59 protein-coding genes and 1 tRNA gene (2 of these 60 only partly in view) are annotated in these 57,671 nt (G+C 40.0%); 39 read left to right on the top strand and 21 right to left on the bottom strand.

Annotated elements, in window-relative coordinates; translation table 11 throughout:
* The 3 genes from EXT43_RS03890 to EXT43_RS03880 all read left to right on the top strand — a co-directional run.
* Window positions 1-58 (top strand) — tRNA-Ser (locus EXT43_RS03890); it begins 33 nt to the left of the window's first position.
* Between the two features lie 52 nt (window positions 59-110).
* The gene (locus EXT43_RS03885) at window positions 111-512 is read left to right on the top strand and encodes a hypothetical protein (protein ID WP_130166376.1); all 402 of its coding nucleotides are present in this window, start codon (window positions 111-113) and stop codon (window positions 510-512) included.
* Window positions 513-585: 73 nt separating this feature from the next.
* Window positions 586-1,203 carry an FKBP-type peptidyl-prolyl cis-trans isomerase gene (locus EXT43_RS03880; RefSeq protein ID WP_054553930.1) on the top strand — a complete coding sequence of 206 codons (618 nt, stop codon included), beginning with the start codon at window positions 586-588 and terminating at the stop codon, window positions 1,201-1,203.
* A 68-nt stretch (window positions 1,204-1,271) separates the two neighbouring features.
* On the opposite strand, the gene fur is transcribed toward EXT43_RS03880, so the two are convergent.
* The 5 genes from fur to EXT43_RS03855 form a co-directional block, all read right to left on the bottom strand.
* Window positions 1,272-1,715, bottom strand: a complete 444-nt coding sequence (gene fur, locus EXT43_RS03875; protein WP_063529330.1) for a ferric iron uptake transcriptional regulator — start codon at window positions 1,713-1,715, stop codon at window positions 1,272-1,274.
* Window positions 1,716-1,905: 190 nt separating this feature from the next.
* Window positions 1,906-2,433 carry a flavodoxin FldA gene (gene fldA / locus EXT43_RS03870; protein WP_054553928.1) on the bottom strand — a complete coding sequence of 176 codons (528 nt, stop codon included), beginning with the start codon at window positions 2,431-2,433 and terminating at the stop codon, window positions 1,906-1,908.
* Between the two features lie 14 nt (window positions 2,434-2,447).
* A complete protein-coding gene (ybfE, locus tag EXT43_RS03865; RefSeq protein WP_004586673.1) occupies window positions 2,448-2,726 on the bottom strand; it encodes a LexA regulated protein in 279 nt (92 codons plus the stop codon).
* A 2-nt stretch (window positions 2,727-2,728) separates the two neighbouring features.
* Window positions 2,729-2,950, bottom strand: coding sequence for a DUF2788 domain-containing protein (locus EXT43_RS03860; RefSeq protein WP_036968243.1), 222 nt, complete (start codon window positions 2,948-2,950; stop codon window positions 2,729-2,731).
* 99 nt (window positions 2,951-3,049) lie between these two features.
* Complete coding sequence (locus tag EXT43_RS03855; RefSeq protein ID WP_130166375.1) at window positions 3,050-3,814, bottom strand: alpha/beta fold hydrolase; 765 nt, start codon at window positions 3,812-3,814, stop codon at window positions 3,050-3,052.
* A 131-nt stretch (window positions 3,815-3,945) separates the two neighbouring features.
* On the opposite strand from EXT43_RS03855, the gene seqA reads away from it, so the two are divergent.
* From seqA to EXT43_RS03825, 6 genes are all read left to right on the top strand, one after another.
* Entirely contained in the window at window positions 3,946-4,548 is a 603-nt protein-coding gene (gene seqA / locus EXT43_RS03850) for a replication initiation negative regulator SeqA (protein ID WP_130166374.1), read from the top strand.
* Window positions 4,549-4,564: 16 nt separating this feature from the next.
* Window positions 4,565-6,202 carry a phosphoglucomutase (alpha-D-glucose-1,6-bisphosphate-dependent) gene (pgm, locus tag EXT43_RS03845; RefSeq protein WP_130166373.1) on the top strand — a complete coding sequence of 546 codons (1,638 nt, stop codon included), beginning with the start codon at window positions 4,565-4,567 and terminating at the stop codon, window positions 6,200-6,202.
* Window positions 6,203-6,280: 78 nt separating this feature from the next.
* Window positions 6,281-7,336, top strand: coding sequence for a succinylglutamate desuccinylase (astE, locus tag EXT43_RS03840; protein ID WP_130166372.1), 1,056 nt, complete (start codon window positions 6,281-6,283; stop codon window positions 7,334-7,336).
* Between the two features lie 269 nt (window positions 7,337-7,605).
* The gene (locus EXT43_RS03835) at window positions 7,606-8,820 is read left to right on the top strand and encodes a thiamine pyrophosphate-dependent dehydrogenase E1 component subunit alpha (protein ID WP_130166371.1); all 1,215 of its coding nucleotides are present in this window, start codon (window positions 7,606-7,608) and stop codon (window positions 8,818-8,820) included.
* Window positions 8,820-9,797: an alpha-ketoacid dehydrogenase subunit beta gene (locus EXT43_RS03830; protein ID WP_130166370.1), complete on the top strand. Its 978-nt coding sequence runs from the start codon at window positions 8,820-8,822 to the stop codon at window positions 9,795-9,797. Before EXT43_RS03835 ends, EXT43_RS03830 begins: the two co-directional genes overlap by 1 nt.
* Window positions 9,798-9,805: 8 nt before the next feature.
* Window positions 9,806-11,377, top strand: a complete 1,572-nt coding sequence (locus EXT43_RS03825) for a dihydrolipoyllysine-residue acetyltransferase (RefSeq protein ID WP_130166369.1) — start codon at window positions 9,806-9,808, stop codon at window positions 11,375-11,377.
* A gap of 62 nt (window positions 11,378-11,439) precedes the next feature.
* Here EXT43_RS03825 and EXT43_RS03820 read toward each other — a convergent pair whose 3' ends face one another.
* Together EXT43_RS03820 and EXT43_RS03815 are read right to left on the bottom strand one after the other, a co-directional pair.
* Window positions 11,440-12,612: a putative manganese transporter gene (locus tag EXT43_RS03820; protein WP_130166368.1), complete on the bottom strand. Its 1,173-nt coding sequence runs from the start codon at window positions 12,610-12,612 to the stop codon at window positions 11,440-11,442.
* A 71-nt stretch (window positions 12,613-12,683) separates the two neighbouring features.
* The gene (locus EXT43_RS03815; protein ID WP_062565322.1) at window positions 12,684-14,309 is read right to left on the bottom strand and encodes a M28 family metallopeptidase; all 1,626 of its coding nucleotides are present in this window, start codon (window positions 14,307-14,309) and stop codon (window positions 12,684-12,686) included.
* A gap of 110 nt (window positions 14,310-14,419) precedes the next feature.
* On the opposite strand from EXT43_RS03815, the gene EXT43_RS03810 reads away from it, so the two are divergent.
* The 4 genes from EXT43_RS03810 (at window position 14,420) to EXT43_RS03795 (ending at window position 20,429) form a co-directional block, all read left to right on the top strand.
* On the top strand, window positions 14,420-15,232 hold the full coding sequence (locus tag EXT43_RS03810) for a DUF3025 domain-containing protein (protein WP_130166367.1): 813 nt from the start codon (window positions 14,420-14,422) through the stop codon (window positions 15,230-15,232).
* A complete protein-coding gene (locus EXT43_RS03805) occupies window positions 15,229-16,017 on the top strand; it encodes an ATP-binding cassette domain-containing protein (protein ID WP_054561430.1) in 789 nt (262 codons plus the stop codon). Before EXT43_RS03810 ends, EXT43_RS03805 begins: the two co-directional genes overlap by 4 nt.
* Complete coding sequence (locus EXT43_RS03800; RefSeq protein WP_054553916.1) at window positions 16,010-17,218, top strand: ABC transporter permease; 1,209 nt, start codon at window positions 16,010-16,012, stop codon at window positions 17,216-17,218. Before EXT43_RS03805 ends, EXT43_RS03800 begins: the two co-directional genes overlap by 8 nt.
* 172 nt (window positions 17,219-17,390) lie before the next feature.
* Complete coding sequence (locus EXT43_RS03795; protein WP_130166366.1) at window positions 17,391-20,429, top strand: ATP-binding protein; 3,039 nt, start codon at window positions 17,391-17,393, stop codon at window positions 20,427-20,429.
* Here the strand turns inward: EXT43_RS03795 and EXT43_RS03790 are convergent.
* From EXT43_RS03790 to EXT43_RS03765, 6 genes are all read right to left on the bottom strand, one after another.
* Entirely contained in the window at window positions 20,426-21,259 is an 834-nt protein-coding gene (locus tag EXT43_RS03790) for a UDP-2,3-diacylglucosamine diphosphatase (RefSeq protein ID WP_130166365.1), read from the bottom strand. The genes EXT43_RS03795 and EXT43_RS03790 overlap by 4 nt on opposite strands.
* 141 nt (window positions 21,260-21,400) lie before the next feature.
* Window positions 21,401-23,125 (bottom strand): proline--tRNA ligase, encoded by a 1,725-nt coding sequence (locus EXT43_RS03785; RefSeq protein ID WP_130166364.1) that lies wholly within the window; start codon window positions 23,123-23,125, stop codon window positions 21,401-21,403.
* 113 nt (window positions 23,126-23,238) lie between these two features.
* Complete coding sequence (tsaA, locus tag EXT43_RS03780) at window positions 23,239-23,943, bottom strand: tRNA (N6-threonylcarbamoyladenosine(37)-N6)-methyltransferase TrmO (protein ID WP_054561434.1); 705 nt, start codon at window positions 23,941-23,943, stop codon at window positions 23,239-23,241.
* Window positions 23,944-24,041: 98 nt separating this feature from the next.
* Window positions 24,042-24,614: an outer membrane beta-barrel protein gene (locus EXT43_RS03775; protein ID WP_055198360.1), complete on the bottom strand. Its 573-nt coding sequence runs from the start codon at window positions 24,612-24,614 to the stop codon at window positions 24,042-24,044.
* Between the two features lie 239 nt (window positions 24,615-24,853).
* Window positions 24,854-25,318, bottom strand: a complete 465-nt coding sequence (locus EXT43_RS03770) for an acyl-CoA thioesterase (RefSeq protein ID WP_130166363.1) — start codon at window positions 25,316-25,318, stop codon at window positions 24,854-24,856.
* Window positions 25,319-25,421: 103 nt separating this feature from the next.
* A complete protein-coding gene (locus EXT43_RS03765) occupies window positions 25,422-27,068 on the bottom strand; it encodes an electron transfer flavoprotein-ubiquinone oxidoreductase (protein ID WP_130166362.1) in 1,647 nt (548 codons plus the stop codon).
* Between the two features lie 193 nt (window positions 27,069-27,261).
* Here EXT43_RS03765 and EXT43_RS03760 point away from each other — a divergent pair, with 193 nt between their 5' ends.
* Together EXT43_RS03760 and EXT43_RS03755 are read left to right on the top strand one after the other, a co-directional pair.
* Window positions 27,262-28,011: an electron transfer flavoprotein subunit beta/FixA family protein gene (locus tag EXT43_RS03760; protein ID WP_054561438.1), complete on the top strand. Its 750-nt coding sequence runs from the start codon at window positions 27,262-27,264 to the stop codon at window positions 28,009-28,011.
* A complete protein-coding gene (locus tag EXT43_RS03755) occupies window positions 28,012-28,938 on the top strand; it encodes an FAD-binding protein (RefSeq protein WP_063527731.1) in 927 nt (308 codons plus the stop codon).
* Between the two features lie 74 nt (window positions 28,939-29,012).
* Here EXT43_RS03755 and EXT43_RS03750 read toward each other — a convergent pair whose 3' ends face one another.
* Together EXT43_RS03750 and asnS are read right to left on the bottom strand one after the other, a co-directional pair.
* Entirely contained in the window at window positions 29,013-29,945 is a 933-nt protein-coding gene (locus EXT43_RS03750; protein WP_130166361.1) for a substrate-binding domain-containing protein, read from the bottom strand.
* A gap of 145 nt (window positions 29,946-30,090) precedes the next feature.
* Window positions 30,091-31,488, bottom strand: coding sequence for an asparagine--tRNA ligase (gene asnS / locus EXT43_RS03745; RefSeq protein ID WP_130166360.1), 1,398 nt, complete (start codon window positions 31,486-31,488; stop codon window positions 30,091-30,093).
* A gap of 271 nt (window positions 31,489-31,759) precedes the next feature.
* Between asnS and EXT43_RS03740 the strand changes: the two genes are divergently transcribed.
* A complete protein-coding gene (locus tag EXT43_RS03740; RefSeq protein WP_054561441.1) occupies window positions 31,760-32,194 on the top strand; it encodes an ATP-binding protein in 435 nt (144 codons plus the stop codon).
* Between the two features lie 50 nt (window positions 32,195-32,244).
* On the opposite strand, the gene bioA is transcribed toward EXT43_RS03740, so the two are convergent.
* Window positions 32,245-33,537, bottom strand: a complete 1,293-nt coding sequence (bioA, locus tag EXT43_RS03735) for an adenosylmethionine--8-amino-7-oxononanoate transaminase (protein ID WP_130166359.1) — start codon at window positions 33,535-33,537, stop codon at window positions 32,245-32,247.
* A gap of 98 nt (window positions 33,538-33,635) precedes the next feature.
* Here bioA and bioB point away from each other — a divergent pair, with 98 nt between their 5' ends.
* The 5 genes from bioB (at window position 33,636) to htpX (ending at window position 38,337) form a co-directional block, all read left to right on the top strand.
* Entirely contained in the window at window positions 33,636-34,676 is a 1,041-nt protein-coding gene (bioB, locus tag EXT43_RS03730; protein ID WP_054553903.1) for a biotin synthase BioB, read from the top strand.
* Between the two features lie 7 nt (window positions 34,677-34,683).
* Window positions 34,684-35,817: an 8-amino-7-oxononanoate synthase gene (locus EXT43_RS03725; protein ID WP_130166358.1), complete on the top strand. Its 1,134-nt coding sequence runs from the start codon at window positions 34,684-34,686 to the stop codon at window positions 35,815-35,817.
* A complete protein-coding gene (locus EXT43_RS03720; protein WP_130166357.1) occupies window positions 35,814-36,611 on the top strand; it encodes a methyltransferase domain-containing protein in 798 nt (265 codons plus the stop codon). The genes EXT43_RS03725 and EXT43_RS03720 overlap by 4 nt, the downstream gene beginning before the upstream one ends.
* A 7-nt stretch (window positions 36,612-36,618) precedes the next feature.
* The gene (gene bioD, locus EXT43_RS03715; RefSeq protein ID WP_130166356.1) at window positions 36,619-37,302 is read left to right on the top strand and encodes a dethiobiotin synthase; all 684 of its coding nucleotides are present in this window, start codon (window positions 36,619-36,621) and stop codon (window positions 37,300-37,302) included.
* Window positions 37,303-37,476: 174 nt separating this feature from the next.
* Window positions 37,477-38,337, top strand: coding sequence for a protease HtpX (gene htpX / locus EXT43_RS03710; protein ID WP_054561446.1), 861 nt, complete (start codon window positions 37,477-37,479; stop codon window positions 38,335-38,337).
* Window positions 38,338-38,375: 38 nt separating this feature from the next.
* On the opposite strand, the gene EXT43_RS03705 is transcribed toward htpX, so the two are convergent.
* Window positions 38,376-38,579: a hypothetical protein gene (locus tag EXT43_RS03705; RefSeq protein WP_054561447.1), complete on the bottom strand. Its 204-nt coding sequence runs from the start codon at window positions 38,577-38,579 to the stop codon at window positions 38,376-38,378.
* Between the two features lie 80 nt (window positions 38,580-38,659).
* Between EXT43_RS03705 and EXT43_RS03700 the strand changes: the two genes are divergently transcribed.
* The 9 genes from EXT43_RS03700 to EXT43_RS03660 all read left to right on the top strand — a co-directional run bounded on the left by EXT43_RS03700 (window position 38,660) and on the right by EXT43_RS03660 (window position 43,081).
* On the top strand, window positions 38,660-39,139 hold the full coding sequence (locus EXT43_RS03700) for a GNAT family N-acetyltransferase (RefSeq protein WP_063529748.1): 480 nt from the start codon (window positions 38,660-38,662) through the stop codon (window positions 39,137-39,139).
* Window positions 39,140-39,221: 82 nt separating this feature from the next.
* Window positions 39,222-39,653, top strand: a complete 432-nt coding sequence (locus EXT43_RS03695) for a DUF3859 domain-containing protein (RefSeq protein WP_054553896.1) — start codon at window positions 39,222-39,224, stop codon at window positions 39,651-39,653.
* 21 nt (window positions 39,654-39,674) lie between these two features.
* Window positions 39,675-40,085 carry a GFA family protein gene (locus tag EXT43_RS03690; protein ID WP_130166354.1) on the top strand — a complete coding sequence of 137 codons (411 nt, stop codon included), beginning with the start codon at window positions 39,675-39,677 and terminating at the stop codon, window positions 40,083-40,085.
* A gap of 5 nt (window positions 40,086-40,090) precedes the next feature.
* Window positions 40,091-40,402: an antibiotic biosynthesis monooxygenase gene (locus tag EXT43_RS03685; protein WP_130166353.1), complete on the top strand. Its 312-nt coding sequence runs from the start codon at window positions 40,091-40,093 to the stop codon at window positions 40,400-40,402.
* 257 nt (window positions 40,403-40,659) lie between these two features.
* On the top strand, window positions 40,660-41,046 hold the full coding sequence (locus tag EXT43_RS03680; protein WP_062565341.1) for a group 1 truncated hemoglobin: 387 nt from the start codon (window positions 40,660-40,662) through the stop codon (window positions 41,044-41,046).
* On the top strand, window positions 41,037-41,921 hold the full coding sequence (locus tag EXT43_RS03675; RefSeq protein ID WP_058584990.1) for a GGDEF domain-containing protein: 885 nt from the start codon (window positions 41,037-41,039) through the stop codon (window positions 41,919-41,921). The genes EXT43_RS03680 and EXT43_RS03675 overlap by 10 nt, the downstream gene beginning before the upstream one ends.
* Window positions 41,922-41,987: 66 nt before the next feature.
* Window positions 41,988-42,416, top strand: a complete 429-nt coding sequence (locus EXT43_RS03670; RefSeq protein WP_130166352.1) for a hypothetical protein — start codon at window positions 41,988-41,990, stop codon at window positions 42,414-42,416.
* A 70-nt stretch (window positions 42,417-42,486) separates the two neighbouring features.
* Entirely contained in the window at window positions 42,487-42,795 is a 309-nt protein-coding gene (locus tag EXT43_RS03665) for a hypothetical protein (RefSeq protein ID WP_130166351.1), read from the top strand.
* Window positions 42,796-42,844: 49 nt separating this feature from the next.
* Window positions 42,845-43,081 (top strand): hypothetical protein, encoded by a 237-nt coding sequence (locus EXT43_RS03660; RefSeq protein WP_130166350.1) that lies wholly within the window; start codon window positions 42,845-42,847, stop codon window positions 43,079-43,081.
* Between the two features lie 528 nt (window positions 43,082-43,609).
* On the opposite strand, the gene EXT43_RS03655 is transcribed toward EXT43_RS03660, so the two are convergent.
* The gene (locus EXT43_RS03655) at window positions 43,610-44,818 is read right to left on the bottom strand and encodes a porin (protein ID WP_062565348.1); all 1,209 of its coding nucleotides are present in this window, start codon (window positions 44,816-44,818) and stop codon (window positions 43,610-43,612) included.
* A gap of 171 nt (window positions 44,819-44,989) precedes the next feature.
* Window positions 44,990-45,511 carry a TetR/AcrR family transcriptional regulator gene (locus EXT43_RS03650; RefSeq protein ID WP_130166349.1) on the bottom strand — a complete coding sequence of 174 codons (522 nt, stop codon included), beginning with the start codon at window positions 45,509-45,511 and terminating at the stop codon, window positions 44,990-44,992.
* 206 nt (window positions 45,512-45,717) lie between these two features.
* Between EXT43_RS03650 and EXT43_RS03645 the strand changes: the two genes are divergently transcribed.
* From EXT43_RS03645 to EXT43_RS03615, 7 genes are all read left to right on the top strand, one after another.
* Window positions 45,718-47,304 carry an ABC-F family ATPase gene (locus tag EXT43_RS03645; RefSeq protein WP_082401562.1) on the top strand — a complete coding sequence of 529 codons (1,587 nt, stop codon included), beginning with the start codon at window positions 45,718-45,720 and terminating at the stop codon, window positions 47,302-47,304.
* A gap of 148 nt (window positions 47,305-47,452) precedes the next feature.
* Window positions 47,453-47,935, top strand: a complete 483-nt coding sequence (gene purE / locus EXT43_RS03640; RefSeq protein ID WP_054553887.1) for a 5-(carboxyamino)imidazole ribonucleotide mutase — start codon at window positions 47,453-47,455, stop codon at window positions 47,933-47,935.
* 1 nt (window position 47,936) lies between these two features.
* A complete protein-coding gene (locus tag EXT43_RS03635) occupies window positions 47,937-49,085 on the top strand; it encodes a 5-(carboxyamino)imidazole ribonucleotide synthase (protein WP_130166348.1) in 1,149 nt (382 codons plus the stop codon).
* A 154-nt stretch (window positions 49,086-49,239) separates the two neighbouring features.
* Window positions 49,240-49,470, top strand: a complete 231-nt coding sequence (locus EXT43_RS03630) for a DUF2798 domain-containing protein (RefSeq protein ID WP_062565351.1) — start codon at window positions 49,240-49,242, stop codon at window positions 49,468-49,470.
* On the top strand, window positions 49,467-50,399 hold the full coding sequence (locus tag EXT43_RS03625; protein ID WP_062565352.1) for a putative sulfate exporter family transporter: 933 nt from the start codon (window positions 49,467-49,469) through the stop codon (window positions 50,397-50,399). The genes EXT43_RS03630 and EXT43_RS03625 overlap by 4 nt, the downstream gene beginning before the upstream one ends.
* On the top strand, window positions 50,396-51,559 hold the full coding sequence (locus tag EXT43_RS03620; RefSeq protein WP_062565353.1) for an endonuclease/exonuclease/phosphatase family protein: 1,164 nt from the start codon (window positions 50,396-50,398) through the stop codon (window positions 51,557-51,559). Before EXT43_RS03625 ends, EXT43_RS03620 begins: the two co-directional genes overlap by 4 nt.
* Before the next feature lie 105 nt (window positions 51,560-51,664).
* Window positions 51,665-54,157: a prolyl oligopeptidase family serine peptidase gene (locus tag EXT43_RS03615; RefSeq protein ID WP_130166347.1), complete on the top strand. Its 2,493-nt coding sequence runs from the start codon at window positions 51,665-51,667 to the stop codon at window positions 54,155-54,157.
* 72 nt (window positions 54,158-54,229) lie between these two features.
* On the opposite strand, the gene EXT43_RS03610 is transcribed toward EXT43_RS03615, so the two are convergent.
* Complete coding sequence (locus EXT43_RS03610; RefSeq protein ID WP_130166346.1) at window positions 54,230-54,823, bottom strand: hypothetical protein; 594 nt, start codon at window positions 54,821-54,823, stop codon at window positions 54,230-54,232.
* Window positions 54,824-54,875: 52 nt separating this feature from the next.
* Window positions 54,876-55,460 carry a rhombosortase gene (rrtA, locus tag EXT43_RS03605; RefSeq protein ID WP_054561461.1) on the bottom strand — a complete coding sequence of 195 codons (585 nt, stop codon included), beginning with the start codon at window positions 55,458-55,460 and terminating at the stop codon, window positions 54,876-54,878.
* Window positions 55,461-55,545: 85 nt separating this feature from the next.
* On the opposite strand from rrtA, the gene ggt reads away from it, so the two are divergent.
* Together ggt and EXT43_RS03595 are read left to right on the top strand one after the other, a co-directional pair.
* Entirely contained in the window at window positions 55,546-57,303 is a 1,758-nt protein-coding gene (ggt, locus tag EXT43_RS03600) for a gamma-glutamyltransferase (protein WP_130166345.1), read from the top strand.
* 174 nt (window positions 57,304-57,477) lie between these two features.
* A protein-coding gene (locus EXT43_RS03595) for an NAD-dependent malic enzyme (RefSeq protein WP_130166489.1) crosses the window boundary here: on the top strand, window positions 57,478-57,671 show its 5' end (the start). Its footprint extends 1,501 nt past the window's final position; the window shows 194 of its 1,695 coding nt (coding positions 1-194); its start codon is at window positions 57,478-57,480; its stop codon lies off the right edge, out of view.

Here is a 57,671-nt window from a genome sequence, read left to right as displayed (position 1 = left end):
TTGAAAACCGGCAGGGGTTTGTAGCCCCTCTAGGGTTCAAATCCCTATCTCTCCACCATTATTTAGAAAAACCGCCTTCATGGCGGTTTTTTGCTATCTGGAGAAAAGTAATGTCAGCAAGCGAGTCTTCTTCTACACTAATGCGCATTGTTAAACATGTTCTGCTTTGGTGTATCTTTTCTTATTTTTATCACAGCGGGATCAATGTACTTGTAGCTATGGCCCATGATGCGCAGCCTGATTACGGGCTAATATCTTCAATCGCTTATGGTATTGGCTTTAATGTGTTAGTAGGGCACCTTATTGGCAAATACGACAAGCATTGGCCTGTCATTGCTGCATGTGTGATTTCGACTGTGGGTCTTATTGCCGTGCCTTTAGTTATGTTAGGCAAAGATGGTTTAATGAGCGGCTTTTTTATTGCTTCGATGATCGCTACATTACCTGTTGCGACATTTGTAATTGATAAAATAAAGCAGCGAATTAGTGCAAACACTGAGCAAACGCAGTAAAACTAGGCGATATTCGTTGTTTTTTTATGTTAGTATGAGCACGTCTTTTAACTAAATAAACGTGAATTAAAACATGTCAGATAATTTTACAACAGACGCTGAAAAAGCAAGTTACGGTATTGGTTTACAAATGGGTGAGCAATTAAAAGCGAATCCATTCGAAGGTTTAAACTTAAATTCTGTATTTGAAGGTATGAAAGACGCATACACTGGTAATGATTTCCAAGTTGAAATCCCAGCAATTCAAGCAGCTTTTGAGAAAATCAACGCTGAGATCCAAGCTCGTCGTGAAGAAGAAGCTAAAGTTCTTGCAGCTGAAGGTATTGCATTCTTAGAAGAAAATGCAAAACGTCCTGAAGTAACAGTAACTGAATCAGGTCTTCAATACGAAGTACTTACTGCAGGCGACGGTGAAAAACCAACTGCAGATTCAACAATCCGTGCACACTACCACGGTACACTAATCAACGGTACAGTATTTGATAGCTCATACGAGCGTGGTCAACCAGCTGAATTCCCAGTTGGCGGTGTAATCAAAGGTTGGACTGAAGCAGTACAAATGATGGGTACTGGTTCTAAGTGGCGCTTATACGTACCACACGAACTTGCTTACGGTGAGCGCGGTGCTGGTGCAGCAATCGCTCCTTTCTCAACGCTAATCTTTGACGTTGAGCTATTAGAAATCATCTAATCGATTTCAAATAGACATAAAAAAACCTGCTTAAAGCAGGTTTTTTTATGTCTGAAACAAATAGCTAATTAGCTATTTGATTCAGCGTATTCTTTACACGCAGCAGTGTCTTCACATTCACCATATAGGTAAAGAGAGTGGTTAGTCAGTTTAATTCCATTCTCTTTTGCGATTTCTTCTTGACGACGTTCAATAGTATCGTCTTCAAATTCAACAACCTTACCACATTTTAGGCACACTAAGTGGTCATGGTGAGTGCTGCCTGATAATTCAAATACTGACTTGCCGCCTTCGAAGTGGTGGCGAGATACAATACCTGCATCATCAAATTGGTTAAGAACACGGTAGACAGTTGCAAGACCAATCTCTTCGCCTTTGTCTAATAGGATTTTATAGACATCTTCAGCGCTGATGTGTTGGTTGTCTGGAGATTGCAGAATCTCTAAAATTTTAATACGCGGCAGAGTTACTTTTAACCCTGCTTTTTTTAATTCCAAGTTGTGATCAGTCATTCAATCTGTCTCAATTTTATTTAGTTATACTAGGCATCATCAAGATGCACACGACACATTAGCAACTATTAGAATAACGTGCCTAGTTACTAAGTGCAAAGAACAATTCGTCTATTTGCCGATTTTTCAAACAAAAATGAACTGGTTGTGCATCTTTACATCAGCTAGTAAATGCGAGTAGTACTTGTTATTAATCAGCAAGTTCCGCTAAACACATTTCGTCATAAACCTGAGCACACCAGTCTTTAACACGCTTTTCAGTAAGCTCTGGTTGACGGTCTTCATCAATACCAAGGCCAACAAAGTTGCTGTCATCTACTAGTGCTTTTGAAGCTTCAAAGTCGTAGCCCTCAGTTGACCAATGACCCACTACGATTGCGCCACGCTCAGTAACGATATCGTTGATCATGCCCATTGCATCTAAGAAGTATTCTGCATAGTCTTCTTGGTCACCGCAGCCGAAAATAGCAACAAGTTTACCTTCGAAGTCAACTTCTTCTAATTCAGGGAAGAAATCATCCCAGTCACATTGAGCTTCACCGTAGTACCAAGTTGGAATACCGAATAACAATAAATCGAATTCAGCAATCTCTTCTTTAGAACTTTTTGCAATGTCGTGAACCGCTACAAGCTTTTTACCTAATTCTTTTTGAATCATTTTAGCTACGTGTTCAGTATTGCCTGTGTCACTTCCGAAAAAAATACCTACGCTTGACATGGATTTAAAACCTTCTATCTATCAATAGCCAATCTTTCTTGTAAAATTGTTTCAATCAACGCGCTACGGCTAATATTCTGCGCATCTGCCATATCGCTTAATGCTTGATATAACTGTGATGAAACCTTAAATTCTACACGCTTTAAACCACGTGCTTTATCTCGCTTTATTTGATTACGTTTATTTACTTTTAATTGCATATCGCGAGGTAGGGGATTTGTTTTCGGCCTACCTGGACGCTTTTCGTATTCAAATAAATCGGGTGTTGTTCTATCTGTTTCTGACTTTGCCATATCTAGCCCACACCTGCGCCTTGCCAGAAGACTTGAATAAGTCCTTTCGCTATAAACCCAGAACAGCCTAAAAATAGCACTAACCAAACGATGTATCGGCCAAATCGTGGTACATCACCTTTTTTAAGGACGTCTTGAATTGCCATTCCAATAAAAAAGAAAATACCGGCTAAGCCAAAATACAACCCTAAGGTATCAAATTCGTTAATTAACTGACTGACCATCAACGTATAAACCTTTAAATTAAACGGCGCGTACTATAGCACACAAATTTGTAATAATTTAGTGCGCACGATCAAAAACAGCGAATTTTATCAGCCCAATTAATGAGCTAAAAAATCGCTGATTGCTTTATTTACAGCAAGTGGTTTTTGGGCATGTAGCCAGTGACCAGCACCATGAATAATTTTTGCTTTTGCATTAGGGAATAACGCCATAATAGCAGGGCGGTGTTCTGCTAAAATGTAGTCAGAATCATTACCTTTAATGAATAAAGTATCACATAAACAAGAATCATTTTCACTAACTTGCGCTAAAATATTTTCATATTGCTGGTATAAAACAGCTAAATTAAAGCGCCATTGATATTGACCTTCATCATTTTTAGCAAAGCTTTTTAATAAAAACTGACGTACGCCCATTTCATCAATGTGCTTGGCAAGTATTTCATCAGCCGCTTTTCTATCTGTGATATTAGACTGTGCAACTTCGTTTAGGCCTGCAAAAATAGCGCTGTGGCGAGGGTTATTAGCAACAGGAGAAATATCTAACACAACAAGTTTACCAATAAGCTCTGGGTGATTAAGTGCTAATTGCATGGCCACTTTGCCACCCATTGAATGACCTATAATGTGAGCTTTACTAATATTTAGATGTTCAAGTAACTCACTGACATCTTTAGCCATAGCGTGATAATTCATGGTATCGCTATGGAATGATTTACCGTGGTTACGTAAATCAATATTCGTTACACGATAATTTTCAGCTAATGCTTTTGCGATTACATTGAGGTTTTCAAGTGAGCCAAACAAACCGTGGATCAATACAACGTCTGAACCTTGACCCATTTGTTGGTAGTTTAATAGCATTTTCAACTCCTAATTTTAATGGCAGTATTTTGCCTAGTGAAATTACAAAATGCAAAACATAGAGAATTGCTGCGAGCTTAGGTATAATCAATGAGAACTTTTAAAATGTGACCCGTAAAGACAGGAATAACATGAAAAAAATCGACATAGACGACGAGTTATATCAATACATTGCAAGCAACACGCAAAGTATTGGTGAAAGTGCATCAACCATTTTGCGTCGTTTATTAAACCTCTCTGATGGCGCCAATGCCCCAGTTGAAACAACTACTAAAACTGAACAAGAAACCCCAGTTGTTGAAGTACAAGAACAAGCAGAACAAGAAACAAGCTCCGAACCAAGCGACGAAAATGTTGAAGAGGCTGCACAAACTGTCACAGCATCGACACAAGTGAAAGGTAATGTGTTTAATGTATTAAACAAAGAAGAGCTAGCAATGCAAAAAGGTGTTGTTGGTCGATTCTTATTTATACTAGCTGCTTTATATAGAACGCATAAAAAAGATTTTGCTAACGTGCTTGAAATTAAAGGCCGTGACCGTGTTTATTTTGCCACTAGCAAAGAAGCACTACTGGAAAGCGGTAGCAGCATGAATCCAAAAAATATCACTGATACTGAGTATTGGGTGATGACAAATTCAAATACAACCAGAAAAAAAATGATGCTTCACGAAGTAGCACTGTGCTTAGGCTACAGCGCAGATGAAGCAGAAAAAATTCGTGATTACTTATAATCCATAAGGAAATAATATGGCGATTCATCCAGATGCAGGTAAACCTGCACCGCAATCAAGCTTAGTGAATGTACCAAAACTGATCTCGGCTTATTACTTAAATGAACCTGACCTAGAACAAAACCCAGAGCATTGTGTTGCTTTTGGTACGTCTGGCCATCGTGGTTGTTCGTTCGATGTAAAATTTAATGAATCGCATATTTTAGCGATCACTCAAGCAATTTGTGATTACCGTAAAGAAAACAATATTTTTGGTCCACTTTTCTTAGGTAAAGATACACATGCATTGAGTGAAGCGGCTTTTAACTCTGCTATTGAAGTACTCGTTGCAAACGAAGTGCAAGTCATTGCACAAGAAAATGACGATTACACGCCAACGCCTGTAATTAGTCATGCTGTTGTTTGCCATAACAAAGAAAACCCAAATGAACTTGCTGATGGTATTGTGGTAACTCCTTCACATAATCCGCCAGAAGACGGTGGTTTTAAATATAACCCGCCAAATGGAGGCCCTGCAGATACTGATGTTACTAAGTGGATTGAAGACAGAGCAAATCAATTACTTTTAGAAGACTTAGTTGAAGTAGAGTTATTTCCATTTGCTAAAGCATCACGTTCTGGTTTTATTAAGTACCAAGACTTAATTACCCCTTATGTTGATGACTTAGTTAATATCGTTAATCTAAAAGCAATTAGCGATGCGAAAATCAAAATTGGTGTGGATCCGCTTGGTGGCTCTGGTATCAACTTTTGGCCAGTCATTGCAGAAAAATATAATTTAGACTTAACGGTCGTAAATGAGTCTGTTGATCCAACATTTTCGTTCATGCCTTTAGATAAAGACGGCAAAATCCGTATGGATTGTTCATCACCTTATGCAATGACAAACCTTATTGCATTAAAAGATGACTATGATATCGGTATTGGTAACGACCCTGACTATGACCGCCATGGTATTGTTACACCTGACGGCTTAATGAATCCAAATCACTTTTTAGCAGTTGCAATTGACTACTTATTAAATAACCGCGAATGGTCAAAAGACGTCGCAATTGGTAAAACGCTGGTATCAAGCGGCATGATTGATAAAGTAGTTACACGTAATAACCGTGAAGTAAAAGAAGTACCGGTAGGCTTTAAATGGTTTGTTGAAGGCTTAAGCAAAGGTACCCTTGCTTTTGGTGGTGAAGAAAGTGCAGGGGCGTCATTCTTACGCTTTGATGGTACAGTTTGGAACACTGATAAAGATGGTTTCATCTTAGGTCTACTTGCTGCAGAGATTTTAGCCGTAACGGGTAAAACACCTTCACAGCTTTATAAAGAACTTGAACAAGAGTTCGGTGCGCCTATTTATAAACGTATTGATGCGCCAGCTAGTGCAGAACAAAAATCACGTTTAAAAGCGTTATCAGCTGATGATGTTACTGCAAGTACATTAGCGGGTGATGCCATTACGCAAAAACTAACCCATGCCCCTGGTAATAACGCTGCTATCGGCGGTTTAAAGGTTGTTACTGAAAACGGTTGGTTTGCTGCACGTCCATCGGGCACTGAAGATATTTATAAAATTTACCTTGAATCATTCAAAGGTGAAGAACATCTAGCATTATTAGAAAAAGAAGCGAAAAAGCTGGTTGATTCAGTAATTAGCTAATTCCTTTTTTACCTATTAAAACGGCTGAGATTCTCAGCCGTTTTTGTATTCTACTCTCACGCATTTTAGGATAGAACAATGAGCTATTCAACTCCTTCATATCTCGAAGAATTAAAAAGTACCGGCGACTTTTTAACCCTGACTCGCAACAATGAATTTTCACTCGAACCTTGTGCATTTACCCTTGCAAATGGTACTGATGTCACTGTTCACGACACGGGTATCATTGAGTTTCAACCTGCAGAGCAAACAAACAAAGATATTGTTCTTTCAAGTGCAGTACATGGTAACGAAACTGCGCCAATTGAAATTTGCGATCAATTAATCAAATCAATCATTACAGAACAACTTTCCTTGAAGCAGCGTGTACTGTTTATTTATGGTAATCCTAAATCTATTAATATCGGTAAGCGTTTTGTAGATGAAAACTTAAACCGTTTGTTTAATGGTCATCATACTGTAGAAGGCATTACTTCTAACCCAGAGCGAGTTCGTGCAAAGCTACTTGAAGATGTTGTTTCTGATTTCTTTGCTAGAGGCAACCAGGACAATGAGCGTTTTCATTATGATCTTCACACTGCAATTCGTGGCTCTAAAAATGAAAAGTTCGCAGTCTATCCTTTCTTACATGGTAAACCGTGGAAAAAATCACAACTGCAATTTTTACTTAGCTGTGGCGTAAACACGGTACTAATGATGAAATCAGCGGCAACTACCTTCAGTTACTACTCGTCGTATGTACATGGAGCTGACTCATTTACGGTAGAACTTGGCCAAGTAAAACCATTTGGCGAAAACGACATGTCGCGATTTGAGAAAACCAAAAAAACCTTAACTGCATTAATTAGTCAAGAATCTGTCGAATATAAAGAATTTAATGCAGGTGATTTCGAGTTGTTTTCAGTATATAGAACAATAAACCGTACTTGCGAAGACTTTAGTTTTCCATTTGCTGATGATGTGGAAAATTTCACCGGTTTCGCAAAGGGCGAATTAATGGCAACTGATGGTCAGACCAGATATGAAGCGGAAGTAGACGGTGAAGCTATTATCTTCCCAAACGCTGATGTAGCCTTAGGTCAGCGCGCTTTGCTTACTGTTATTCCAATGCAAGTTGATAGCAACTTTATTTAAAATCTCTGCATTAACACCCATCTAAATTTAGTTAACTATATGACTCTAAAGAATTTATCTTGTTGTATAGTTAACTTTCCATGCGTTTTTAGCCATTTGTCATCTATTCGTCTATGATTAGTTGAATAACAACTTACGTTAACGTAAAGTGACGGCAGTTTAATTTAATTAGATTGAATATTGCGCAAACTTTATCCTTACAGCTCATGCTGATAAAAATATAATTAAGGGCAGTAGCGTAGGTTTCTGACAACGAAAGAAGGTAGGTTATGAGTAATCCAAATAACGTATCGCTAAACATTAATCATGAACTGTCATTTATTGACGGTCACGCATTAACGATCCCTACATTAAGTATTCTTAATGAGGAAGGCGACATCTACGAAGGTGCAACCGCACCTGATATCGACAAAGCAACGGCAATCCGTCTATATGAAACAATGCGTTTTATTAGAGCACTTGATGAGCGTATGCAAGCAGCACAGCGTCAAGGCCGTGTTAGCTTTTATATGCAATGTCTAGGCGAAGAAGCGGCTGTAACAGCATCAGCTGCAGCGCTTGATCAAAACGACATGATCATGGCCCAATACCGTGAGCAAGCAGCTTTACGTTATCGTGATTTTAGCCTTGACCAATTCATGAATCAAATGTTCTCAAATGAAAAAGATTTGGGTAAAGGTCGCCAAATGCCAATTCACTATGGCTCACGCGAACTTAACTACATGACTATTTCATCACCGCTTGGTACACAAATTCCGCAAGCAACAGGTTATGCATATGGCCAAAAAGTTCGTCATATTGATGCCCAAACAGGTGAGTTAAACAGCACTATCGATAACATAACTATTTGTTACTTTGGTGAAGGCGCTGCATCTGAAGGTGATTTCCATGCTGGTTTAAATATGGCCGCAGTTCACGAAGCACCGGTTATTTTCTTTGCCCGTAACAATGGTTATGCGATTTCTACACCTGCGGATGAACAGTTTAAAGGTGATGGTATTGCATCACGTGGTGTTGGTTACGGCATTAAAACAATTCGTGTTGATGGTGCTGATGCACTTGCTGTTTATGCTGCAACGAAAAAAGCCCGTGAGATTGCGACTACTAAAGGCGAACCAGTTTTAATTGAATCGATTGCCTACCGTTTAGGCGCTCACTCAACCAGTGACGACCCTAGTGGTTACCGCACAAAAGATGAAGAAGCAAAACATAAAGGCTGTCCAATCGAGCGTTTCCGTAAGTGGCTATTAAAGCAAGGTTGGTTAGACGAAGCGCAAGACGCAAAAGACAAAGAAACTATTCGTGAAGAAATTTTAGCGGCCCTTAAACGCGCTGAAAAAGTTGAAAAGCCAGCATTAGAAGAGCTTATTTCTGATGTTTATGATAAGCCAATCCCATCACTGCAAAAACAATATGAAGAACTAAAAGATCACATTTTGCAGCATCCTGATGCTTATCCAACAACTGCAGGGAGATTAAAGTAATGGCTAAAATGAACATGCTTCATGCAATTAACTCTGCCCTTGATATCACCATGGCAGAGCATCCAAATGCATGTATTTTTGGTGAAGACGTTGGTTATTTTGGCGGTGTATTCCGTGCTACATCTGGCTTACAAGAAAAATATGGTAAGCATCGTGTGTTCAATACCCCATTAACTGAGCAAGGTATTTTAGGTTTTGCTAATGGTTTAGCGGCGTTTGGTGCACCTGCTTTAGCTGAAATTCAGTTTGCTGATTATATTTTCCCTGCATTTGACCAAATCGTGAATGAATCAGCAAAATTCCGTTACCGTAGTGGTAATGAATTTAATGTTGGCAATCTAACAATCCGTACTCCATACGGTGGTGGTATTGCAGGTGGTTTATATCACTCACAATCACCAGAAGCTTATTTTGCTCACACACCGGGTTTAAAGTTGGTTGTGCCACGTAACCCATACCAAGCAAAAGGTTTGCTTCGTGCATCGATTAAAGATGATAACCCTGTTATTTTCTTTGAGCCGAAACGTTTATACCGTGCATCAACAGGTGAAGTTCCAGAAGAAGATTACAGCATCGAGCTTGGCAAAGCTGAGATCGTGCAAGAAGGCACTGATGTCACTGTACTTGCTTGGGGTGCTCAGATGGAAATCATCGAAGACGCCGCTAAAAAAGCTGCAGAGCAAGGTATTAGCTGTGAAGTGATCGACTTACGTACCATTTTACCATGGGATGTTGAGACCATTGCTAAATCAGTGACTAAAACAGGTCGTTTAGTGGTAAGCCACGAGGCACCAATCACCAATGGTTTTGGTGCAGAAATCGTTGCAACAATTCAACAAGAGTGTTTCTTACACCTTGAATCGCCAATGGCTCGCGTGTGTGGTTTAGATACGCCATACCCATTAGCACTTGAAAAAGAATATGTGCCGGATGCACTTAAAGTGCTTGCTGCGATTAAGCAATCAGTAGAGTTTTAGGAGTGAGTATGTCTAAAGATTTTATCTTGCCAGATATCGGCGAAGGCATCGTAGAGTGTGAAATTGTTGAATGGTTAGTTGCAGAAGGCGATTCTGTAAAAGAAGACCAGCCTATTTGTGATGTTATGACCGACAAGGCGCTTGTGCAAATTCCTGCTGTTCATGATGGTGTGATCAGTAAGCTCTATTATGCAAAAGGGGATATTGCGAAAGTACATGCACCATTATTTGCAATGGATGTTGATGGCGAAGCACCAACACAAAGCGAAGAAGCGCAAGCTCCTGCAACTCCAACTGAAGCATCATCTGAGGCGGGTGAGCACTTAGAAGATTTCATTTTACCCGATATCGGTGAAGGTATCGTTGAGTGTGAAATCGTTGAGTGGTTAGTGAGTGAAGGCGATGAAATCGTTGAAGACCAAGCTGTGTGTGATGTAATGACAGACAAAGCATTGGTGCAAATTCCGGCTAAATACACAGGTAAAGTTGAAAAGCTTTATTATCAAAAAGGTGATATTGCAGCGGTTCACAGCCCATTATTCCAAATGAGCATTGCAGGGCAAAGCGCAGAGCCAGATGTAAGTTCTGCGGTAGTTAAAGCACAAACAAATGCAGCAACTAAACATTCGCAGAAGCCTGCGGCTTCAGCAAACTCTAGCAAACAACTTAATAAGAAAGCAGTTGCTTCACCTGCTGTTCGTCGTAAAGCCCGTGAACTTGATGTTGATTTAACGCAAGTACCAGGCTCTGGTAAAAACGGCCGTATTTATAAACAAGATATCGAAGATTTCTTGAATGAAACACCAAGCCAAACAGCATCACAACAAGCTGCGCCAAAAGCGGCAGAGCCTGTATCATCTGTGGCATCTTCTGGTGGTAATCGTGTAGAGCCTATTAAAGGCATTAAAGCGGCAATGGCTAAGCAGATGGTTGCTTCAGTTTCGACAATTCCTCACTTTACTTTCTGTGATGAAATTGACCTAACTAAACTGATTGCAATGCGCAGTGAGCTTAAAGAGCAGTATAAGCAACAGGGCGTTAAGCTCACTATGATGCCGTTCTTTATCAAAGCACTGTCGTTAGCGATTAAGCAATTCCCAGTACTAAACTCGCAAGTAAATGATGATTGCAGCGAGCTAACTTACTTTGATGATCATAACATCGGTATGGCGGTTGATTCTAAGATTGGTTTACTCGTACCAAACATTAAATCGTGCCAGTCAAAGAGCATCGTAGATGTTGCAAACGAAGTGACCCGCTTAACTGAAGCAGCACGTGATGGTCGTGTTTCACCGGATGATTTGAAAGGCGGCACTATTAGCATTTCTAACATCGGTGCGATTGGCGGCACAATTGCAACCCCGATCATCAATAAACCTGAAGTAGCGATTGTTGCTTTAGGTAAACTGCAGCATTTACCTCGTTTTGATGCACAAGGCAATGTTGTTTCAGCTGCTATTATGCAAGTAAGCTGGTCTGGAGACCACCGAGTGATTGATGGCGGTACAATTGCCCGCTTCAATAACTTATGGAAGTCTTACTTAGAAGACCCTGCAAAAATGATGATGGCGATGAGCTAACATTAGTAAGCATTAAAAAAACCAGCCTCGGCTGGTTTTTTTAATTGTAAATATTGTCTTTGCTATATGCTGTAAAAATACAATCCATAACCGAGTAACAGCGCAGGTATTGTTGAATACACCGTCGCGATTAAGGCCGCTTTTGGCGCTAATGCAATAGCTGGGAATAGGGCATCGCCGTCATTTGAAATTGCATTGGCTGCCATCGCACTAAATGGAATAATACCCTGAATATAGAGTGTCATCACTACGATTTGTGGCCCGCAGCCAGGTAATAAGCCAATAGCCACAGCCACCAGCGGTGCAAGATAAGCATACTCAGAAAACCAGGCTGTTAAATCAACACCGACTAGGTTAACGAGAATTTCAAACAGCATAAAACTGGCAACAACCCAGGCAGTAACAAAGTGCGTGTCCATTAACACTTTCGTGAGTTTTGAGGGAGGTGTGCAAGGCGCTTCTTCACTTGTTACTTGCTTATAACTGCTGCCTTTAGAAGACAGCGACCACACAACCACGGTTAATAGCGCCATGATCGAGCCAAACAGGGTGACGCCAGTATTAACGCTTTGACTAAATTCGCTAAGGTCAGAATTGGTAGCAATAACAAAAGCAATAATCAAGCTTGGGACTAGGGTAAACTTCCAAATAGGGCGGCTAAATTTCAAAGCCTTTGGTTGGCATTGAGGCTGCTCGTAGTATTCACCTGCTTCGTCAGGTTGAAATTTATCTGGGCTATGAAATGTATTAACTATCTGACCGCTAATAATACCTACAGCAACACCGATTAACATCATTAATAAACCATCAAGCGGGCGGGTTGCTAACAGTAAAAAGGCGGCATCGCCCATGGTTGCGGTTAAGACAGCAACAACAGAGCCAAAGCTAGCCTGCTTTTTAGTAAATTGGGTTACCACAATAATGGCACCCCCACAGCCAGGTAAAGCACCTAAAATAGACGCAAAGCTCACCTCTAGAATGCCTGATTTAGCACGTAAATAGCTAAGCTGTAATTGAGGAAGTCGATCAATAAGGTAGTAATAGATTAATAAGGTGGCTGCAACAAATACAGATACTTGAAAAAAAGCATCACTAAGCGCTTGTAGGGTGAATTCTCGGCTTGCAGGTACCGCTAAAGAAATCAGTAATAAAAGGGGTAAAATTAAGCGTTTATTGTCCGTAATGTAACACCTCGCTTTATTAGGAATAAACCTCGTTTGTGTTAGTGAGAGCATACAGTGCAACCTAAAAATTATTCAGGCTACACTGTATTACGATTTTAAATGAAAATCAATCTCATTTGTATCTATTTGCGTTGGAACTCAGAAGTGGCATTCCAGGTCGGCCATTCTTTTCGTTCTGAAATATCAAAACCTACTTGATAGAATAACTGAAGGTCCTGAACGGCACCTGATAAATCCCATTCATCACGGTAACGGTCGCAAGGCTGATGATAACAACCACGAAGCACTAAGCTCATACGCTTACGGTAATTTGCCGTTTCTTCGTCAAGTGCTTCACTACCACCACCGGCATACATTGCTGGTACACCCATGTTTGCAAATGCAAAGTGATCAGAGCGGTAGTAACCACCTGAAGACGGTTTAGGGTCACCAGATACTGTACGGCCTTGTGCTTTAGCAGCTGTTTCTAGCAGGCTATCCATTTCTGATTTACCAATACCAACAACACTGATGTCTTTAACTTTACCTAATAGGTTTAAGCTATCCATATTGATGTTAGCAACCGTTTGTGATGCTGGGATCACTGGATTTGCAGCATAATATTTCGAGCCAAGTAAACCTTGTTCTTCAGCAGTAACGGCTAAGAAAGTCATTGAACGGCTAGGGTGCTCAGGTAAGGTAGCGAATGCTTCAGCAACTTCGATTAAGCCAGCAGTGCCCGTTGCATTATCGTGGGCGCCATTATAGATTTGGTCACCTTTGCGGGTTTTATCTGTACCAAGGTGATCCCAGTGAGCTGAATAAATGATGTGCTCGTCTGGCTTTTCGCTACCCGGTAACGTCGCGATAAAGTTATACGAAATTGACTTTTTGATTGTATTATTTACTTCAACACTTGCAGTTAGGTCGCCCATATCAACATGGTAAGCGCCTTTTGCCGCATTAGCTTTCATGGTATCGAAATCTAAGCCTGCTTTTGTGAAAAGCTCTTTAGCAACATCAGTTGTTACCCAGCCTTCAACAGCAACACGGTCCATGTTGTTATTTTCTTTTTGGAAACCAAATTGCTCACCGCTCCAAGAGTTTTCAACAACTGACCATGGGTAAGAAGCCGGTGCTGTTTCGTGGATGATAATCGCACCAGCTGCACCTTGACGGCTTGCTTCTTCATATTTGTATGTCCAACGACCGTAATAGGTCATGGCATCGCCGGTGAATAAATCAGGGTTTTTCGTCGCAAAACCAGGATCGTTTACCAGCATAACAACTGTTTTGCCTTTAACATCTAGGCCTTCGTAGTCGTTCCAGTTGTATTCTGGTGCATTAACACCGTAGCCAACGAATACTAATTCAGAATCTTTAATGCTTTGCTTAGCACTAATACGGCTGCTACCCATTACCATATCTTTTTTGTATTGGTAATCTTTGCCGCCAATGGTAAGTACCATGTCTGAATCAGCTTCTAGTGAAACAAGCGGTACTTCTTGTAAGAAGCTATCACCGTTACCCGGCTCAAAACCCAATGCTTTAAATTGGTCGGTTAAATAGGCAAGCGTTAGCTCTTCACCTTTAGATGATGGTGCTCGGCCACCGAACTCATCAGAGGCAAGCACTTTAATATGCTCTGCAAGTTGCTCTGCGTTAATGCTTTGATAGGCTTTTTCGACATCACTTGATGTGATACTTGTTGAAGCACAGCCCGCAAGAATGGCACTTGCAAGGACTGTCATTGGAAAATAGCGTTTCATAATAGCTCTTTTTTTGTTTTATGGTGGCATTAGTATATGAGGTTCTATTAATGAGAACCAGTTTTTACGGTAAACTACCCACAATACATCAAGAAGTTAAAAAATAAGCAATGAAACGATTTACTGCTCCCGAGCAATGGTCAACACAATACCTCACAACGGGGGCTTTTAGTGACCTAGCGACGCTATTTAATTTAGATAAACTGTCAGATTGGCCATCTTGCCAGTGGTTTAATCAATATCTAAATGCGAAAACTACACAGGGCAAAGCCATAACCTTTGTTGAAGATGAAAAGTTTGCTGATGAAACCCGTTATTATGAGCAAATCATATTTGAGACAGGGCAAGTACCAACAAGACAACAAAATTGGCATGACCTTTTTGGTGGTTTTATTTGGTGTTTATTTCCAAAAACCAAAGCGCTGATTAATCATCAGCATATCGAAGAAATTAAACTGCATGGTCTAAAAGAGCGTAGTAAACACCGAAATGCGCTTACTTTATTTGACGAATGCGGTGTGGTGCTGGCAATTACTGAGCAAAGCTGGCAGCAGCAATTACGCGACCACCAATGGCAGCAAGCCTTTGTAGAACAACGTGAACATTGGGGTAAAAGCATTAGGCCATTTATGTTTGGTCATGCTAACTACGAAATGCTCACTCAGCCGTATATTGGTTTAACGGGTAAAGCATTATTTGTAATTGTTCCTGATGACATATTTTGTAAAGATTTAAGCGAGCAATATGCGTATCTAGATCAACGTCTTTATGAGATGATAAAGCTTGATGATTGTTTGCGTGATAATAAAAACTTATCACCCTTACCCTTGTTAGGCGTACCAGGATGGTGGACTGACAATGAAAATCCAGAATTTTACAGTAACACTGATTACTTTAGACCGAAACGAAGGAAACGCACATGATTGAAGTGGCCGGGCTTAAAAAGAAGTTTAAGCTAACAAAAGATCATAAAAAAAATAAAACGGACAACGTAGACCCCCGTGAAGATAAAGAGTTTTTTCATTCTGTGAGAGACGTCAGCTTTCAATGTAACAAAGGTGAAGTACTTGGGTTACTCGGCCCAAATGGTGCCGGTAAAACAACCACCCTTAGAATGATTTCAACAGCCTTAAAACCAGATGAAGGCAGCATTACCATCTCTGGTCACGATATCGTTAAAAAGCCGTTAGTTGGCCGCAAATCAATTGGATTTCTTTCAGGTAGTACCGGCTTATATGGGCGTTTAACAGTTAAAGAAAACGTTGAATACTTTGCCCGTTTACATGGCATGAGTAAAAAAGCGGTAGCCGCTCGTTGTGATGAGCTATTCACCTTACTTGATATGCACAGCTTTATTGATAAACGCGCCGAAAACCTTTCAACAGGTATGAAGCAAAAAGCCAATATTGCCCGTGCTGTTGTTCATCATCCTGATGTGGTTATTCTTGATGAGCCGACAACTGGTTTAGATATTATGACTACGCAAACCGTAATTAACTTTATTCGCGGCCTTAAAGAGCAGGGCACACCAGTTATTTTTTCAACGCACCATTTAGATGAAGTTGCCTTACTTTGTGACCGTGTTGCAGTGATAAACCAAGGTATTAGTTGCTTTGATGGCACCTTAGATGAGTTTAAACAAACAGGTCAAAGTGAAGAATTAAACCAAGCGTTTATGAATATTTTAACGGAGAGCCGTGATGTTTGAAGTATTTAAAAAGGAATTAAAAGAGCTGTTACGTGACCGTAAAACATTGATATTCGTTGTTGCACTACCGGTTGCTATCTTCCCACTGTTATTTGCTGTTATGGCCTTTATTAGTTCACAAGCGGCGTTAGAGGCAGAACAAGAGGTCCATACTTACGCTATTATCAATGGCAATTACGCACAAGATTTTACAGATAAGGTGTTTTACCATAAGAGCTTTGCTTTATATAAAGGCGACGAAACCTTTAATACGGTAGAAGATCTCACTAAAGCGGTAAAAGCAGGCACCATAGACATGGGTATCTATTTACCGTCAGACGCTAAGCAAACCTTAGATGATGCAAAGCAAAGCGAATGGCAAGTTGTGTATAACGACGCAAAAGCAATTAACTTCTTATTTGACCGTGTAAAAGAACTGGCAAAAGAATATGGCGATACGCTGCGTACAAACAAACTATTAAGCTTTGGTGTATCAGAAGAGCAACAAGCTGCCATTATCGAGCCTATTAAAGTTGTGAAGGTCGACACTGCAGATAAACGTGAAAATCTTGGCGAGAAAATAGGTGGGTTTATTCCTTATCTACTTATTCCTCTGGTATTGATGGGCGCAACGTATCCGGCGATTGATTTAGGAGCTGGTGAAAAAGAGCGTGGTACGCTCGAAACCCTTCTACTTACCCCAATCACCCGTACACAGCTGGTGTTAGGTAAGTTTGTAACCTTACTTGCTTCTTCTATTGCGACAACCACCATTACTGTACTCAGTATGGGTGTGTGGATATCAGTGGCCATTGCATTTGTTGATTTAGCAGTTGTTAAAAACGCATTTAGCTCTTTAACCGTATTAGATTTAGGGCTGATTTTTGTTTTGTTATTACCTATTGCTGCAATCTTCTCATCATTAGCGTTGGCTATTTCAATTTATGCGCGAACCTTTAAAGAAGCGCAAAACTACATGGCACCACTTAGCATGGGTGTAATTTTTCCAATTATGGTTGCCTTGATGCCAAATGTTGAACTGACGAGCAAAACAGCATTCATTCCTGTTACGAATGTAGCTTTGGCAATCAAAGAAATCATTAAAGGTACAGTTGATTACACACTCGTGGGTTTAATTTTCTTAGCGACAGTGATTGTGGCAGGTGCATTACTCGCGTTTTGCGTTAAATGGTTTAATAAAGAAGATGTCTTATTTAGATAAGAGATACTGATTTTACCTAATAATAAAGCACCATTTTGGTGCTTTATTTGTTTGTAAGCCAAGCTAAGTACCTACGAGTTCTTATTACTTAATATATTTTCTGTATACTCCGCTTTTATTACTATTCTCTCCTATACTCTAAAGCAGAGTAGAAAAGAAGGCTTTCGATTCAATGGATTCTGGACATTCAGCGCATTTCTATCAACGTCACAAATTACCAATACTCGCTTTTTGTATTCTCTTGCTATTGGCAATTTTTGTAACTGTAAAGTATGAATACGACCTTAGAGAGGATGTGTTCAGCCGCACCTTTGAACAGATGCAGAGAGAGCTCGACACTAAAGAAAGTGTACTAAAAACAAGTTTAAGAGAGAATATTTCTGCACTTAACTTTTTAGATTCAACGCCGCCAGTGCTTGCAATTATGCGCGCTACCAATGATCAAAATATAGATCCCGTGTTAGGCACGCCTATCTCGGCATGGAAAGATCGCCTAGCAAAAATCTTTACTGGTTTTATGTCAACAGATAAAGACCTCGCACAAGCTCGCTACATTTATATTGCTGATAATGGCAAAGAGGTTGTACGTGTTGATAATGTAAATGGTCAAGTCGATAGAATAGGTGAGGAAAAGTTACAACATAAAGGCCAACGTGATTACATGCAAATCACAGCACAGCTTGAAAATGGCCAAATTTATATTTCACCTATTAACTACAATCGTGAAAATGGCCGTTTACAAAAGCCCTATACAAGTACATATCGGATTGCAAAACTAGTAAAAGATGCTGAAGGTAAGCCTTTTGCAGTTTTGATCTTAAACTATTATGCAGCCGATCTGCTTAATAAGCTTAGCAGTAACATCGCTGATAATATGTCAGTGTATTTATTAAATGCGCAGCAACAATTTATCTATCATCCAAAGGAATCATACCGTTTTAGTTTTGAGCTAGATGATGCTCATTATTGGAATGAAGAGTTTAGCACTCAACAACAAATGGCAGGCGTTGATTTTTTTGACGTAGTAAACCTACCTGAAAAACTATATATAGATAAAATTATTGAGTTTAAAAATGGCGTTCAAATGCAGCCACTGACACTGGCTGTCTCAATAAATACCGATACATTGCTGCATGAAATACATCACAAGCGATTCAGATTTATTGGCATTTTATGCTTAATGATTTTAGTCGTGCTGATGTTATTTATTATCTACCAACGTGACATCAACAGAAAAATTGAGCTGAGTTTTCTAAAAGAAAAGAATAGTAAAATCATAGAAGACTCGACAGATGCCATTATTATGGTTCAGCCAAATGGTGTTATTTGTAATGCGAATGAAACGGCAAAAACGTTTTTTGGTATTACAGAGCAAACCACCCATTTTGATACCTTGTTTAATTATAACGATGAAGATTTTCAAGGGATTGCACAAGCCATTAAAGAAGGGCAGCGTTGCTCGTTTGAAGCGGTTCACATTAGTGAACAGAGCACTCATTATTTCTCGATTACCATGACACCTGTTTTTGATGCAGCGAAGCAGCAATTTCAAATAGCGGCAATACTACGCAATATTGATTCACTTAAGTGCGCTCAACATCAACTAGAAAAGCTTAATGTAACACTAGAAGAAAAAGTAAAAAGCCGTACAGCCGAGCTCGAAAAGGCCACCGAAGAAGCATTAGCTGCTAGTAAAGCTAAAAGTGAATTTGTCGCTAACATCTCCCATGAAATCCGCACTCCGATGAATGGTGTCCTTGGCATGCTCGAAATGCTTGAAGAAGAACCATTATCTACTCAGCAAATGCAATACTTACATTATGCAAATACCAGCGCTAACTCATTGATGACACTGATCAATGACATTCTCGATTTTTCAAAAATTGAAGCTGGTAAACTTGATTTAGATAGTCATGAGTTTGATGTCGTTTCAGTGTGCAGTGATTTAATAACATCAATGGCCGTTCAAGGTCAGAAAAAAGGTATTGAAATACTGTTCGATGCTCATGCTATTACTAAGCGTACCGTAATGGGTGATAGCCACCGTTTAAAACAAATTCTCAATAATTTACTCAGTAATGCATTTAAGTTTACCCATAAAGGTCATGTTAGCTTAACGGTTAAGGAACAGCTGCATTCAGACAATACGCTTTGCCTAAGCTTTGTTATTGAAGATACAGGTATTGGTATTTCGAAAGAAAACCAAAGTAAATTGTTTGAAGTGTTTACCCAAGAAGACTCAAGTACCACACGTCATTATGGTGGCAGTGGTTTAGGGCTTTCAATAAGCAGAAAACTCGCTCAGTTGATGGGCGGTGATATTATCGTTGAAAGTGAAAAAGGAAAGGGCAGCCGCTTTTGTGCAAGTATCACAGTGTCACTCAGTGGCTCATTAAAAGAGCAGGGTGCGATTACGGCGTTGAATAACAAACACGTTGGTTGTGCAGTTTTATATGATCTGCTTGGTCAGAACATTGAAACCCAATTAGAGAAATCTTGTCAGCCTCAGCCATCGAAAGTTTCTCGATTAAGTGATATATCTGAAAATGTTTTCAATGAGTTAGATTTACTTATCATTGACCATAAACACCCAGAACTAAATAATGTGTTGAGTTTTGCAAATCGATACCCCGACATCTGTGTATTAATTTTAGGGGTTATGGCATCACTAAAACAAAAAGAAACATTACCGAGCAATTGTACTGTTATTGCAAAACCTGTCACTCCAGATGAATTAGCCTATAAACTCGCGGTTTTATTTAATGATAATAACTCTGTTATTGAGCGTAAAAATACAGATACTAAAGAAACTATTGAGCTTGATTTAACATCTCGTTCAGTGCTTATCGTCGACGATAACATGATTAATATTGAGGTGAGCAAAGCGATTTTAAGAGATAGCCATGTTCATATTGAATCAGCCAGCGATGGTCTTGAAGCAATTGAGGTATTGAATAATAGCGAAACTCAATTTGATCTGATCTTGATGGATTGCCAAATGCCAAACTTAAATGGGTATGACTGTACCAAAGCAATCAGGCAGGGAAAAACAGGCGAGAAATACCAAGATGTGGTGATCATAGCCATGACCGCAAGTGCGATGGCTGGCGATAGAGAAAAATGCCTCAGTGTTGGTATGAACGACTATATCACCAAGCCAATTAAACAAGCCACATTGCGCAAAAAGCTATCAATGTGGCTGAAGGCTTAAGCGGCATCGCGTTCTTTATTAAATGAAGGTTTAGGCGTTAATGCACTAATATCAGCAGAGTGAATCACTTTTTGTGTTTCACTCCAGTGCAATAACTCAATACGGCCAGAGCTGTTTTCAACTAATGCAGTGCAACTCTCAATCCAGTCGCCATCATTGCAATACAAAATTCCATCAACCACTTTAACGGCTGGGTGATGAATATGCCCACAAATGATGCCATCGACGGCTTGTTTTTTTGCTTCGTGGATTGCCGCTTTTTCAAATGCGTCAATTGCTTCACGTGCTTTATGCACTCGCGCTTTTATCCAAGAGGCCAATGACCAATAATTACCGCCAAATAAACGGCGAATGCGATTAGTCCAACGATTTAAAAAAAGTAAAAAGTCGTATCCTGCATCGCCTGCAATACTGATTAATTTGTTGTAGCGGGTTGCTGAATCAAAATCGTCGCCATGCAACAGTAAAAACCGTTTGTTGGCTTTTGTGGTATGAATATATTGTTTATGTACTTCTATACCGAATAATGAATCATTAGCATAATGGCGAAAGGTTTCGTCGTGGTTACCCGGTATATAGATCACTCGAGTGCCGTCTTTTGCTTTTTGTTGAATAAGCGCTAATACATCATAATGGCTAGGGTGCCAAAAGAACTGTCGTTTCATTGACCATAAATCGACAATATCACCGACCAAATACAGAACATCGCATTCAATCGCATTTAAAAAGTCTAGTAAATACTGCGCTTGGCAGTCTTTATAACCTAAGTGAACGTCGGAAATCCAAACGGCAGGATAGTGGGTTTTACTACTGCAAGTGGTGTTATTCATGGCATTTACTCATGGTGTAATAAAGTAAATGCTAGGCAGAATCAATGACAGTTAAAAGACGCTTTAGCGAAACATCTATGACAATTAATAAAACAAAAAAACCGCCGAAGCGGTTTTTTAAATTTTGTAGAGCTGACTTAATTAGCCTTTAACAAGTGCGGCAATTTCGGAAGCGGCACTGTCTAAATCAAGCATTAGCTTTTCACCAGTACGACGGTTTTTAAGCTCCACCTTATTTTCATCAAGGTTACGCTCACCAATAACTAGCGTGAAAGGCACACCTAATAATTCCATGTCGTTAAACATAACGCCAGGGCGCTCTTTACGGTCATCAAACAACACATCTAAACCTGCATCTTTTAAACCTTTGTAAAGGTTATCTGCAATGTCAGGAATACGATGAGACTTATGCATGTTCATAGGAACAATCGCTAAATCAAAAGGCGCGATAGGTTGCGGCCATTTAATACCGTATTGGTCGTTGTTTTGCTCAATAGCGGCAGCTACGATACGTGATACACCAATACCGTAACAACCCATTGTCATTACTTGGTTTTTACCTGATTCACTTAATACGCCTGCTTTCATTGCTTCTGAGTACTTAGTGCCAAGTTGGAAAATATGGCCAACTTCAACACCACGTTTAATTTGCAGTGAACCTTGGCCACACGGGCTTGGATCGCCTTCCACGATATTACGGATATCAGCCACTTCGTAGTTTTCTACATCGCGATCCCAGTTGATACCGCTGAAATGTTCACCATCTTTATTAGCACCAGCTACAAAATCAGCCATTACGTTAGCTGTGCGGTCAACAATGATTGGCATTGATAGGCCGACTGGGCCTAATGAACCTGGTTTTGCGCCAATAGCAGCAACGATGTCTTCTTCTTTTGCCATTTCAAGCGGTGAGTCTACAAGCGGGTGTTTCTCAGCTTTTAACTCGTTTAGATCATGGTCGCCACGTAATACAAGGGCAACTAAACCACGTTGTTCGTTTTTATCTGGTGCGCCATACACGATTAATGTTTTCACGCCGCGGTGAGGTTTAACACCATAGTGCTCTTTAAGCTCAGCAATTGATTTTGCATCAGGCGTTGGGAACGCTTTTAGTTCTTTGCTTGCAGCTGGGCGCTCTTCAGTCGGTGCCAGTGCTTCTGCTTTTTCGATATTTGCAGCGTAATCACTTGCATCACTAAATGCGATTGCATCTTCGCCTGATTCAGCAAGTACATGGAACTCATGTGACACGCTACCACCAATTGAACCTGTATCAGCGATAACAGGGCGGTAATCAAGACCTAGGCGCTCGAAGATGTTGCAGTATGCTTTGTGCATTACTTGGTATGTTTTCTCTAAACACTCGTCACTTAAGTGAAAAGAATAAGCATCTTTCATCGTAAATTCACGAGCACGCATTACACCAAAACGAGGACGAACTTCGTCACGTACTTTTGTTTGTACTTGGTAAAGAGTAAGCGGTAATTGCTTATAAGAGTTTACTTCTTTACGTACAAAATCAGTGATCACTTCTTCGTGTGTAGGCCCAAGTGCAAATGGACGGTTATGACGGTCATTAATACGAAGTAATTCAGGACCAAACTGCTCCCAACGACCAGACTCTTCCCAAAGATCAGCTGGTTGGATAATAGGCATTAACATTTCGATAGCGCCTGCTTTATCCATTTCTTCACGTACGATGTTTTCTACTTTTTTAAGTACGCGTAGACCAGAGGGCAACCATGTATATAAACCCGACGCAACGCGGCGGATCATGCCTGCTCGTAGCATTAATTGATGAGAAACAATTTCTGCATCAGACGGAGTTTCTTTAAGTGTTGCGAGTATATATTGACTGGTACGCATCTCTATTCCAAGTAGTGTTAAAATTATTATCGTTTACTCAAGACGTTTGAGTAATAACAAGGCGCTAAGTTTACCAGTGGAAGCACTGACACTAAAGCGCTATATGCTAAAAACTAGCATTTTTCAATGCTGGTCACTGTATTATGATTGTCCTGAACATGCCACCTAATATTAAAATCATATAAGGTCATGCCGTAGCTTTGTTCTGAGTCACGTTGCTTTTTATAAGCAGGGCGAGGATCTTGCTTTAATACATTGCTTATAAACGCTTTTAATTCAGGTTGTTCGGTCTGTTTTTCGATAAACGCCAGGGCTTCTTCACTAAACTCAACACTCATATCCGTTTCTGGTCGGGTATCGGCAAAGCCTGCGGTGGCATCGGTCATTGCGTCTGAGTAGGGCAAATAAGGTTTAATATCTAAAATAGGTGTGCCATCGAGTAAATCGATACCTGAAAGCAATAAGCTTAATTGACCATTTTTATATTCAATGCCTTCAAGTTTTACAGCACTCATGCCAATTGCATTTGGGCGAAAGGTTGCACGTGTTGCAAATACACCTTTTCGTTCATTACCGCCTAGGCGAGGGGGTCTCACCATTGCTGAATAGCCTTTATCTGCGGTTTCATGAAATCTGAATAGTAACCAAATATGGCTAAATTCATCGAGGCCGCGTACAAACTCTTCACGATTAAAATCGCTGCTGAATACCAGCTTTGCTTTAGCTTCAGGAACTAAACGAGGTTGGCGAGGTATGGCAAACTTTTGTTTATAAGGAGATTGAATATGGCCGACGGCAGTTAATTGATATTCGCTCATTGTGCATTGTCGTTAAGAAAATCTGCCGACATTTTACATGCAAACACAAAAAAAGGCAGTCGAGACTGCCTTTTAATATTTAGACTGTGTAGTCTAAATTAAAACATGTATTGGAATGATACAGACGCTACATCCATATCTGGGTCAATATCATCTTCTAATTTATAGCGCTCATACTCTAAACGTACTTGCATGTTTGTTGTGAAAGCATATTCTACACCTGCACCATAAAATACATCACCACCGTCTGAGTCAGCACTGATACTGCCAAGCTCGCCTAGGTCTTGCTCAATTTCAGCATCCCACTCTAGCCAACCACCTTTGGCATAAACAGAAAAGCTATCTGTAATTGGGGCTGCTAAGCGTGCTGCTAATGAAACACCGTCAATTTCAGCTTTAGAATCGATATCGCTTACTTCATCAAAATTTTGATAAGCAAGTTCAAGGCTTAAGTACTTGTTAAACTGAGTACCAATATAACCTTTCAGCATTTGTGAATCGTCATCAAAGTCAGTGTCATTTTCACTGTCTTCAAACTCAAAAGAATATTGGCCGTAGCCGATACCGGTATAAATACGCGGAGAATCCATTTCGGTAATATCTGCATGTGCAGCATTATTAAAACCTAGTAGTGCTAAAGAAAGTGCAGAAAGTGAAATTGCTTTAATCATTTAATAGCTCCTTTATAAAATAAATAAACGAATGTTTCGCGTCATTCACAAGGAGTATTGCAACGGCAATGCCAAGCTGAAAACAAAGCCTAAAGTATTGTTTTTAGGCTTTGTTTAGCGGGTTTTTGTGCAGTTTGTTGAAACTGTAATCAGGCATTCAGTTTGGCTGTCGTAACAATTTCAGGGTGCTCTGTAGAAGTTACTAGGTACAGTTTATAATTTTTTGTTGCTTTAAATTTTTAGGCTTTTTGTAAAAGGGTTTCTGTTTCTATCGCGATCTCTTTCATTTTTATCGCATAGTTTTCGATTTTCTTTTCTTCGTCAGTTACGGCTGTATATGAAGGGACTTCGATTGGGTAGCCTGCTTCATCCATCGCTATAAAACTAATAACGCAATGGTTGGTTTCAACTAGGTTTTGTGTTTTTGGGTCGCCACAGCGTACTTGAATAAAGATTTGCATGCTTGTTTTACCTGTATGGGCAATACTGGCTTTAACTTCGACTATTTGGCAAACCAAAATAGGGCGCTGAAACTTTACACCCGCAACAGAAACAGTTACGCAGTAATGACCGCTCAAACCTGCAGCACAGGCGTAACCAGCTTGGTCAATCCACTTCATTACCACACCACCATGAACTTTACCGCCAAAATTGACATCAGTAGGTTCAGCTAAAAAACGAAAGGTTACACTTGAAGACGGCATACTTTACTCACTTTTATAAAACACGACATTTTCAGCATAGCCTAAAAAAGGGGCCGAAGCCCCTGCAATTTAGGATAAATTTTAATTAAATGAGTAACGTGCGTTACATATTAGGGTAGTTTGGCCCGCCAGCACCTTCAGGTGTTACCCAAGTAATGTTTTGACTGGGGTCTTTTATGTCGCAGGTTTTACAGTGCACACAGTTTTGTGAGTTGATCACAAACTCTTTTTCACCTTCAACTTCTTGTACTTCGTAAACTCCCGCAGGACAGTAGCGTTGTGCTGGCTCATCAAATTGCGGTAAATTCACTTTAATTGGAATCGAGTTATCTTTTAGCTTTAAATGGCATGGCTGTGATTCTTCATGATTGGTATTTGATAAAAACACCGATGAAAGTTTATCAAAGCTAAGTTTGCCGTCTGCTTTCGGGTAGTCGATTTTTTCGGCCTGATCAGCTGCAACTAATGTGGCATGATCTGGCATGTTGTCTTCAAAATTAAACGGTAAGCTGCCACTAAATAGGTTTTGATCTAGGGTGTTATAAGCACCACCTAAGAACTTACCCAGTTTGTGCATAACAGGGCCAAAGTTACGTGATTGATAGAGCTCTTTGTACGCCCAGCTTTGTTCAAAAGCTGATTTATATTCAGCTAAATCGGCATTTTCTTTACCGTCGCTAAGAGCTGCTACTATCACATCAGCAGCAACCATTCCTGATTTCATGGCTGTATGATTACCTTTGATCTTAGCAAAGTTTAATGTGCCGGCATCACAACCCACAAGTAAACCACCCGGGAAGTGCATTTTCGGTAACGAACGTAGGCCACCTTTGGCAATGGCTCTTGCGCCATAGGCTATACGCTCACCGCCTTCTAAAACATCTTTAAAGACAGGGTGATGCTTCATGCGCTGAAATTCATCAAACGGGCTTAGATGTGGGTTTGAGTAGTTAAGGTCAACAATTAAGCCTACGACAACTTGATTGTTGTCGCTGTGATACATAAATGCACCACCACTGGTATCACCAGTTAACGGCCAGCCTGTACCATGTACGACTGTGCCTTCTTTGTGTTTACTCGGGTCGATTTGCCAAATTTCTTTGAAACCTAAACCGTAATGCTGTGGTGATGCATCTTTATCAAGGGCAAAGTGTTTGATTAGCTCTTTACCTAAATGACCGCGGCAACCTTCAGCAAATACTGTGTATTTAGCTCTAAGCTCCATACCCGGCATGTAACCATCTTTTTCGTTGCCGTCTTTATCAAGGCCCATATCGCCAGTGATAATGCCTTTCACTGTTTCGTCTTCAATAATCAAAGAGTGAGCACTAAAACCAGGGAATATTTCTACCCCTAAGTTTTCCGCTTGCTCTGCTAAAAAGCGACATACATTACCCATAGAGACAATGTAATTGCCTTCGTTATGGAATGTTTTAGGGCTAGCAAAGTGGGGGATGCTGGTGGCTTTTTCACTGTTATTGAACCAGTAAATATCATCTTGCGTTACTTTAGTGGTAACTGGTGCGCCTAATGACTGCCAATCAGGTAATAATTCATCCAGCGCTTTGGTTTCGAAAACCGCACCCGATAAAATGTGTGCGCCCACCTCAGAGCCTTTTTCTACCACACAGATCATTAATTCTTGTTGTTTTTCTTGTGCTTGTTGAGCCAATCTAATCGCAGTTGATAAACCTGCTGGGCCTGCGCCTACGATGACTACATCAAATTCCATGGTTTCGCGTTCGACCATATAAACCTCTTCTCGGTGACGGACCTGCTATAAAGAACCTTATTTCATACTTGCAAATGAAACGTTACAGGCTGTGAATACTTTAAGGTTATTTTAGGTTGACGTTTACGTCAACAGGAAGTAGTCTGAATTCATAAAATAAATAAGTTGACGTTTAGGTCAACTTTGAGAACACACAATTGATGGAGTCACGATGAAAGTCCTCGTTCCAATTAAAAGAGTAATTGACTACAACGTCAAAGCACGCGTTAAAGCCGATAAAACGGATGTTGATCTAGCTAATGTAAAAATGGCGATGAACCCGTTTTGTGAAATTGCAATTGAAGAAGCTATTCGTTTAAAAGAAGCAGGGACAGCCACTGAGGTTGTTGCTGTGACTATTGGTAATAAATCATCTCAAGAGCAATTACGCACGGCTTTAGCACTCGGTGCTGATAAAGCCATTCATATTGAAACAGAAGAAAAGCTTGAATCTTTACATGTTGCTAAATTACTGAGCAAGATTGTAGAGCAAGAATCACCTGAGCTGGTTATTTTAGGTAAGCAATCGATTGACTCTGACAACAATCAAACTGGTCAAATGCTTGCTGCTTTAACGGGTCGTGGCCAAGGTACCTTTGCATCTAAAGTCGATGTTCAAGCTGGTACGGTTAATGTAACGCGTGAAGTAGACGGTGGCTTACAAACAGTTGCTCTTAAACTACCTGCTATCGTAACCACAGACTTACGTTTAAATGAACCGCGCTATGCTTCATTACCAAACATTATGAAGGCAAAGCGTAAACCTCTTGATGTAATTGCTGCTGATAGCCTAGGTGTAGACCTTGCGCCTCGCGTACAGTTGGTAGAAGTAAACGAGCCAGAAAAACGCAGTGGCGGCATTGTCGTTGAAGATGTTGCGACATTAGTAGAAAAGTTAAAAACAGAAGCGAAGGTGATCTAAATGAAAACATTAGTGATAGCCGAACACGATAAAGGTGTTCTAAAGCCTGAAACCAATAAAACGATTACTGCTGCTGTTAAACTAGGCTTTGATGTAGATTTACTACTTGCAGGCGAAAACTTATCAGCAATGAGCGAGCAAGCAGCGTCAATTGCAGGTGTTAGTAACGTACTTATTGCTGATGATGCAGCTTATGCAAATCAACTTGCAGAAAACCTAGCTGATTTGGTTTTATCTTTAGCTGATAACTATTCACACATTGTCGCAAGTGCAACAACAACGGGTAAAAACTTTATGCCACGTGTTGCAGCACTTCTAGATGTTGCGCAAATCTCTGAAATCATCGACGTTATTGATGCAGATACCTTTAAGCGTCCTATTTATGCAGGTAATGCAATTGCGACAGTTAAATCATTAGATAGCAAAAAGGTTATTACTGTTCGTGCAAGTAGCTTTGATATTGCACAAGAGCAAGCGCCAGTAGCTGTAACTAGTGTTGCTGGTAAAGGTTCTGTTGGTCTGAGTGAGTTTGTATCAGAAGAACAAACTGAGTCTGAGCGTCCAGAGCTTACTGCAGCACCTGTGGTTATTTCAGGTGGTCGTGGTATGCAAAATGGTGAAAACTTTGCGTTATTAAATGGTATTGCCGACAAACTAGGCGCAGCCATTGGTGCTTCACGTGCTGCTGTTGATGCGGGCTTTGTACCAAACGATATGCAAGTAGGTCAAACAGGTAAAATTGTTGCCCCAGATTTATATATTGCTGTGGGTATTAGTGGTGCGATTCAACACTTAGCGGGTATGAAAGACTCTAAAGTGATTGTTGCTATCAATAAAGATCCTGATGCGCCAATTTTCCAAGTTGCTGACTATGGTTTAGTTGCCGATTTATTTGATGTGTTACCAGAGCTAGAAAGCGCTCTGTAATTCATAACGATTCTGGTTGTTAAAAGCTGTTCACCTTTTTAGGTGCGCAGCTTTTTTTCGTTTATATCTTCAGATTACTGTTTTACCGGAAGGTAACCAAACTCAAGCATTTTCTGTTGTATCTTGTTTGATTTAACAATCACTGCGAGCTTGTCGCCAATCTTTTTTGAGCGGGGTGATTGTGTGTTTACTATTAGCACCAGCGGCCTTACAAAGGCATAGTCGCCACTTTGAATTGATTCAACAGAAGGGCTTACACCGTCGATCTCAAGTAACGTTACTCGATTAATACGTCTGTCATTTTCTAATTTACTAATAGCGCCATATGAATCATAGGCAATGGCATTTGGAATACGCTGGACTATACCCAGCGCTTGATTGAACTGATCATAAAGCTCTACTTTTTGTTTAGAAAATAAACCTCTATTACCCGCCATTTTTAGGCGTATGTAATTACTGGCTGGCTCTTGTATATAATCTAAGTTTAAATATTCCAAAAACACATCAAAACTACCATGACTAGTGCCTTTACTAAAAAGCAGGATCTCATCATTTTTTGCGCTTAGCTCGGGAGTATAAGGAGAAACCTCAGACCACGCCTTTAGTTTTCCTTGGTAGATATCGCTCAGCTCTTTAGTGGTAAGTTCAGTGATGTTTAAGTTTTTATTTACAAAAAATGCGATTGCATCTTGGGCTATGATTATTTGCCGCAAAAAGGGCCAGCGTTGTTGTTCTTCTTTTGTTAAATAACGCGAGCTAGTGCCAATATCTATAACATTTTCGGCAATTGCTTTAATGCCTTTATCACTGCCCATTGGCCTAATTTGTATACTATTGCCAAATTCTTGGCTTAAGTCGTCTTTTATATCGACTAATAATTCTGTCACTGTGGTTGAGCCAGCAATAAAAATAGGCTTCGAATTAATGTTTTCTTCAATTGCATACGCACTATGTGCAGAAATAAGAGTTGTAGATAGCAAAAGGGCTTTAATAGAGCGAAATAGCATAGTAGACGCAAACTCCTAAATAGTTAGCTTCCTATCAATATAGGCAATATGTCTGGCTTTGCTAATCAGAATTTATAAAATATTTAATGATTTACACACAAAAAAGCCGCTCGAAAGCGGCTTTTAAATTATGTGGCGTTACTTATTAGTAAGTCGCGCTGCCTTTTGTACGAGGGAAGGCGATAACGTCACGTACGTTACCCATACCTGTTACATATGCAACTAAACGCTCAAAACCTAGACCAAAACCTGAGTGCGGTACAGTACCGTATTTACGTAGGTCGCGGTACCAGCTGTAATCTTCTTTGTTTAAGCCCATTTCTTCTAGACGCTTATCTAATACATCTAGACGCTCTTCACGTTGAGAACCACCGATGATTTCACCAATACCTGGTGCAACTACGTCCATCGCTGCCACTGTTTTGCCGTCTTCGTTTTGACGCATGTAGAAGGCTTTAATATCACGCGGGTAGTTTTTAATAACTACTGGCGCATTAAAGTGCTCTTCAGCAAGGTAACGTTCGTGCTCAGACTGTAAATCTACACCCCATTCAACAGGGTATTCGAATTTCTTACCACACGCTTTTAAGATTTCGATAGCATCTGTGTAATCAACTTGTGCGAAATCTTTAGTAACGAACTCTTCTAAACGAGAGATAGCTGTTTTCTCAACACGTTGTGCAAAGAATTCCATATCATCACGACGTTCAGTTAATACTGCATTGAAAACATATTTCAGCATGTCTTCAGCAAGTTTTGCGATATCTTCTAAATCTGCGAATGCAACTTCAGGTTCAACCATCCAAAACTCGGCTAAGTGACGAGATGTGTTTGAGTTCTCAGCACGGAAAGTTGGGCCAAAGGTATAGATTTTTGACATTGCTGAGGCATATGTCTCACCATTTAATTGACCAGATACTGTTAAGAATGCTTCTTTACCGAAGAAATCTTCACTGTAATCGATGTCGCCTTTATCTGTGCGTGGTAAGTTTTGCATATCTAAAGTAGACACACGGAACATTTCACCGGCGCCTTCACAGTCACTTGCAGTGATGATCGGTGTGCTGATCCAGTAGTAACCTTGCTCGTGATAAAAACGGTGAATCGCTTGTGCTAAACAGTTACGTACACGGGTTACCGCGCCAATGATGTTAGTACGAGGGCGAAGGTGTGCGTGCTCACGTAAATATTCAATGCTATGACGCTTCGCAGACATAGGGTAGGTGTCTGGATTCTCAACCCAACCTAATACTTCTACAGAGTTAGCTTGAATTTCGAAAGACTGACCTTGACCTGCAGAAGGCACAAGAACACCTGTTACAGATACAGAACAACCTGCAGTTAAACGTGTTACTTCATCATAATTATTGAGTGAATTAGGTACTACCGCTTGAATAGGATCAAAACACGAACCGTCATGAACGGCTAAAAATGAAATTCCTGCTTTTGAATCGCGGCGTGTACGGATCCAGCCTTTTACTGTTACTTGGCTGTCTACCGCAACCTTGCCTTTTAATAGCTCTGAAATCGCTAAATGGCTCATCTTCACTCCAATGATATAAGTTGCCTAATATAATAATGCTGTGCATTGCACTTGAATCGACTATCTTACCCTCGTAAATCAAATAAAAAAACTATTGAGGCGTACTCTTTAGTAGTTTTTCTTCAATTGAGTAAAATAGCAGCAATATTTTGCGTAAAATTTGCGTTTATTTAAATTCTCGCTGCGCTAATTGGTTATTTTGTGGCATTATTAACAATTCCCAACAGGATAACTGTCCTTTAGTCTTTAATTAAATTGTATAACAGGTGCTATGAAACAAGTTTTTATTCTTCGCGGCTTACCAGGCTCAGGTAAATCATATTACGCACAAAGCCTTGCTGATGAGTTGGTAGCTGGTAATGAAAGTGATTATGTCGTGTGCGCAACAGATGATTATTTTTACAATAGCGAAGGTGTGTATCAATTTGATAAGTACAAGTTATCTGAGTATCACAATCTAAACCTTGCACGCTTTATTAATGCCTTAGCAGAAGAAATTCCGTTAGTAATTGTTGATAACACTAATATTAAAAAGTGGGAATTTATCGCCTATGCACAAGCGGCTACCGCACTGGGTTATCAAGTAAAAGAAGTGATCGTTGGTGAAATTAAAGATAAATCATTGCAGCATCTATATGCTAAGCGCTGCGAACATAAAGTACCGCTTCGAATGATCAGTAAAATGGCATATATGTTTGAATGGTAAAGTTTAAAGGAAAAGGAAGCATCAGCTTCCTTTTTTAATTGCCTGGTTTATCAATACGCCTGTTGTTCAATGGCTGCATAAATAGCATTGCATAACTTAGTTAAGCTTTGTTCGTCGCTTATGTAAGGCGGCATCAAATAAATTAATTTACCAAACGGGCGTATCCACACACCTTGCTCTATAAAAAAGCGTTGAATTTTTGCTACATCAACAGCTTGATTAAGCTCAACAACTCCAATTGCCCCCAATGTTCGCACATCAACGACAGCATCAAGCGTCTTACACTTAGCAAGCTGGGTTGTTAATACATCATTTATATGTTCAATTTGTTCTTGCCATGGTTGCTCTAATAGTAAATCAATACTCGCGCAGGCTGTGGCACATGCAAGTGGGTTCCCCATAAATGTTGGGCCATGCATTAATACGCCGGCTTCACCCTCACTAATGCCAATAGCTACTTTGCTGGTGGTTAATGTCGCTGAGAGCGTCATCATGCCGCCCGTTAATGCTTTGCCAATACATAAAATATCTGGCTCTATGTTGGCGTGTTCAACAGCAAACAAGGTGCCGGTGCGGCCAAAGCCTGTGGCGATTTCGTCACAAATAAGTAAAACATCATATTTATCACAAAGAATGCGCAGGTGTTTTAAGTAATCAGGGTGGTAAAAATTCATGCCCCCAGCATTTTGTACAATGGGTTCAATGATAAATGCCGCAACATCTTGGTGGTGAGCTGCAACGTAGCTTTCAAGCGTATCAGCTTCTGCAGGGCTAAACTCGCCATTAAATTTAGCACTTGGAGCAGGAACAAAAACATGCTCAGGTAAAAAACCTGAGTACATACTGTGCATTGAATTTACAGGGTCGCAGACACTCATGGCAGCAAAGGTGTCACCATGATAGCCCTTAAGTGGCGTCATTAGTTTTTGTTTACCAGTATGTCCTTTACTCAGCCAGTATTGAAGAGCCATTTTTATTGCTACTTCAACACTCACAGATCCACTGTCGGCTAAGAACACCTTATCGAGTGACTCAGGTGTCATACTGACTAGCTTTTTACTCAGCTCAACAGCAGGCTCATGAGTTAAACCACCAAACATGACATGGCTCATTTTACTAACCTGTGTAGTGATTGCCTCATTTAAAACAGGGTGGCAGTAACCATGTATCGCACTCCACCAAGAGGCCATACCATCTATTAGGCTTTCGCCTGTTTCTAAGAAAATACGATTTGCATTGGCATGACTGACTGGGTAAACGGGAAGGGGCTGAGTCATAGAAGTATAAGGGTGCCAAATATGCTCACGATCAAAATCTAAATCTATTGGTTGTTTATTAATCATATGTAAACTTTATCTAACTTCGATTCGTTGACAATGTTACGTCAAGTCGTAGACTAAGCCAATCAAACCGTCCCAATAATTTAAAAAAAGAGACTATTATGGAGCACGCAGTTGTCCGTCACGATTGGACTCACCAAGAAGTAAAAGCATTATTCGAAATGCCGTTCAATGATTTGTTATTTAAAGCGGCCAGTGTGCATCGTGAAAACTTCAACCCAAATGAAGTACAAATTTCTACTTTGTTATCGATTAAAACCGGTGCTTGCCCAGAAGATTGCAAATATTGTCCTCAGTCAGGCCATTATAAAACAGACTTAGACCGTGAACGCCTTATGGAAGTAGAAAAAGTGGTTGAGCAAGCGCGTGTTGCCAAAGAAAAAGGCGCAACCCGTTTTTGTATGGGTGCTGCGTGGTCTGATCCGAAAGAACGTGACATGCCATATATTTCAAAAATGGTAAAAGAGGTTAAAGAGCTAGGCCTTGAAACCTGTATGACCCTTGGCATGCTGGATAACGAAAAAGCCCATGCATTAAAAGACGCGGGCCTTGATTATTACAACCATAACCTAGATACATCCCCTGAGTATTACCAGCAGATCATTACAACACGTACTTACCAAGACCGTTTAAACACCATAGATAACGTGCGTGATGCCGGCATGAAAGTGTGTTCTGGCGGTATTGTTGGTATGGGCGAGCAGGCAGCTGACCGTTTTGGTTTATTAATGCAATTAGCTAATTTGCCGCAGCAGCCAGAGAGTGTGCCAATTAATATGTTGGTTAAGGTTAAAGGCACGCCACTTGAAGATGTCGAAGACTTAGACCACTTTGAGTTTATTCGTACCATTGCTGTTGCACGTATCATGATGCCGAAAAGCTATGTTCGTTTATCAGCTGGTCGTACGGCGATGAATGAACAAATGCAATCTATGTGTTTCTTTGCCGGTGCTAATTCAATTTTCTACGGTGATAAACTACTGACTACAGAAAACCCTGAAGCAGACGCAGACATGATGCTGATTAAAAAATTAGGCATGAACCCAGAAACACGTGAAGATTATTCTGATGAAGCGGTTGCAGCATCACTTTCATCAAAAGTTGCTGATAAAGCAACATCAGAACTATTTTACGAAGCGTAATATTTAAATGGCTTTTGATTTTATTGCCGAGCATCTTGTTGAGCGACAAGCAGATGCATTACTGAGAAAGCGCCAACTTGTTGAGCAATCAACCGGGCGCTTTATTCAGGTTGCAGGTAAACAGTATTTAAATTTTGCCAGTAATGACTACCTTGGCTTTGCTGATGATTTTATTGAAATACAAGCGCAGCATCTAGGTAGCCACAGTTCAGCATTAGTGAATGGTTATAATAAACCACAACAACAGCTTGAACAGCGTTTATGTGAGTTATTAGGTTATGAAAGCGCCATGTTATTTAACAGTGGGTTTAGTGCCAATAGCAGCGTATTAAAAGCGTTGTTTCAAGATAAAAGCGTGGCGCAATCATCGGCAATTTTTCAAGATAAGCTTAATCATGCCAGCCTAATCGATGGTGGCCTTCATTCTGCCGCTGCCATGGTGCGGTTTAATCATAACGACCTTAGGCACTTAGAATCTCGGTTACAAAAGTCAAAAGCAAAGCATAAGCTCATAGTGAGCGAAGGGGTGTTTTCGATGGATGGCGATCAAGCCCCCATTGAAGCGCTCTGTAAACTTGCTAAACAATACAATGCGTGGTTGATGATTGACGACGCCCATGGCTTTGGCGTATTAGGCGAACAAGGCTTAGGGAGTTGTGAGGTAATCAAGCCTGATTTACTGATCATCACCTTTGGCAAGGCACTAGCAAGTAGTGGTGCTTGCCTGCTTGCATCAAAGAAAATGATTGATTACATGCTGCAGTTTAATCGTGAATACATTTATTCAACGGCAATGTCACCACTGATGGCAAGTTGTACTCTTGAACGACTCGAAAAGTTACTAAAAGCAGATAAGAGACGCTCTCAGCTTTCAGAGAATATTGCCTACTTTAGAGCGCTTGCCAAAGAGCATAACTTAGCATTAATGGAATCAACAACGGCTATTCAGCCTTTGGTATTGGGCGATGCAGAACACACGCTTGCCGTTGCTAATAAGCTTAAAGAGAAAGGCGTGTGGTTAACCGCTATTAGACCGCCAACGGTGCCTTTTAATACGGCACGACTTAGAGTCACCATAAGTAGCGCACATCAAGCTGACGATATAAAACAGCTTGTTGATTCGCTAGTGGAGTGTTTATGAGTGTTCAACTGCAAGCGCCTTTAAGCTTTCAACACAGTAATAAGCTAACAACACAAACTAAGTTCTCTAAAGCGGCTGCAAATTACACAATCCATGCTAATGTTCAAAAACAAGCGGCTGCGCACTTATTCAAAATGATGGCCAGTAAACATCAGCAGGGTACTTGCCTTGATTTAGGTGCTGGGCCTTTAGTTAACACGGCAATGCTTAAAACACACTTTGATACTGTATTAGCAATGGATTTAAGTCATTCCATGTTAAGCACAGAGCAAAACCCGCATTGTTTAAAAGTGTGTGCTGATATGGATAACCTACCATTACAGCAAAATTCGCTAGATTGTGTGTTTAGTAATTTTGCAATGCAATGGTCTGCTGATTTAAAAGGGCTACTTAAAAGTCTTTTTTATTCACTAAAAGCAGGTGGTAAGGTTTATTTAAGCTGTGTGGTAGATGGGTCGCTCAAAGAAATCAAACAGGCTTTCGCTTGTTTAGACGAGCAAAACCATATTAATCAGTTTCATTGTGCTAGTCATATTATTGAGTATGCAAAATTGGCGGGGTTTAAACTCAATTTTGCAGCTGATAGATGTTATGTAGATGCCTATAACTCTCCATTAGAAGCACTACGTTCAATAAAAGCAATTGGTGCTACCTCATTGCAAACTAAGCAAAAACGTCAAGGGTTATTAACAAGGCAGGCACTTAATAGTGTTTGTAAGGCTTACCCTCTGGTTGATGGGCATGCTAGAGTGAGCTATCAAGTTGTCCTTTTAGAACTAGAAAAAAAGAATTAACTCAAAAATGAAAGAATTTTTTATCACGGGTACAGACACCGATGCCGGAAAAACCCATGTCACCAGTTTATTATTAAACTTACTAGCTCAACATAAACAACGTGCGGTGGGTTTTAAACCCATTGCAGCAGGTGCAGAAGAAGCATTTGGGCAGCTAGTCAATGATGATGCATTAACCTTAATGGAAAGCTCATCAATTGGGGTTAAATATAACATAGTTAACCCCTTTACCTATGAGCCACCCATTGCACCGCATATTGCAGCTGCCCAAGTAGGTGACAGACTGACATTTGATAAGCTCGATACTGCTTATGCAAATGTAAAAGCACTCAATACCGATTATATTCTTACAGAAGGTGCAGGAGGTTGGTGTTTACCTATCAACGAAACCGATTTACTCTGCGATTGGGTTAAATCACAAAACCTTGATGTTGTGCTAGTAGTAGGCATGAAGCTTGGTTGCCTTAATCACGCACTATTGACAGCTGCTCACTTTAAAGCGCTCGGTGTAAATTGTGTGGGTTGGATAGCAAATCATGTAGACCCAAACATGCGTGAACAAGAGGCCAATTTAGAAACACTAAAATCAGCATTACCTTTCCCGCTTTTAGCGATTAGTCCGTATACAGACGGCACCCCTAAATTAAAAATTTACAAAACCTTACTTGAAATTTTATCTATCAACCCATAATAATTGAGTTGTTACTTTTGACATACTCTGTCACAATTGGTTGCAATTAGTTCCTTGCAACCAATTGCATAAGCCCTAAACTGAGTTGGTAGAACACCCAGATAATTTTATTAACTAACGATTTTTAACCATGTCGTTAGTTAATACAATTGGTATGTTTATTCTGAGGTTTTTATGAAGCGTGTATTTTTGTTTCTACTTACAAACTTAGCGGTAATGCTAGTGTTAGGTATTGTGTTGTCTATTGTGATGAGCGTACTGGGTATTAGCCATCGCAGTTTAGGCGGCATTTTAGTTATCTCAACTGTATTTGGTTTTGGTGGCTCGTTTATTTCGTTATTTATGTCGAAATGGATGGCAAAAAAATCAACCGGTGCACATGTTATTGAACAGCCTCGTTCTGAAACAGAACAATGGTTAGTTTCTACGGTAGCAGCGCAAGCGAAAAAAGCAGGTATCGCGATGCCAGAAGTGGCTATTTACGATAGTCCTGAAATGAACGCATTTGCGACTGGTCCAAGTAAGAACAACTCGCTGGTGGCTGTGAGCACAGGTTTATTACACAACATGAATCAAGATCAAGCTGAGGCGGTATTGGCTCATGAGGTATCTCACATTGCAAATGGTGACATGGTAACGCTTACTCTTATTCAAGGTGTAGTGAATACCTTTGTTATCTTTATGGCGAAAGTATTGGCAGGTATTGTTGATAACTTTCTTAATAGTGATGAAGAAGAGGGCGGTAGTAGCTGGACATACTTCTTGTTCGATATGATTTTCCAAATGTTATTTGGTGTTCTAGCAAGTGTGATTGTTGCTTACTACAGCCGTAAACGCGAATTCTCTGCGGATGCCGGTGCAGCAAAACTAGTAGGTGCAGATAAAATGCGTAGCGCCCTTGAGCGTTTAAAACAAAACCACCCATCACAGCTAGAAGGTTCAATGATGGCGTTTGGTATTGCAAGCGGTAAAGGTGTTGCTGAATTATTCTCATCTCACCCACCACTTGATGAGCGTATTAACGCATTACGTTAATTTTAAACACGAAAAAGCCAGCTTAATGCTGGCTTTTTTTATTGTTGGTTTTTCTCTCGCTCGAGTTGTTGTGGCAATAACACCTCAACAATTTCACGGGCCGGTAAGGTATACCTTACACCATCAAACATCACAGATGTGTGTTCATCAATACTGGTGATCCCTGTTAAGGTCCAGCCTTCACCGCGCTCTTTACAGTAAACTGTAGTGGTAGGTTGAATTACTTTAAATTCTTCACTCATCGAACTTAATCTAATTGCTTGAAATTGCATTTATAGTAAGACAATAATGCCAGCTCATAAAGCAAAAAGAAGAAATTAACGTGTCTAGCCACGATGACTTAGCCTTTGACTTACGCCCAATTCGTCATAGAGATTGCCAAGCGATATGGGATATTTTAAAGGATCCGCAAGTACAAACATTTAACGATTACGATGCTGATATAACGAAAGGTGACGTGTATGACTTTATTCAAGGCGACATAGAACGTTTTTATAATCAACAAGGCATTCGTTTAGTTATTGTTTTACGAAGTAGTGGGCAGGTTATTGGCAGCGTAGGCATATTTAACATAATTGACGGGCAGGGCATGTTGGGGTTTGAGTTATCGTCACAATACTTTGGCAAAGGAATAATGCAAAAGGTACTAGATATGCTATTTGAAAAACTGACGACCTTTGTACCTGCTCCGCTAAACAGTGTGTTAGCTTTAGTTAACCAAAATAACAGCGCCAGTATTAAACTTTTAACTAAATGTGGTTTTCAACAAGATGACGCACATTGGGTAAAGCACGTTAGCTAATTACTATAATAGTACAATCTTGTTCTGCTAGGGTTGCTACTATAAAATAGCGCCTCATTTTTACAAAGGAGCGCCAGCAACTATGGCAAAGGCCAAACCAATTACCAGTATTGAAAGTTACGGTATTTACAGTCATTGGGATGCAAAAGAGAAAGACCTGCCTCAAATTACCGAATTTACAACAGACGTTCCTGCACAGTTAGATATTGAATTTGGCTTTATTGTTAATATTAAAAAGGCCAAAGGACAAAAAATTAAATTTTGCGTTTACCACCCAGATATCCCCGATGAAGATGGCGAGATCATGCCACCATTTGAGGGTGAACAGTACGTTAAAACAAACGATTGGCAGTTTTATTTAGGTGATACGATATGGGCACCTGTTGATAATAAAGTTGGTATTTGGCGCATGACTATTGAGTTAAATGGCCATATAATTGCTGATAAATCCTTTAATTTATTAAAGGAAGCCGAAGGCACTGCCACTGAATTTTGGAAGCATCGCGGTTATTAATCTTTAAGCCTGAGAGGGACTATGTATCAAGGAAGTTGTTTGTGCAGGAAAGTAAAAGTAACTATTGCTGGTGGCATAGACTCAATTATTCATTGTCATTGCTCCTTATGTCGTAAAAACTCAGGCACAGCCTACGCAACCAATGGCTTTATTCAACGAGATGGTTTTAACCTCACAGAAGGCAAGCAGCATTTAAGTGCGTTTGAATTTAAACCCGGCAGAATTCGCTATTTTTGTAACTGTTGTGGCTCGCCTATTTATAGCGAAAATAAAGATGACCCAAGCCGCTTACGTATTCGCTTAGGTTTATTAGATAGCGATATAAACGAGCGTCCGATTAGCCATAACTTTGTAAGCTCTAAAGCAAATTGGGATACATTTGACGCAGAAATACCATGTTATGATGGTTTTGAACCAAGTAGAGGGAAGTAACAGCCATGATAGCGAATACACCAAAACCCCCTTATTACGCCGTAATTTTTACGAATACCTTATCGGGTGATACCGCCGGTTATGAAGAAGTGGCTAATAGAATGGTTGAGCTTGCAGAGCAACAACCTGGGTATTTAGGTATAGAGTCTGTTCGTGATGGTTTGGGTATTACGGTGTCGTATTGGCAAAGCTTAGATGCAATAAAAGCCTGGAAACAAAACGTTGAGCACTTAAACGCCCAGCAGCTCGGCAGAGACAAATGGTACAGTGCGTTTACAACGCGTATTGCTAAAGTAGAACGTGATTATTCGTTGTGATAGTCATTAATGATAAAAAGAACACATCATACTATATTGGGGTGAATTTCAATCTCAGCTTATCTTTAGATTTAAGATTTTTAATCAACAGGTATGGTGTGTAAGAGGGGCTAATAATATTCACGTGCAACAAATGAGAATAATCCCATTATTTGCTTATTCAAAAAATGCAAAATCTCTTTTCCTTTCTATAATTTAAATATCAATAGCTTGCAGACTTTATTGTCATCTTTTGTGGTGCCTTATTAGCTAGTTAAATGTTTATCGATAATACAGGACTCGGTGTGGAATCTTCTTTGTTTATCAAATACGGTGGTTTTTCTCGAATTTATATCGTCATAGAAAAGTTTTATGACAATATTTTGAAGTCAGAAACCCTTAATACACATTTTAAAAATACCAATATGGAAAGGCTGATTCATCATCAAACAAGTTTTATCTCATCTTTAATGGGTGGACCTGATTACATCAGTGATGAACAGCTAGCACAAGCCCATAAAAATTTAGGTATTAATCTTAAAGATTGGCAAGAAATGATAAATATCTTGTCGCTTACATTTTCTGAACAAGGAATATCAGAAGACGACGCGAAGCAAGTCATAGCTAAGCTTGAAACAAAACGAGACTTTATCGTATGTCATTAGAACAAAACAACGCGGATTATTCTGTTTTAAATTATTTGCAGTTACCTGTCGTTGTTTTTTCGGCTAATGAACACAAGGAAGTATTTCAAAACAACTCATTTCAACTTGTTGCACAGCATTATCTAAATGCATCGAACAATCCAACTAACAGAGGCTTAGTACAATTAATTATTTCAAAATTATTAGAAAATGATACTGATAAGCTTGAAGTAGAAATTAATGATGCTTCATATCGTCATATATTTAGGTTTACTGCCAATGTAGTCGGTGAGAACGTCATTGTTGAAGGTGAGGATATAACCGAACTTAAGAGAAATCAGTTTTTGTTTAACAGGACAAACTCATTGTTAGAAGACTACAGTAAGCAAATGTTTGAACTTGCTCATACTGACCAATTAACAAATGTGCCAAATAGGCGAGCCTTGTTTGCAAAATTCAGTCAATTACAATCAAATCATAAAGAGTTTAGTTGTACTGTTTCTCTGATCGATCTTGATCACTTTAAGCGTTTTAATGATTCATTTGGCCATGATTTTGGCGACCAAGTATTAGTCACATTTGCGAAGCATGTAAAAGATAGCATTGATGATACGTGTTATTTTGCAAGACTTGGCGGTGAAGAGTTTTGCCTTATTCAAATAAACAATAAAGACACGTTTTGTTTTGCCAATACAGAAAAACTACTTCAAACAACTAAGACCATAAAGCTAATGACACCTGATAATTCAAATATAGGCATGTCGTTTAGCGCTGGTGTTGCTGTGTATGGTAATGACGGCATTTCACTTGATGAGCTTTTGAATAATGCCGATAAAGCACTTTATATTGCCAAAGAGAATGGCCGTTCGCGTGTAGTAAAGTTTGAAGGTGCTTAAAGCGCTAATTTTTAACTTTTTGTCTGCTATATTGTGTTGGTTATTTGATGCTTGAGTGCAAATATTATGAATAAATGGAAATTCCTTCGTATTGCTTTAATATCCTTCATAGCAGTCTCATCTCTATTTACACCGCTTGAGCCGAAGGCTAACCCGGCTATCAATTTGAGTGCATTAGGTGTTATTTTTGTATTTACCTTTTTGGCTCTTTTATTTGTTGTTGGCATGCAAGTTGTTAATCCACCATCAACAAAGGTATGGCACAAGCCAGATTGGAATCGCAATCCATTCAGCTTGGAAGATCCAATACAGTTCTTTCATCTTGCTGCGTATATAATGCTTGTTCAAGGCGCTGTTGTTTTATTTCGGTTGCTTCTCTCAAGTATTCCATTTTACTTAGAAAGCTTAGTCCCGTTCATTATAGGGGCTGGCGCACTAATTGGAATCAAGCTTGCTATGCTTTTTTTTAGGGTGAAGTATGCTGAAAACACCTAACAACAGAATTAGAACGTTCATTATGATGCGGTTATTTAGCTACCCTATATGTATTACGAAGAGTTGAATAATGAATGAAATAATGGAACAACTGAGAGACAAGAAATCCCAAAAACGTCGTTCAGCAGCGAAGAAGTTGCGGAAGCTAAAAGATATTAACGCTGGTCCGTATTTATTGGCTGCGCTTGAGAATGAACTCAATGATGAAAGGACTTGGGAAACACAGTATCTGATGATCATGGCTATAGGTGAATGTGATTATAAGCCAGCATTGCCATTTTTAAATGGACTCGTAAAGCAAGATAATAAAGCAACTATGCTTTACGTCGCTATTGGAGATGCAATAGTAAGACTTTCTACAGAGAGCTACAATATTTAAGCTTATTGATATTGGCAATGAGGCACTCATTGAAGGGGCTTTTCGAGCAATGGCTATGCTAAAAATGATACCGGGTGATAGTGAGATAGAAAAAATTATCAATTACGTTGCTGCAAAAGATTTGAACCAAGGTATTCATTTTTGGGTCGTAGCAGCAGCTCCTGGGTGGTCAGGATTAATAGTAGAAGAATACTTAAATTATTGTGAAAGGTCACCGCGTGAAGAAATCACCAACGCTGTTGCTCTGGCACGTAAGGGAAAGTACAAGAAATGGAGTCCACTGTAAAATGAAAAGCAGTAAATACGCCTTAACGCGTAGCTACCTAGCATCATTTTTAATTTTATTTAGTGGCGGAGTCAATGCAGTTGTTGAGCTAGAAATACTTAAAATGAACGGCTAATAGGGTAGTTATAATCTTTATAACAAGTTTAAGCCAAACGTTTTATGACTTGGCATCATACAGTTCCAAAACACACTCAATACTTGTTTAACTTAAGTGTGCTTAATGTAACTAGCATCACACCAATAGCAAAGCCCATTACTAAACCACCCGATAAATCGGAACTAACACCAAATACCGTATACGATTCTCTGACATTTGTTAGCCAGTGAAAGAGCATGAACGAAACGCTAGATATTGAAGAAAGTAGAATTAGCTTTACCTTGTTAGACACAACAACCTCAAATATTGACGTATTTTAGTTTTATGGTTGTTAAGTAATAGCAGACGTTGATTGATATTGCGAACAATCTTGAAAGTGTGCAATTGGATTAGAAAAAAGCCCACAATAGTGGGCTTAGTGTTTATCGTAACTACAAAGTGTAATTAAAACCAATGGCAATACCGTCATCTTCGGTTTGTGACATCTGTGCTTCTTGATCAGCGTCATTACTCGAGAAGTCGCTAAAATCTTTACGAGCTTCAATATATAAAATGGTGTCTTCTGCCATAAAGTAGTGCGCACCGATTACTGCAAATTGGCGTTTAAACACATCTTCAGGGTCGGCATTAAAGTTCGGCTGAATAACATAGTCACTACCTGCATCAAAAACGTTATAAGCAACAAAAGTACGTATGTCATTATCAAAGCGGTAGCTTAAAATTGACTCTAAACCAACAGCATCTTTTATTAAGCGGCCTAAGTTGTCTGTATCGTGGTTTTCGTTTTTATTTATATTCGCTGATGCATACCAACCCGGTTTATAAAAATCACCATAGGTAATGCCCATACCATAAATTAAATCGTTTACTGATTGATTTCTGCCACCTGCGTACACAATATCGAACTGGCCACGGTTAACACCAGCAGTGACTTTTAAATTAGGGCTAACCGAGTAGGTGAGTGCGGCGCCATAAGTCGAGTTAAATTCTACTTTTTGTGCAGCATTATTGCCTTGGTTCCAAAGTACTTCACAAGAGCTTCTTGAAATATCAACGATGTCGCAGGTATAAAATTCATCAGATTTTAGCTGTGCCTGAAGAGCAAGATGAAAATCACCCCAGGTATTACGATACTGCAGTACTTTATCGCCGCGGCCTGTGCCATTTACAGCTCCATCATCTTTATTGTAGGTATAAACACCTGCAGCATTACCATCCCACACTAAGCTGTAGTTGGTGTTATAAACAACGTCGTACCATGCGCCCCATTGTTTACCTAATGTAACTTGGCCGTAATCGTCATGTTTAAGGCCAACATAGCCTAAGCGGTTATATAAAAACTCATCTTGAATTGATTCAAAGCGATTGCTGTATACGATATCGCTGCTACCAACAGGGTTTACACCCCATTCAAGTAAAGCAAACGCTTGCCAGCCGTTTTTTAATTGGCGCTTAAAATCAAAATTAATGCGTGATGCACCGTTTACTACCTCAGTTTCGCCTTGCGTATTAATCACCCTTGCATCGATAAAGCCACCAACAGTAACGCTATTGGTTTGATCGTTATAGATCTCGATGGCATTGGCTGTAGGTATGGCAAGCATGCCTGCAACAAATAAGGCAGTGTGTGTTCTTTTCATAAAGTACCTTGATTAAATATTGTCCCTAATAGGTATAATTTAGTTAAGGAACGGAGATTATCAAAGCTAAAATAGGGTCAAAAGTGAAAAATTATCATGCAACAAACCGACTTTGAGGAAAAATTATTCACTTTAGGTTCACTATATCGAATTATCAATGAGTTACTGAGCCTAAAAAACAGACACTTTCTGGCTTAGCGTTCTGAGCATAAGTTTAGTATTTGGGGTTTCGGCGCCTAAGCCATACAACAAGGTCATAAAATAGCAGTCGAGCAATATAGCTGCTTTCACTTTATTAAATTGCGGTTGGTCGGCAAAAACTAATGATTGAATTAATTCCATGTGTTGTTGTTGGAATGCTTGCGAAAACAATCGCTGGCTAAAGAGCACTTTATAAAAGCGGTGATGTAAACAATAAAACTGATAAAAATATTGTGCGTAATGATTAATCTTTAAGCGAGCAGGGCGGTGAATATCGGTTTCTTTTGCGCGCTCCATCACATCATTAAATTTGTCTTCGAGGCAGGCTTCTAAAATAGCCACTTTATCAGCAAAATGATTAAACAAGGTGCCAACCGCTATGTTGCTTGCTGCTGAAATTTGCCGCGTAGAGGTATCGTTAAACCCTTGCTCAGTAAAGAGTCGCCAAGCCGCCTCTAAAATACGTTGGTGAGTATCGCCATGTTTGCTCATTATTAACCTGCTGTTTTTATTTGGTTATTTTAAAAGTGAGCGTGCTCATATACATATATGAGCACGCTCATTAAAGGTAGTCGCTAGGTGTGAGCTTGTAAAATTAGCCTGTGTATTTAATTAAACTTTCATGGCGTGCCAAGCGGCTTTAGTTTAAAATTGCCCGCAGTTTCGTTTTTACTTTTTACCCGCTGGAGGGTACCGCTATCATTAGTACAGCTAATATCACCATGCAATTTGGTGCTAAACCTTTATTCGAAAATATCTCAGCAAAATTTGGCGATGGTAACCGTTACGGTTTAATCGGTGCGAATGGCTGTGGTAAATCAACCTTCATGAAAATCCTAAGTGGTGAACTAGAGCCATCTTCAGGCAATGTCAGCACAGATCCAAACGAGCGTATTGCTAAACTAAACCAAGACCAGTTTGCTTACGAAGAGTTTTCTGTAATCGACACAGTGATCATGGGACATAAAGAGCTGTGGGAAGTAAAAAAAGAACGTGACCGTATTTACAGCTTACCTGAGATGAGCGAAGAAGACGGTATGCGTGTAGCAGATCTAGAAACTGAGTTTGCCGAAATGGATGGTTACTCAGCAGAAGCTAAAGCAGGTGAGTTATTAATTGGTGTAGGTATTGGCACAGAGCAACACTACGGCCCTATGTCTGAAATTGCACCAGGTTTTAAACTGCGTGTGTTACTTGCGCAGGTACTGTTTTCTGATCCAGATATCATGTTACTCGATGAGCCTACCAATAACTTGGACATTTACACCATCAAGTGGCTAGAAGACGTACTAAACCAGCGTGACTGCACCATGATCATCATTTCGCATGACCGTCACTTCTTAAACTCAGTTTGTACACACATGGCCGACATCGATTACGGTGAGCTTCGTATTTACCCAGGTAATTACGATGAGTATATGTTTGCTGCAACGCAAGCTCGTGAGCGTCTACTAAGCGAAAATGCCAAGAAGAAAAGCCAAATTGCCGAACTTCAACAGTTCGTATCGCGCTTCTCTGCGAACGCTTCAAAAGCAAAGCAAGCAACATCACGTGCTAAACAAATTGATAAAATTCAGCTTGAAGAAGTTAAAGCTTCTTCTCGTCAAAGCCCGTTTATTCGTTTTGAACAAGAAAAGCAGTTATTCCGTAATGCTTTAGAGCTAACAAATTTAACGCAAGGCTTTGAAGAAACATTATTCAGTGGCCTTGAAGGCCTAGTTGAAGTAGGTGAGCGTATTGCTATTATCGGTGAGAACGGTGTTGGTAAAACCACATTATTAAATACTCTTGCTGGTCGTTTAGCACCGAAGCAAGGTGAATTTAAATGGTCTGATAACGCTAATATCGGTTATTACGCTCAAGACCATGCTGACGAGTTCGAACAAGACATGAACTTATTTGAGTGGATGGAACAATGGCAACAAGAAGGTGACGACGAACAAGTTGTTCGTAGTTTCTTAGGTCGTATGCTGTTTTCACAAAACGATATCAAAAAGTCAGTAAAAGTGATTTCAGGCGGTGAGCAAGGCCGTATGCTGTTTGGCAAAATTATGATGCATAAACCAAACATCTTATTAATGGATGAGCCAACCAACCACATGGATATGGAATCTATCGAAGCGCTTAACTTAGCACTTGAAGCATACGAAGGGACATTATTGTTCGTATCACACGATAGACAATTTGTATCATCGCTTGCAAACCGTATTTGGGAAATCAAAGACGGCAAAGTTATCGACTTTAAAGGTACATACACTGAGTACCTAGCAAGCAAAGAAGCTTAATTAGCTGATGAGTGATTAAAAGCCATGCATGTCATGGCTTTTTTGTGCTTCTAGAGTCGCATCTTGATGTGAGTTAGGTATATAATACCCGCCACAAAATAAGGACAAAAGTCCGCTTTTTAGAAAACTATTTAACTGAGGTGTATTTATGACTGTTGGCATTATTATGGGTTCCAAATCAGACTGGCCAACGATGGAACATGCGGCGTTAATGCTAGAAAAATTCGGCATTGAATACGAAACTAAAGTTGTTTCTGCTCACCGTACCCCTCAATTACTTGCTGACTATGCAAGCTCAGCTGCAGATCGCGGCATTAAAATTATTATCGCAGGCGCCGGTGGTGCTGCGCACTTACCAGGTATGGCTGCGGCGTTTACATCACTGCCAGTTTTAGGTGTACCAGTTAAGTCTAAAACACTAAATGGTGTTGATTCGTTATTATCTATCTGCCAAATGCCTAAAGGTGTTGCGGTAGGTACTCTTGCTATTGGTGAAGCAGGCGCTGCAAATGCTGGCCTTTTAGCGGCACAAATTTTAGGTTGCCAACAGCCTGAAATCTTCGCAAAAGTTGAAGCTTTCCGTAAAGAACAAACAGACACTATCTTAGCTAACCCTAATCCTGCAGAGTAATATGAATATTCTAATTTTAGGTGCAGGTCAGTTAGCTCGCATGATGAGCTTAGCGGGTGCACCGCTTGATTTAAATGTTGTTGCCTACGATGTGGGTAGTGAAAAAATCATTCATCCATTAACTGGTGAAGTTCATAACAGTACATTACAACAAGCTATTAATAACGCAGACGCGATTACAGCAGAGTTTGAACACATTCCTGATGATGTACTTACACTCTGTTGTCAAAGCAATAAGTTTTATCCGGGTAAAGCGGCAATTAAAACAGGTGGCGATCGCGCACTTGAAAAAGCATTACTTGATAAAACAAATGTTGAATGCGCGCCTTACCAATTAATTACAGAAAAAGCACACCTTATTGCTGCTGTAGAGCGTTTAGGCAAGCCGCTTGTGATCAAAACTTGCCAAGCGGGTTACGATGGTAAAGGGCAGTGGCGCTTAAAGTCTGATGATCAAATTGACCAAATTTGGTCAGAAATGGCAGATTTCATAGCATCAGGTACCGAAACTGCGCCGCATTCTATTATCGCTGAAAAGATGATCCCATTTGACCGTGAAGTATCTATCATTGGTGCACGCGACAAAGCGGGTAACACCGTTATTTATCCATTGACTGAAAACCAACACACCAATGGTGTACTTACGCTTTCAGTTGCGGGTAAAGAAAAAGCTGCGATTCAAGAGCAAGCTGAACTGGCATTCAACAAGCTTGCGCAAGAGCTTGACTATGTGGGTGTATTAGCAATTGAGTTTTTTGATGTACAAGGTACGTTATTAGTAAACGAAATTGCACCACGCGTTCATAACTCTGGTCACTGGACACAGCAGGGTACACATTGCTCACAGTTCGAAAACCACATGCGCGCTGTTGCAGGTTTACCATTAGGTAGTACAGAGTGTCTTCGTCCTACTGCTATGATCAACGTATTAGGTCAGCCTTCAATCCCACACTCAGTACTAGCAACGCAAGACGTTACAAGTCACTGGTATGGTAAAACGGCTAAACCGGGTCGTAAGATGGGTCATATCAATGTATCGGCCGATAACCTTCACCAATTAGGTGAGCGTTTAGCGGCACTGGCTGAAATTTTGCCAGAGCAAGACTACCCAGGAGTAGCTGATACCAGCACTCAACTTATTTTAAACTAATTAGTTTAAATTCTTAAAAGCCGAGTTTATCTCGGCTTTTTAATCACTATTATTTATCCACAAACTTCGCTAATTTTGTACCTCTTGTCTCAAAGCACTTGCGTCAGGGTCATCTTGCTATAGACTAATATTTTTATATTAATATTAGTTCGTTATGTTACATCCTCGATTTAGAACAGTCGTATTTGCGTTCTTTATGGCGCTGTTTATGTCTGGATTTATGTCTTTAGTGATCAGCATTTTTAACGTTGGTTTAATCGATAACATTGCAACCATTTGGCTTCAAGCATGGGCTTTTGCATTTTGTGTGGCATTTCCTACCGTTATTTTTGTTGCACCTGTGGTGCATAAGCTAACCAATAAACTTATCAGAGCACCGTTGTGATAGCCGAACGCCCAAAGCAGTTTCTATTTATTGCACTATTTTTAATATCAGCATTACCATTTGTTGGCTCTGCTACGGCACTTGTAGTCGGTGCTTTATTTGCCATGATATTAGGCAACCCATTTGCAGTGCAGTCACAAAAAATAAGTAAATGGATGCTAAAGTTGGCGGTGATTGGCTTAGGCTTTGCTGTTGATTTTAATCAAGTTATAGAAGTAGGGCGTAGCTCTATTGTGCTTACTATTGTCAGTATTACCGCTATTATTGGCCTTGGTGAAATTTTATCTCAGTTATTTAAGTTAAATAAAAACACCGGTGTACTTATTTCATTTGGTACAGCCATTTGTGGTGGTAGCGCCATTGCAGCAATGGCGCCGGTTATAAAGGCCAAAGATCACGAAGTAGCTATATCACTCGCTGTGGTGTTTTTATTAAACGCCCTTGGCTTAGTGTTATTCCCAATGATTGGTCATTACTTTGGCCTGACTGAGCAACAATTCGGTGTTTGGGCAGCACTTGCTATTCACGACACCAGTAGTGTAGTGGGGGCTTCCGCTGCGTATGGCGCATCAGCGCTTGCTATTGCCACAACCATTAAACTAACCAGAGCGATGTGGATAATCCCTTATACAAGCATCGCGGGTGTGTTTTGGAAATCGGATGAAAAAGCCAGTATCCCATTGTTTATATTTGGTTTTTTAGCAGCTGCACTGATTAATTCGAGCTTTCCTGAGCATCAAACACTATGGCATGCACTCAATGTTGGTGCTAAACAACTGTTAGTAATGACCTTATTTTTGATTGGTAGTGGTTTATCTATTTCAGTCTTAAAACAAGCGGGCATTAAACCTTTTATCATGGCGATGATCTTATGGATCATTGTCAGCAGTATTATTTTACTACTTATAGTAGACGGATTTATTTCATGAAAAACGCTTTATTAACTTCTTCAATAGCACTGGCTGTAGGCTTACTTGCTAATAATGTATCGGCTGCTGATTTACGTGTTGCCACCTTTAATGTGAGTATGGATGCAACTAACTATGCTAAAAAAGGCGAATCAATAGATAAAGATGCTTTAAGTAAAGCATTAGCGAGCAACCACCAGCAAATTCGTAACATTGCCGAAATTATTCAGCGAGTAAGACCTGATGTAATTTTACTAAATGAGTTTGATTATATTGATGCAGACAAAGGCATTAACGTATTTCGTAAAAACTACCTGCAAGTATCGCAAAATAAGCAAGTTGCCATCGATTACCCGTATTACTTTATTGCACCTGTTAACACTGGTTTACCTACTGAGTTTGACCTAGACAACGATGGTGTAAAGGGGCATTACAAAGGTGACGCACACGGCTTTGGCTTCTTTGAGGGGCATTATGCAATGGCAGTATTGTCGCGCTATCCAATCGATTTAGATAAAGCGCGTACATTACAAACATTCAAATATAAAGATATGCCAAATGCACAAATGCCTATCGACCCTAAAACAGGTAAAGACTGGTATTCAGCTGAAGAATGGCAAGCAATTCACCTAAGCTCTAAATCATTTTGGGATTTACCAATTGATGTAAAAGGCAAAACGTTTCATTTGCTTGCTTCACACCCAACGCCGCCTGTTTTTGATGGTGACGAAGACCGCAACGGTAAGCGTAACCACGATGAAGTTCGCCTAGTTGCAGATTACATTAACAATGCAAACTATATTTACGATGATAAAGGTCAAAAAGGTGGCTTAAAAGCGAAAAGCCGCTTTGTTATTGTTGGTGACTTAAATGCTGCGCCAGAAGGGGGCAAGGCACGCCCGAATACCACTGACCAAATTTTAAAAAATCCATTAGTAAATACCTCTTTTACGCCAACAAGCAAAGGCGCTAAAGAATCGTATAAAGAAGATTACGCTAAAAACTATACCGCTTATTGGCAAGCCCGTGCTGATTACGTTTTACCATCAAATTATGGTATTGAGATAAACGATGGTGGAGTTTTCTGGCCACAGAAAAACTCTGAACTGTTCCGTTTAATTAAAGATCGTAACGCATCGTCTGATCATCGTATGGTATGGCTTGATATCAGCTTAAAATAAGCTGTTATTAAACGGAAATCTTTGGCTGTTTATCCTATAAAAATTGCTATTTCATCAGTGCTTCTGCTTAAATAGGGCGAATTATAATAACCCGTAAGAAGCACTATGAAATTCAAAACCACTGCTAATAAAACGTTAGTGGCTCTCGCAGTCGCATCTAGCTTCATGCTAGCAGGTTGTCAATCAACCGCCTCAACGCCTTCTGAAGAACAAGTTACCAATGTAGCACCCGTTGTTGCTACTCCTGCTGATACAGGTTCAGCAGAAATCACGTTAGAGCAAGCAATGGCTCACCCTGATTGGTTAGGCCGTCAGCCTGAGCGTGCTTTCTGGAATGGTGATTCTAACAGCATTGTTTATGCACAAAAGCAACAAGGCAATGAGTTACGCGATTTATACGTTCAAGCGGTAAATAGCCAATCTGCATCACAATTAGCGTTAAACAAACTACACACTGTAGGCGCTAAAAATGCCGTTTATTCTGCAGATAAGAAACAACAGGCTTATGCATTTGAAGGTAATATCTTCGTTAAAAACCTAAGCACTGGGCAAATTACACAAATCACTCACGACAGCGCACAGCAATCAAAACCACAGTTTTTAAATGATGGTAGCCTTGCATATCGCCAAGGTAATGCATTTTATAAAGTTGATTTAGCAACGGGTCGTCAAGTTGAATTAGTTAACTTACACCTAGACGATGCACCTAAAGGTGTACAAGAGCCAGACACTTACATTGCAAAAGAGCAGCACAAACTAATTGATTACATTGCGCTGACGCACAAAAACAAAAAAGATCGTGAAGAGCGTAAAGCACAAATTAACGAGCAAAACGACAGCATTGCTAACGCACAATTTTATTTAGGTAAAGGTAAGCGTTTAGCCGATGTACAGCTTTCACCAAATGGCCAAGCCCTTGTTGCAGTAACCACAGAAAGCCGTTCATGGCGTGATGAAGGCGATATAATGCCTAATTACATTGCCGATGATGCACGCGTAAAAGCTGAAAAAGTACGCCGTCGTGTTGCTGATGAAAAGCCAATCAGCTCAGACGTTGTTTACATTGACCTTAAGTCAGGCGAGCAAACAACCCTTGCATTCGATACCTTACCAGGTTTTGATGAAGACGTACTTGCAGCAGTTAAGAAAGAAAACTACGCTCGTGATGGCAAAACTTATAAGTCTGAAAAAGCACCACGTGCCATCAACTTAATGATGGATTGGGGCTGGGACCAAAGTGCAATCCAATGGAACACAGATGGTTCAAAAGTGGCACTTATGCTTGAAGCATGGGACAACAAAGACCGTTGGTTAGCCACTGTTGATACACAAAACAACAAACTTGTTTCGCAGCACCGCTTACACGACGATGCATGGGTTAACTATGCATACAACGATTTTGGTTGGTTGAACAACTCAGACACGCTTTACTACTTATCTGAAGAGTCTGGTTACAGCCACATTTATAAAAAGCCACTTAATGGTAAAGCAACGCAGCTAACTAAAGGCCAATTTGTTGTTTCTAACTTAACGTTAACAGCTGATAACTCAGCGATTTACTACAAAGCCAACGTTGAGCACCCAGGTCTTTACGAAATCTATCGTGTAAACCCTGCAACCGGTGAATCTGAGCAAGTAACAAACCTTGATGGTATGACTGATTACCAGTTAAGCCCAGATGAAAGCAAACTATTGCTAACTCATTCAAAAATTATGTCGCCGCCTGAGCTTTATGTTGCTGATGCAAAAGCAAATACTCAAGCGACGCAGTTAACGCACACGGTTTCTGATGAGTTTTTAGCGAAGAAACTAATTGCACCTAAGATTGTTGCTGTGCCTTCAAGCCACACTGATCAGCCAATTTATGCAAAAGTATATTACCCAGCTGATTATAAAGAAGGCGAAACAGGTAAAAACCGTAAAGCGGTTATCTTTAACCACGGTGCTGGTTACCTACAAAACTCACACATGGGTTGGTCTGGTTACTTCCGTGAGTTTATGTTCCACTCACTATTGGCTTCAGAAGGCTACGTAGTAATGGACATGGACTACCGTGCATCGAAAGGTTACGGCCGTGATTGGCGTACAGCTATTTATCGTCAAATGGGTACACCTGAGATCCAAGATTTAGCAGACGGCGTAAGCTGGATGGCAGACAACGCAAACGTAGATACACAAGCTGTAGGCACTTATGGTGGTTCTTACGGTGGTTTCATGACGTTTATGGCGCTATTCACACAACCTGATTTATTTAAAGCAGGTGCTGCACTTCGTCCGGTAACTGATTGGGCTCACTACAATGGTCCTTATACGTCTAACATCTTAAACCACCCAGATGTTGACCCGATTGCTTATGAAAAGAGCTCACCAATTTACTTTGCTGAAGGTCTGAAGAGCCATTTATTAATTAACGCGCCTATGGTTGATGACAATGTATTCTTCCAAGACTCAGTACGCTTAGTACAGCGCTTAATTGAGCTAGAAAAAGAAAACTTTGAAACAGCTATCTTCCCAGTTGAACCGCATGGTTTTGTACAACCATCAAGCTGGTTAGATGAATACCGCCGTATTCATAAGCTATTTAAAGAAACGCTTTAATTCAATAGCGTTAATTAAAAACAGCCACTTTAAGTGGCTGTTTTTGTTTGTAATAGAATTATCCAAAAGGGGTTATTTGCAGTAAAATTCACTCACATCGAGTACAGTCTTACCTTGCTCTGAGTCGTTTTCAAAAATTAAATTATCACCCTCTAAACTCATTTTATAGTCTTTCATCCATGATAGATTAGCTATTAACTCCAATTCATAGCGATTAAACGAAGCAGGGCACTTTAAATACACATAATGGTGAGCAGTTCCAAAAGCTCCAGGGTCTGATGTGTAGACATAAAAGGTGCGATATTCAAATGCCTGTTCTTGGTGAACGTAATCAGTATTTGAGTTAAACATGATGTTGAATAATATAAGTAAACCAATACCAAAGAACATTAAGCATGAATACAAAATACTAAGAATAAGGGTTAAATGAGCAATAATTTTATTCTTAAACGATTCTTTAACGATACTGTATTTTGCTAACAACAGACAAAACCCAATACAAAGTGAACAAAATACTATGGTGTAATAAATATTATCAAGGCTTGCCATAAACGTTGGTGAAACAAATTTTAAGTTTACCAATTGGCCAAATAGCCCAGCCAATAGAGGCCCGTAAAGGCAAAATAAGATAATGCGAAGGTAAATATGTCCTTTATTTTCATTCATTTAAAATTCCTTTTTCTAGTTAACAAAGAGCAGTTGTAAAGCGCGAGTAAGGTTACCCGCGCTTTTTTATTATTTTTATAAAGACAGGCAAAGCGAGTAGAGTGCCGCCAATTGCGCCGATAAAGTGGGCATCAATGGCAACATTAGAGGCGATTAACTGACTCACCGATTCACTCGGGCCTGCTATTTGCTCCCAAATCACTTTAGCCCAAGTACCAGCAAACAATAACCAGCCTGAAAACATGCCTGCTTGTACATCTTTAACTGCTCCCCAAATGATCACTCCGTGCAGTAGAGCACTTAATCCGGTGTAAATTTGGATATCTGGGCAAAATAGCCACACACCTAGGCCACACCACAGTGCAAGAATGGCAATATTAAACGCATAGCGAGCAGGGCTTGTATGCTCAGCGTGCAGAGCCCAAATTAATAAAATTCCGGCACAATTTAAGCCTAAATGAGGCCAATTTGCGTGCACGAATTGACTAGTGAAAATGCGCCAAAATTCACCATTTGCAACTAACTCACGGTTAAATTCGAGATATTCATTTAAGTTAAAAGTAGCAAATAAGGAACTTAGTATTACTAAACACAATGGCGGCAGAATATATTCTAGTTTCAGGGGCAGGTTTATCATGTTATTTTTGTTGTATCTGAGATTGTCGCCTATTGTGCACGTTTAATTTTAAGATGCCAAATACACTACGGGATTAAGTTTATTTATGTTATTCAAAACCAAAGCGCTGTTAGCTCTGTCCACCTCTTTAATTTATTCAACGGCTATTTTTGCAACCCCTGCAAAAATTGAAACTCGCGAACCTGAAGCTGCTACAGGCTTTGCTCATAAACAGGTTGTTGAAGGCGATAAGTACATGGTCGCAGCAGCAAACCCTTATGCAGTAAAAGCAGGGCAAAAAATGCTTGAGCTAGGCGGCTCAGCAGTTGATGCAGCCATTGCAACGCAATTAGTACTGACACTGGTAGAACCGCAATCGTCGGGCATCGGTGGTGGTACGTTTATGATGTACTTCGACAGCAAAACCAAAAGCCTAACCAGTTTTGATGGCCGCGAAACGGCTCCAAGCAATGCTGATGAAACACTATTTTTAGATAAGCACGGTAAAGCCGTAAAATGGATTGAAGCCGTTGTAGGTGGTCGTTCTGTTGGTGTTCCAGGTATTTTAGACGCATTTGCCACCGCCCATAAACGTTACGGCAAGTTAGAGTGGCAAACCTTGTTTGGTCCTGCCATTGAATTGGCTGATAAAGGCTTTATTGTGTCGCCGCGTTTACATCAATTATTGGCTAAAGAGTTAAATCCAGGGGTTACTAAGCTACCTGTTATTCGTGACTACTTTTTCCCAAATGGTAAACCGCTTGCTGTAGGTACGGTTAAAAAGAACCCTGAACTTGCCGCGCTTTATAAAGATATAGCGAAACAAGGCATTGATGCTTTCTATAAAGGTGAAAACGCCAAAAAACTTGTGCACGCAGTGCAAAACTCAGCAGTTGCACCGGGTACTTTAACGGTTGAAGACTTAGCTAATTACAAAAGTAAAGAGCGTGCACCTGTGTGTGTTGATTATCGCCAATACGAAGTGTGCTCAATGGCACCACCTAGTAGTGGTGGTGTAGCTGTATTACAGATTTTAGCCTTACTTGAACATAAAGACATGGCTAAACTTAAACCAAACTCTGTTCAAGCATTGCATTACTTTACCCAAGCATCGCGTTTAGCGTTTGCTGATCGCAACGTGTATATGGGTGACCCTGACTTTATGCCAATCCCAACACAAGGATTACTCGATAAAAACTACCTTGCAGGTCGTGCAAAGCTTATTTCTGAAAAAGATGCTCACGCAGAAGCAGGCACACCGCCTAATTCACTTGCGTACGCGCAAGATGATGCTTACGAGTTACCATCAACCACCCATGTATCGATCGTTGATAGTCAAGGTAATGCAGTATCGATGACCAGCTCTATCGAAATGGCGTTTGGTTCAACAGTAATGGTGAACGGGTATATTTTAAACAATCAGCTTACTGACTTTGCTTTATCGCCTACCAAAAATGGTAAGCCATTAGCTAATCGCGTTGAAGCGGGTAAACGCCCGCGTAGTTCAATGTCACCAGTCATGGTGTTTAACAAAGACGGCAGCTTACGTTTAGTGGTTGGTTCACCAGGTGGTAGCCGTATCATTGATTATGTAGCTCAAGTGGTTGTGGGTGTGCTTGATTGGAACCTAGATGCGCAAACAGCTATTAACTTACCGCGCATTACTAATCGCAATAATTACACTAGCCTAGAAAAGGGCACTGAGCTTGCCAACGCCGAAGCAGAATTTGTTAACCGTGGACACACAGTTCGTATCCTAGATTTAAACTCTGGTTTACATGCTGTTGAAGTTAAAGACGGTAAACTTTATGGCGCAGCCGATCCGCGCCGCGAAGGCATCGCTTTAAGTGATAAAAGCCACTAAAAACAAGCTCAGCAGCCTTAAAGCTGCTGAGTTTTCATGTATACTATCTGCTATGCTATTTAGAGCATAAAATTCATTTTCTTCAATGGTCTGACAAGGTGAATTGTCATTGCAATTTCGCCTTCAAGAGTAATAATGTCAGGTCATAATTATGACGCATCAAAGCTTGGAAATATGACTACAAATACCGATCCAAATTATCTTTATATTCCTTATTCAGGCCCAGGTCTGATCGAAACGCCACTATTAAATAAAGGCAGTGCTTTTTCACAAAAAGAAAGGGAAAATTTCAACTTAGCCGGTTTACTGCCACCGCGTTATGAAACGATCGAAGAACAAGTTGAGCGTTGTTACCAACAGTATTCAAG

The organism is Pseudoalteromonas sp. CO109Y (assembly GCF_004208935.1).
GTDB classification, from domain to species: Bacteria; Pseudomonadota; Gammaproteobacteria; order Enterobacterales; family Alteromonadaceae; genus Pseudoalteromonas; species Pseudoalteromonas shioyasakiensis.
This window is presented reverse-complemented; position numbering and strand designations above follow the sequence as displayed.

Bases quoted from the DNA above. Each gene is read 5' to 3' on its own strand.
- EXT43_RS03755 (WP_063527731.1), top strand. From the start codon at position 28,012: ATGAAAACATTAGTGATAGCCGAACACGATAAAGGTGTTCTAAAGCCT.
- EXT43_RS03750 (WP_130166361.1), bottom strand. From the start codon at position 29,945: ATGCTATTTCGCTCTATTAAAGCCCTTTTGCTATCTACAACTCTTATT.
- seqA (WP_130166374.1), top strand. From the start codon at position 3,946: ATGAAAAAAATCGACATAGACGACGAGTTATATCAATACATTGCAAGC.
- rrtA (WP_054561461.1), bottom strand. From the start codon at position 55,460: ATGATAAACCTGCCCCTGAAACTAGAATATATTCTGCCGCCATTGTGT.
- tsaA (WP_054561434.1), bottom strand. From the start codon at position 23,943: ATGAGCGAATATCAATTAACTGCCGTCGGCCATATTCAATCTCCTTAT.
- EXT43_RS03825 (WP_130166369.1), top strand. From the start codon at position 9,806: ATGTCTAAAGATTTTATCTTGCCAGATATCGGCGAAGGCATCGTAGAG.
- EXT43_RS03795 (WP_130166366.1), top strand. From the start codon at position 17,391: ATGGATTCTGGACATTCAGCGCATTTCTATCAACGTCACAAATTACCA.
- astE (WP_130166372.1), top strand. From the start codon at position 6,281: ATGAGCTATTCAACTCCTTCATATCTCGAAGAATTAAAAAGTACCGGC.
- EXT43_RS03695 (WP_054553896.1), top strand. From the start codon at position 39,222: ATGGCAAAGGCCAAACCAATTACCAGTATTGAAAGTTACGGTATTTAC.
- EXT43_RS03800 (WP_054553916.1), top strand. From the start codon at position 16,010: ATGTTTGAAGTATTTAAAAAGGAATTAAAAGAGCTGTTACGTGACCGT.
- EXT43_RS03790 (WP_130166365.1), bottom strand. From the start codon at position 21,259: ATGAATAACACCACTTGCAGTAGTAAAACCCACTATCCTGCCGTTTGG.
- bioA (WP_130166359.1), bottom strand. From the start codon at position 33,537: ATGATTAATAAACAACCAATAGATTTAGATTTTGATCGTGAGCATATT.
- EXT43_RS03725 (WP_130166358.1), top strand. From the start codon at position 34,684: ATGGCTTTTGATTTTATTGCCGAGCATCTTGTTGAGCGACAAGCAGAT.
- ybfE (WP_004586673.1), bottom strand. From the start codon at position 2,726: ATGGCAAAGTCAGAAACAGATAGAACAACACCCGATTTATTTGAATAC.
- EXT43_RS03690 (WP_130166354.1), top strand. From the start codon at position 39,675: ATGTATCAAGGAAGTTGTTTGTGCAGGAAAGTAAAAGTAACTATTGCT.
- EXT43_RS03820 (WP_130166368.1), bottom strand. From the start codon at position 12,612: ATGCTCTCACTAACACAAACGAGGTTTATTCCTAATAAAGCGAGGTGT.
- EXT43_RS03775 (WP_055198360.1), bottom strand. From the start codon at position 24,614: ATGATTAAAGCAATTTCACTTTCTGCACTTTCTTTAGCACTACTAGGT.
- EXT43_RS03805 (WP_054561430.1), top strand. From the start codon at position 15,229: ATGATTGAAGTGGCCGGGCTTAAAAAGAAGTTTAAGCTAACAAAAGAT.
- EXT43_RS03855 (WP_130166375.1), bottom strand. From the start codon at position 3,814: ATGCTATTAAACTACCAACAAATGGGTCAAGGTTCAGACGTTGTATTG.
- purE (WP_054553887.1), top strand. From the start codon at position 47,453: ATGACTGTTGGCATTATTATGGGTTCCAAATCAGACTGGCCAACGATG.
- EXT43_RS03655 (WP_062565348.1), bottom strand. From the start codon at position 44,818: ATGAAAAGAACACACACTGCCTTATTTGTTGCAGGCATGCTTGCCATA.
- EXT43_RS03860 (WP_036968243.1), bottom strand. From the start codon at position 2,950: ATGGTCAGTCAGTTAATTAACGAATTTGATACCTTAGGGTTGTATTTT.
- EXT43_RS03610 (WP_130166346.1), bottom strand. From the start codon at position 54,823: ATGAATGAAAATAAAGGACATATTTACCTTCGCATTATCTTATTTTGC.
- EXT43_RS03815 (WP_062565322.1), bottom strand. From the start codon at position 14,309: ATGAAACGCTATTTTCCAATGACAGTCCTTGCAAGTGCCATTCTTGCG.
- EXT43_RS03770 (WP_130166363.1), bottom strand. From the start codon at position 25,318: ATGCCGTCTTCAAGTGTAACCTTTCGTTTTTTAGCTGAACCTACTGAT.
- asnS (WP_130166360.1), bottom strand. From the start codon at position 31,488: ATGAGCCATTTAGCGATTTCAGAGCTATTAAAAGGCAAGGTTGCGGTA.
- EXT43_RS03705 (WP_054561447.1), bottom strand. From the start codon at position 38,579: ATGAGTGAAGAATTTAAAGTAATTCAACCTACCACTACAGTTTACTGT.
- EXT43_RS03720 (WP_130166357.1), top strand. From the start codon at position 35,814: ATGAGTGTTCAACTGCAAGCGCCTTTAAGCTTTCAACACAGTAATAAG.
- EXT43_RS03685 (WP_130166353.1), top strand. From the start codon at position 40,091: ATGATAGCGAATACACCAAAACCCCCTTATTACGCCGTAATTTTTACG.
- fur (WP_063529330.1), bottom strand. From the start codon at position 1,715: ATGACTGATCACAACTTGGAATTAAAAAAAGCAGGGTTAAAAGTAACT.
- EXT43_RS03810 (WP_130166367.1), top strand. From the start codon at position 14,420: ATGAAACGATTTACTGCTCCCGAGCAATGGTCAACACAATACCTCACA.
- bioD (WP_130166356.1), top strand. From the start codon at position 36,619: ATGAAAGAATTTTTTATCACGGGTACAGACACCGATGCCGGAAAAACC.
- EXT43_RS03785 (WP_130166364.1), bottom strand. From the start codon at position 23,125: ATGCGTACCAGTCAATATATACTCGCAACACTTAAAGAAACTCCGTCT.
- EXT43_RS03670 (WP_130166352.1), top strand. From the start codon at position 41,988: ATGAATAAATGGAAATTCCTTCGTATTGCTTTAATATCCTTCATAGCA.
- fldA (WP_054553928.1), bottom strand. From the start codon at position 2,433: ATGTCAAGCGTAGGTATTTTTTTCGGAAGTGACACAGGCAATACTGAA.
- EXT43_RS03675 (WP_058584990.1), top strand. From the start codon at position 41,037: ATGTCATTAGAACAAAACAACGCGGATTATTCTGTTTTAAATTATTTG.
- ggt (WP_130166345.1), top strand. From the start codon at position 55,546: ATGTTATTCAAAACCAAAGCGCTGTTAGCTCTGTCCACCTCTTTAATT.
- EXT43_RS03740 (WP_054561441.1), top strand. From the start codon at position 31,760: ATGAAACAAGTTTTTATTCTTCGCGGCTTACCAGGCTCAGGTAAATCA.
- EXT43_RS03665 (WP_130166351.1), top strand. From the start codon at position 42,487: ATGAATGAAATAATGGAACAACTGAGAGACAAGAAATCCCAAAAACGT.
- bioB (WP_054553903.1), top strand. From the start codon at position 33,636: ATGGAGCACGCAGTTGTCCGTCACGATTGGACTCACCAAGAAGTAAAA.
- EXT43_RS03765 (WP_130166362.1), bottom strand. From the start codon at position 27,068: ATGGTCGAACGCGAAACCATGGAATTTGATGTAGTCATCGTAGGCGCA.
- EXT43_RS03630 (WP_062565351.1), top strand. From the start codon at position 49,240: ATGTTACATCCTCGATTTAGAACAGTCGTATTTGCGTTCTTTATGGCG.
- EXT43_RS03615 (WP_130166347.1), top strand. From the start codon at position 51,665: ATGAAATTCAAAACCACTGCTAATAAAACGTTAGTGGCTCTCGCAGTC.
- EXT43_RS03830 (WP_130166370.1), top strand. From the start codon at position 8,820: ATGGCTAAAATGAACATGCTTCATGCAATTAACTCTGCCCTTGATATC.
- EXT43_RS03880 (WP_054553930.1), top strand. From the start codon at position 586: ATGTCAGATAATTTTACAACAGACGCTGAAAAAGCAAGTTACGGTATT.
- EXT43_RS03835 (WP_130166371.1), top strand. From the start codon at position 7,606: ATGAGTAATCCAAATAACGTATCGCTAAACATTAATCATGAACTGTCA.
- EXT43_RS03620 (WP_062565353.1), top strand. From the start codon at position 50,396: ATGAAAAACGCTTTATTAACTTCTTCAATAGCACTGGCTGTAGGCTTA.
- EXT43_RS03650 (WP_130166349.1), bottom strand. From the start codon at position 45,511: ATGAGCAAACATGGCGATACTCACCAACGTATTTTAGAGGCGGCTTGG.
- EXT43_RS03660 (WP_130166350.1), top strand. From the start codon at position 42,845: ATGGCTATGCTAAAAATGATACCGGGTGATAGTGAGATAGAAAAAATT.
- EXT43_RS03680 (WP_062565341.1), top strand. From the start codon at position 40,660: ATGTTTATCGATAATACAGGACTCGGTGTGGAATCTTCTTTGTTTATC.
- htpX (WP_054561446.1), top strand. From the start codon at position 37,477: ATGAAGCGTGTATTTTTGTTTCTACTTACAAACTTAGCGGTAATGCTA.
- EXT43_RS03885 (WP_130166376.1), top strand. From the start codon at position 111: ATGTCAGCAAGCGAGTCTTCTTCTACACTAATGCGCATTGTTAAACAT.
- EXT43_RS03760 (WP_054561438.1), top strand. From the start codon at position 27,262: ATGAAAGTCCTCGTTCCAATTAAAAGAGTAATTGACTACAACGTCAAA.
- pgm (WP_130166373.1), top strand. From the start codon at position 4,565: ATGGCGATTCATCCAGATGCAGGTAAACCTGCACCGCAATCAAGCTTA.
- EXT43_RS03635 (WP_130166348.1), top strand. From the start codon at position 47,937: ATGAATATTCTAATTTTAGGTGCAGGTCAGTTAGCTCGCATGATGAGC.